Consider the following 57,671-nt stretch of genomic DNA (forward strand, 5'->3'; position numbering starts at 1 on the left):
AATTACCTTCGTAAGAGTTGACAAACACGGGATCTGTGCGCTTGGCATGACCGAGTTCGTAACCTCCGATGAGATTAACACCGAAACGTTGATCCCAATTGAAGTTGTTCGTAAAACCAAAAGGATTTATCAAAAGGTCGAAAGTGGCACCACGCGTACCCACCAGCAACTTGGTTGGCTGGCCGGCATAGCTGCTCGATGCCCAATCGGCATTGGTTACATGGAAACCGGAACGTGCAGCAAAGGCTGAAGAGAACCACCAACCCAATGAAGCCGTGGCATCAAACCCGCGCGTATTTCTAAACCCGAGGGAGGTACGTCCCGTATAAGAGGAGCCAAAAGTATATTCAAAGAAGAACTTAGACTGTGTGGCTGCATCGAAGATTTGCTCGGTTCCATCGAAGTTATACATCATACCAATATTGAAGTTATTGGTAAAGGTGCCTTCCTTCGAATATACCGTATGATAGGGATATCTGTTTTGCGGCATACGATAAACCGTATGATTGATGAACAGAGCTGCCCTGCGCGATACATTATAAGACAGCATACCACCCACATTCGCAGCGAAATCCGTTCCACCATTACCCATCAGCAACGTAGGACCTGCATAGAGATAGACATTCCAACGACGCAAGGGGTCATAGCCCGCCATCATGTTAGACAGGTTGAGCTGATAGTCCAACGAAAAGAGGTAATTCTCAAACCTATACTTATCTATACCAGAAGGCGTATTGCCATAGTAAGCCAAAGACTCCTTCATCCATTCTCCCTGCAAACGGACACCATGAATGGGATTAAACCGATAACCACCAAACGCCAAGACGTTTTTGAACAAGTCATGTTGATAACCGGAGAATCTCCAATCCCAAACCGTATTGTTCCATCCTAAACCTACACCGGCAAAGAAACCGCTAAGAGGAGTGTTCTTGATAGAGTCTCTACTAACCGAGTCGGTACCAAACACATGGTAGTTGCGGATAGCCTTGTCACGGAATAGAACGGAAAGTCCGAGTTTAAGCGCATATTCATCATAACGTGCCCTATCGAGATTACCGTTGTAATGCTGTATAGGCATATACGTGGGTTCCAAAGTCAGACGAAGATCGTTTGTCAACTTCATCCAAAGCTGTCCGCCCAAACGGAATGCCGTGTAATTTCCTTCAAAAGAATTAGCAAAGCCTGGTGTCGTCTTTTTCAATCTGCCAAACTCATAGCCAGCCAAAAGATTCAATCCGAAGTTAGAATCCCAGTTATAATGACGCTTGAAACCAAAAGGATTGAAAAGGAAGTCGAAATTTAATCCGTTTGTTCCAATCATATATTTTACCGGCTTCCTACTCAATGTGCCATCTTTCCAATCGGCATTCGTCACATGAATTCCCGAACGGATACCCACAGCGGGAGCCAGCCACCAACCAACAGCAGCAGATGCGTCAAAGCCCTTTGTGTTCAGTAACGAGAGTCCGTCCGTCTTTCCCATGAAAGAACTGCCGAAGCCATAGTCAAAGAATACCGGGAAACGAAGATGTTTCAACTGACCGTTGTCTGACAGATAGCGCAAATCATTATTGAAACGCTTCATAAAGACACCTGCATGTGCCTTGTCCGAAAGCTGACGGTCGAAATACCACTGATACATGAGATTCATTCCGTAAGCAAAATCGGGATCGCTATAGCCTGGATTTGTTAAAAGATTATATTTCGTCGAAGCAACTTTAAAATAAGGTTCAAAGCCAAATGAAGCATGCGGACTTGCAAAGAACTTGAATTGGAAGCCTACATGACCGTCGAATGAAGTTCCCGAAGTGTAGGCATAAGTAGCAGGCAGACCGGGGTTCTTCCATGAATGCATACTTGAAGAGCGAAAACCAAGCCCTACAATACCCGACACACTGAAAGGGCGCTCTGGACGATAACCCAACAGATAATTGCTGAAATTATACAAGAAATCAACATAACCGCCATAAGAATTATATTGGTTCGTGTTGAACACACCTGCAGAAGGGTTTGTATATCCCCATGATTTCTCCAAACCTACACGGAAAGAAGACATTGGACTGAGTTCTTTTCCCAGACCAAGGCGGAAACTCATTATCGGTGTATAGTAGAGTTCCTGATTAGAGTTCTCATAAAAGTGACCTACACCACCACCTATATGAAAATAGGTGTTACCCAAAAATCCTCTGTTCACGTATTGGTCGCCTTTAAAACGATGGCGACTGTCAAGCACATAATTAAGTGCGTTAAAGTTCTTTTGGCGAGGAGCACCATAGTAAGCCGTATCCTGCTGAGCAACCGTAGAATCTGCAAGCGCTTCCTCCAACTCGCTCAAATCCCGCGCAACTGTATCTGTTTGCTGTATGCCGAAATGACGAGCACCCGGCAACGCCTCCGCTACCAAAGCGGGTGTCGTTGCAGCAACGCTACTCACAACAAAAGTCGGTACAGATAACAGTAACAAAAATATCCTTCTCATTATTCTTTCTGTTTATATCTATTTATTGGCCTCCTCAGCCTTATTCTCTTCTGTCTCCACAGGCGCTGTTTCCTCTGTTGACATCGTTATATATTTAAAACGCTCTCTATAGTCCGGAATGCTTGCCTCTTTATAAGGATAGCGTTTCCGCAAATCATCACTGATATTGGCATCGGTATTGAAAAACTTATGGAACGAGTCGTCCAAATCAAAGCTGTGTTGGAAATATGCCAAGAAGTCAGGACAGTCTATTGCCTGCAACTTCAACGCAATGTCTGCGCCATACTTATTGATAAGATCCGTTATTGTGACGTTCTCCATATCCGGATCGTTTGCAACAACGACTCCCTTCAAATACCATTTCTTTGCCAAATTATCGGGCAGAGAATCTATCAGAGGTTCTATTTGCTTATAAGTGTAGCCCAACTCTGGAGCCAACTCCGTACTCAAAACTGCACGGTTCACCGGATTGGTGTTCATCACATAATCCAAGGCAGCCTTCGCACGTGCCTCTTCGGCCGGCGTTTTATTCTGCTTGAAGAACAACGTTTGCAAATCTATCAGCATCTTCAACTCATGGAACTTACTTATATCCGGCAACTTGTTTGCCAAGAATGCAGCCTCGCCCAATTTACGCTTACGCAAATACATCAAAGCTTGATTGGCGACAATTTCCTTAAAATTGACCGTATAATTGTAAGAGTTGTCAAATGCGATAGGACGGGAGACCTCGATACCAGCCTGCATGTCAATAAAAGGCTTCAAAATATCCAAATTGACAGAATCGGCATCTAACATATAACAAGCGACCTTGTTAGCAATATAAGCGGCAAAAGGACTAAACTTGGCCGTCTTACGAGCCATATTCTCCTTGTAAGCCCGCATCGTTATCTTGCGTATCTCGGCAGAGTCCTTAATTTGGGACAACAAATTAAAATAATCACCATTTGAGAACATCTCTGTTCCACCTTCGGCATAGCGAGGATCATTATAATAGGTCCATACCGTTTCGACCGGATCAAGTATCTTATTTCTTCTGATGGTATAAGAACTCTTAATCAAACGCTGATTCTGCATCACACGCTGTATCAACATATTGCTTGCCATCATTCGATTCAACCCGGCAAGGTCATGAGCCTGTCCATACTTTCTCAACTCCTCGGCTTCAGCCTTTTGGCCGTAACGGACCAAAGAGTCGGCCACGTCATCCCATGTATATACATGCGGTTCCTTGACAACTAAGTCTGCACTGCTGATTTGTGAACCGATGATTCGCAAAATCTTCCGTGCACGATTTGCTGCCAAAGACTTGTTGGAATTAAATCCTCCTTCAGGAGAAGCTGCACCTTGAATTGTGAAGTTCACCAAAGAACGTCCGTATGAGCGAAGCTCTCGCACGAGCATATCCAAAGTCTGCTGGTTCACGGAATCTGAAGTAAGTTCGTCCTTACCCACAACAAAGAACAATTCCAAATCTCTTGGAACCTCTTGGAGACGTGCCCTTACTTGCTCGAAAAAGCGTGAAGACAGGTTCATCTCGTTCTTTGCCGTAGCTGCATCAAGCATCTTCCAAGGCTTTCTGCTGTTTGCAGAGCCCTCCTTATTATCTTTGAAATAAACATGCGTGTAGTCTTCAAGGCTCACCTTGCCCACCCATTTGTAACTCTTGTTGGGATCAGGCTTCGGGAAAGTGACTTCCCAATCCAGCCGCAAAGCCTTTTCACTCAAAGGCTGCTGTGGGTCATAATAGGAATGGAGAGAATCATTACGCTCATAATCGTAACTCTTACGGCGAATTTGATTATGATGATATTGGAAACCCTCGAAAACCATCGGCTCCAAATACTGAACCGTATCCTTGGTCTCCACATCCAATGCGGCAGGCTGGAATATCAAGCGGGCATGCTTCTTGGCGTAATTCTCAGGAAGGCCGATGCTGACGTTCCAATGAACGTTAGGTCCATCATCCAAGGGGGGCTGTTCTGAGAAGTTCACTCCTTTTCGCTTGGCGTAGACACTTGTTCCTTTCAACAAGATGGCGTCATTTGATCCCGAAGTAAACGAAATATCATAATTAAGCTGTGTACCTTTGATCTCAATCAATTTCACCTGATTGTCACTGATAACAAGCAGCGCACCGTTAGCAGAAATATCAGCTTCGAAGTGGCCTTCGTAGTCAGGGGTAACAACCTCGTTACTCTTGATATTCACAACACTTCCCAACTCATTGCCCTTCTGACGGTAAAGATTGGCCTGTGCACGGGCATCTTTCTTGTTATCGAAGACATACACAGGAACTGACAAAGGTTCTTTCCCACCTGTCTTTCCGTCAAGCGTACGCATTGTCTTCGAAATGTTACCTGTAATATGAATTACCTGAGCACGGCCGATTTCCGTAGAAAACAGAAAAACGAGCAATAGCAGATATATGTATTTAATATATTTCTTCATCATTCAAAAAATTACATTTCTACCATATCGTATAAGAAAGTGTGACGCCTATCTTGGTAGGCAGGATATAACAACTACTGAAACCCTTACGTAAAAGCGAACCGTTGTTCAGTTGAAGGTCAGGATGGTCGAGATGCAGCTTCTTATGGCGCGTACCAATGAAGCCGAAACCGGCATGTGCATCGATGGCCCATTTATCGGACAATGCAAAAACATAGCCGAACGTCAGGCCTGCACCAAGGGCATAGCCGTCATAATTCACATTTTCGTGGGTAAACAAATAATCGGCTGCCAACAGACTGACACCAACAAAATGATGGTAGAGTGGACGACCACCAAAATAGTAGCGGTATTCAGGCTGCACACCCATGATTTTCAAATTATCGTGGAAATAAGGGTTCTTCGTTCCGAAGACCGACAAGCCCAATGTTGAGCGGTTACCTATCGTCATCTCGGCTCCTAAATTGTAGGTTTGCAGTGCCAACATCGTTACATCTGTGTTGACACTAAGCCTCTGCGCATGAGAAGCAACCGTCCCTAAAGCCATGATGAGCATCAAAAATATCTTTTTCATTTCCTATACAGCCTTATTGTTGCGTATTTTGTTCTTTCATCCATGCAGTCAGCCTGTCATACGTCAGGAAAGCACCTTTAAAAACAGCATCAGTTCCATTGTCACGCGCTACCGTTCTAACTTGTGCGGACGCGAGTTCTGCCTGGGTCGTGGGAACAGAGTCTGTCTGTTCCGTAGGAGTTTCTGTCGGTTTTGAGTCTGCCGGTGTTCCGTTTTCACCTGTTCCCGTAGTAGGCACTGAGTCTGTTGCAGGCTGCTCGGCCGGCGTGGTCGATGGCGTTTCCTCTACGGGCTTCTCCTCTTTCTTCTCACCCTCTGTCGTTGTAGGGGTCGATTCGGTAGGCGTAGCAGGGCTTTCCGCAGGTTTTTCTTTCTCTTTATTCTCATCTTCCGGAGTAGAAGGGGCAGAAGGTTTTTCTGAAGTTGTTGGCGGATTATCACCGGCAGGGGCCTCGGTCGGATTGCTCTTTCCATTTTCCTCGGCAGGCTGTTCCGTTTCCGTCTTCTTATCACCTTCAGTAGTAGGCTTTCCAGGAGCATTGTCCGGTGTTTCCGTAGGCTCTGACGGCTGATTGTCATCACCGTTCTTTTCTACAGGAGCCTCATTCCCGGCCGGAACGGTCGTGGTAGTATCTGTAGGAGTAGTCATTGTCGTATCGACAGGCTGTTCCAATGTAGTCGTGTCGCTCACGACAGTTGTATCCGCACCGGCCGTGGTCGTATCTACAGGTACAATGGCACTCGCACCACGCTTTCTCATTGCTCTCAGTGAGTCTACCATGTGTTTGTTAGCCTGTTTCAACGAATCGGCAAACATTTTATTGGCCAACCTCAGCGAGTCTGTTGTACGCTTGTTTGCAGCAATCTGTGCTTGACGCTCCTTATAGGCTATCGCACGTATGTTCTTCAAAGAGTCTTGCATGAACTTCCGCTCCAACTCTCGATGCTGCTGTTCGAATCTCTTTTCGTAATCAAGCTTCTCCAAAGAGTCCTTTCTTATCTTTCGAGCCACCTTCTGTGCAGCCGCCGTACTGTCGCGCTGCAGCTTCAATGTAGCCAACATCACGCGGTAATCATTATCAACCTCAACACGTTTCTTGTATTTGTTGGCGACAATCGGACCGAAGTGATAAACGAGCGACACGCGCACCGCATCCGTAGCTGCTGCATAGATAAGCGGAGAGAATGTCGGTTTATAACCTTTCTCAGGTTTTGTCGTTACATATTCAAAGCGATTGCCTCTGAGCTCACGCGTATATTCCTTATATTTTGCAAAGACAACACCGGCATTCACGCCCAAATCAAGGTCGAGACTGCTGCCATTGGTATAGCCATAGAGTTGCTTCACATAGCCGAAAGAGAGTCCACCAAAGGCTGAAGTTCCTTTGTAGCCCGTCTTTCCCAACTTGATATCAAAAGAATTAGCACCGGCATAGACACCCCAATAGAAAACGGAAGTGGGGTTCTTTCCATGCCAATATTTTCTTAACTGTATCCTGCCGTCATACAAATCATAGATATAGAAGCGCGGTTCTTTCGACTGCTCTTTCCAATTAAACCGGCCCTGTGCACCAACCGTCCATTTACTCCAGTTCCGATTGCCCAACGTAAACTCCACGCCCACGTTAGGGGTCAAGGCAAGCCAATCGACAGTATTCGTTCTGAAGTTGAATCGCTGACCGAACTTCAGGGTATCCACCTTGTTGTAGTATAGGAGCTGCGCTTGTGCCGATGCAACAAAAAACAATTGCATCAATAGACAGACAACCCATCTACATACTTTAGAATGATTCATAAATCTCTATAAAATCGTTATCTTTTTACTTCTTCGTACCTGCAATCGAAAGCAACTGCTTTGCATAACTGTCTTCAGGGTCCAACTTGATGATCTTCTCAGCATAGCTGACGGCCATCGGCATCACTTTCTTGATATAGTAATAGTAAGACAGCTGTTTATAACACTCTATCATGTAATCGTTATCACCACCGTCACGTTCCAAAATCTCCAAAGCCTGCTGATAATAGGGTTTGGCGAGGCCACGCACATATTTCGGATCCATCAAAGCATTGGCCTTGGCTCTCCAATAATAGCCCACATAGCTGTCGGGACGCAACTTAGACACCTCTCCGAACACTGCTTCCGCCTCTTTCAACACAGCAATCTTCTCAGGTGTCAGTTCATCACCCATCTTCTCGCTCGTTGCCTTGCGCCAATAAAGCATACCCAACTGGAACAAATCGCGCGAGCGATCATAGGTAGAGTCGGTAATCGTAGCCAAATAATCACGTGTATACTTGATGGCCTTGTCGTAATCACCGATTTTCTGATAGGCTGTGGCAATATCCTTGTCGATACCCGGCACGTTCTTAGCTTTCGCTCTTGCCAACTCAAACTTCTCAATGGCTTCTTCCGGGTGGCCCAATCCATTGAGCACATAACCATAATACAAGTAGTCCGTATAACGTATCTTCGTCGTATCGGTAGCCATGTCAAGCAATTCCTTGGCATTTTCAAGTGCAGCCTCATAATGCTCTTGGTCGGTATTACAATATAGCATTAGGCGCACAAGGTCGGTATTGTGCGGATGCAGCTCATTACCTCTCGTGGCCACTTGCAATGCTTTCTCATAATTGCCCGACAATAGCACAGACTGGGCATAATGCACAAGTTCATCTTCGGTCATCAACGAGTCAGGCAACGACTCGTATCGAGCTATCGCCTCCGTATAATTCTGAGCACCATAGTATAATTCGGCTATCTTCCCGTCGACGGGAAGGTCGGGACGAAGCATTTTGATAAAATTCAGTTTACTGATAGCATCTTTCATATCCGTAAACTTCACTACTTCTGCATACTTGAAATAGGCTTCCGGGTCGCGCTTATTGAAATACATCGCACGCCCGTAATAATATTTGGCAGAGTCCGTGTTGTTCTTCGCCAATGCAATATCACCACCTAAATTAATCGTCTTCGTGCTAATCTTATAACATTTCTTCGACAAGAGAAAATACTTTTCGGCCTCATCAATCTTTCCGGCCTTCAAGTAAGCCGACCCGATGGTGGCAATCATGTCCGTATTTTCCTTATCTGCCTTGATAGCCTTCTCCACATAAGTCTTTGCCAAGCCTGGATTCGAATTAATCAGACTCACCATATCGTCAACCTTTCCGCTCTGCATCACGTTTTGAGCAACAACAGGCGAAGCAGCTATCAAAATCACGACGATTAATAATTTAATTCTATACATACACTATATATATTATTGAACGTGTAACACAACACGATAAAAACGTCTTTTTACCCTCTCTTTTGCTAAACGTGTGCAAAGTTACGACTTTTTTTTAGAGAATAACAACCTTTTTAGATATTTTTTATTTCCATCCTCAAAAAAGGAGTCTGCCAACGAGCAACAAAAAGAATTACTAACAGCCTATGACACAGAAGCATTCCATCGCCTATCACGAAATCCTCACCTTGGAAATAAATGTGCATGACTTGCACGCTCATACCATGAAACACAGTATTAACGAGACCCTATATATAAATAAGGTGTAATTCTACCATCCGCTTGTTTGCCTACCTCATGCCCCACAAAGTCCATTTTCCCTTTTCCCACACTATCACCTTAAAGTTCTCGGCTCTCCCCCGCAAGTCACTCACAGTCCTATTAAAGATGTGTTGTTTTACAACTTGAGACAGACAGGCTTCCAATCTCAATCATTTTGCAGCCCGATATCAGCCATATTACCGTTCAAAACGACTAAGATTACAAGGTAAAGTGACTGAAACAAATGCATCATTTGGCTAAGATTATAAGGCCGGAACATTGGACATGACGGCACAAACAAATGAAAGGAGAAAACATGCGGCTCATTATCAATACGTTTTCAAAGAAAAACGCAAAATAATTTGGAAATTAAGGAAATATAATGTAATTTTGCACCCACTTATAGCGGAACGGTTTCAGAGACCAACTGCCACAACTTGAACATGACATTCAAAATAAACAATTTAAATAAAAACAAAAAAACATGATTATTGTACCCGTAAAAGATGGTGAGAACATCGAAAGAGCACTCAAAAAATTCAAAAGAAAATTCGAAAAGACAGGTGTTGTCAGAGAGCTTCGTGCCCGTCAGCAATACAACAAGCCGTCGGTTTTGAAGAGACTCAAGATGGAACACGCCATTTACGTACAGAAGTTACGCACGAACGAGGAATAAAAACTCGTTAAAAATTTGGCCGTTTGAATTTAATTCCGTAAATTCGTTGCGTGAACATTGTGATAACAGCAGCGCATTTATGATGATTCAAAGGTTTTTGGACTACTTGAAGTTTGAGCGAAACCGCTCGAATTTGACGGCAAAGAACTATGGAGATGACCTTCGGGCTTTCGAAACGTTCTGCAAAGACCAAAATGAACCAATTTCATGGGAGGCGGTAGACGCCGACGTCATCCGTAATTGGATGGAGCACATGATGGATAAGGGAAACAATGCCACCTCAATCAACAGACGATTGAGTGCGTTGCGTTCCTTTTATCGTTTTGCACTGTCAAGAAAACTCGTGAGCAAAGACCCGGCGCACAGCATCACAGGTCCGAAACGGAGCAAACCGTTGCCACAGTTCTTGAAAGAGCGCGAGATGGACAGGCTGCTACAGCCCGATTTGTGGACAGACGGTTATGAAGATGTGCGGAACCGTACGATTGTCATGACGTTTTATGAAACAGGTATCAGGCTTTCAGAACTAACAGGACTTGACGATGACGCGGTGGACTTTGTCAACCACCAACTGAAAGTCACCGGGAAGAGAAACAAACAGCGCATCATCCCTTTCGGAGACGAATTGGATTCTACGCTCCGCTCCTACATCGAGCGACGCAATGCCGAATTGACGAACAGGACGGAAGGGCTCTTTCTGACAAGCAAGGGCGAGCGGATGACCCCGGAACAAGTAAGAAAAAGCGTGCAACGGAACCTCTTGAAGGTCTGCACACTGAAGAAACGTTCACCCCATGTACTGCGTCACACGTTTGCAACAGCCATGCTGAATAACAAGGCCGGCATAGAAAGTGTCAAGAAACTACTCGGACACGAGAGTCTGACAACAACAGAAATCTACACGCATACGACGTTCGAGCAGTTGAAACGTGAATATTCAGACGCCCATCCAAGGGCTTAACCTTAAAAACGGAGGTAATTATGGAGTTAAAAATTCAGTCGATTCATTTCGATGCTACCGAGAAACTACAGGCGTTTATCGAAAAAAAAATTGCCAAGTTGGAGAAAACCTATGAAGACATACAGAAAGCAGAGGTGCAATTGAAAGTAGTGAAACCGGCCACTGCGCTGAACAAAGAAACCAGCATCACAGTCACGGTTCCGGGGCAGAAGCTCTTTGTGCAGAAAACCTGCGACACTTTTGAAGAAGGCATTGACGAAGCAGTCGATTCCATGAAAGTACAGCTCACCAAATACAAGGAAAAAATCCGCAGACATTAAAAAAAGCGGTTAAAAGTTTTGGAAGTTAAAAAATAAATCGTATCTTTGCAGCCGTTTTACAACACGTTCGAAAAGCCGTCAGCGGCTGTAAGGATTTGCCTCTTTAGCTCAGTTGGCCAGAGCACGTGATTTGTAATCTCGGGGTCGTTGGTTCGAATCCGACAAGAGGCTCACCGTTTATCCGAGCGAATGCAGCTTGTAAAAACCAACAAGGGTGGTTACCAGAGTGGCCAAATGGGGCAGACTGTAAATCTGCTGGCGATGCCTTCGGTGGTTCGAATCCATCACCACCCACCTCCGAAAGGAGTTTTGCGGAAATAGCTCAGTTGATAGAGCACTAGCCTTCCAAGCTGGGGGTCGCGGGTTTGAGCCCCGTTTTCCGCTCTTGTGCGACGCTGTAATAGCTCAGTGGTAGAGCACTTCCTTGGTAAGGAAGAGGTCCTGAGTTCAACTCTCAGTTACAGCTCTTTCCGGTTCTATCCGTAGCACTGAGAAAAACAGAATAATTGATTACACATTATATACAAATAAACAAAGAAAAGCTATGGCTAAAGAAGAATTCGTACGTACCAAACCGCACGTAAACATTGGTACAATCGGTCACGTTGACCACGGTAAAACAACGCTTACCGCAGCAATCTCAAAGGTTCTTCACGATAAGGGCTTTGGTTCTGAGGATGTGAAGTCTTTTGATCAGATTGACAATGCCCCTGAAGAGAAAGAGCGTGGTATCACCATCAACTCTGCTCACATCGAGTATGAAACCGCAAAGCGTCACTATGCACACGTAGACTGCCCGGGCCACGCCGACTATGTGAAGAACATGGTTACTGGTGCTGCCCAGATGGACGGTGCAATCTTGGTTGTTGCTGCAACTGACGGTCCTATGCCTCAAACACGTGAGCACGTACTGTTGGCTCGTCAGGTAAACGTACCCCGTTTGGTTGTGTTCTTGAACAAGTGCGATATGGTTGACGATGAGGAAATGCTCGACCTCGTTGAGATGGAGGTCCGTGAAATCCTCGAACAGTACGGTTATGAGGAGGATACTCCGATTATCCGTGGTTCTGCACTTGGTGCTTTGAACGGTGTTGAGAAGTGGGTTGACTCAGTAATGAAGTTGATGGACACTGTTGATGAGTGGATCCAAGAGCCAGTACGCGAGGTTGACAAGCCTTTCTTGATGCCTGTTGAAGACGTATTCTCCATCACCGGTCGTGGTACTGTTGCTACAGGCCGTATTGAAACCGGTGTATGTAAGGTAGGTGATGAAGTCCAGCTCCTTGGTCTCGGTGAAGACAAGAAGTCGGTTATCACTGGTGTTGAGATGTTCCGCAAGAACCTTGCTGAAGGTCAGGCTGGTGACAACGTAGGTTTGTTGCTCCGTGGTATCGACAAGGCTGAGGTTAAGCGTGGTATGGTAGTCGTTCACCCGGGTGCCATCACCCCTCACGATCACTTCAAGGCTTCAATCTATGTATTGAAGAAAGAAGAAGGTGGCCGTCACACTCCGTTCGGCAATAAATATCGTCCTCAGTTCTATCTCCGTACGATGGACTGTACCGGTGAAATCAAGTTGCCGGAAGGCGTAGAAATGGTTATGCCGGGCGACAACGTTGAAATCGAAGTTGACTTGATTTACAAGGTTGCACTGAACGAAGGTCTGCGTTTCGCTATCCGTGAGGGTGGCCGTACCGTAGGTTCAGGTCAGATTACTGCAATCCTTGACGACGTTAAGTAATTAAAACGAAATAATTATTTAATGACATAAAAAGTTTCCACTATATTGTTAGTGGAAACTTTCTTACGGGAATAGCTCAGTTGGTAGAGCATCGGTCTCCAAAACCGAGGGTCGTGGGTTCAAGTCCTGCTTCCCGTGCTAATAAGAAGATAATATGTTTAAGAAGATAGTAAATTATTGCAAGGCTTGTTACGAAGAACTTGCGCATAAAACTACTTGGCCGACACGTGCCGAACTGACTCACAGTGCAATGGTTGTATTATCTGCTTCCCTTGTCATTGCACTTGTGGTGTTCGCCATGGACAGTTTGTTCCGGTTCGTGATGAATACAATCTATCCAAATTAATTTCGGGAAATGGCTGAAACAGGAAACAAATGGTATGTACTGCGCGCCGTTAGCGGAAAAGAGGCAAAACTGAAAGAATACATTGATGCCGAAATGAAGCATAACGAGCTGCTGAGTACGCATGTCTCACAGGTTTTGATACCCATGGAGAAGCATGCTTCCTTGCGTAATGGCAAAAGAGTAGTAAAGGAAAAAATTTCTCTTCCCGGCTATATCTTTGTTGAGGCTAACCTTGTTGGTGATGTTGCACACATGTTGCGCTTCATGCCCAATTGTTTAGGTTTCCTTGGAGGTTTGGACGACCCTTCACCTGTCCCACAATCTGAAATCAACAGAATGTTGGGTACTGCGGAAATCACAGAAATAGAGGACTCTATGGATATCCCCTACGCTGTCGATGAAACAGTTAAGGTGACAGACGGTCCATTCAGTGGCTTCAGCGGTGTGATAGAAGAAGTCAATACCGAGAAGCATAAGCTGAAAGTGATGGTCAAAATCTTCGGACGTAAGACTCCGTTAGAGCTCGGTTTTATGCAAGTAGAAAAGGAAGGTTAAACCTCGTTACGGAAGTTAACCACCTTTTATAAATTCAATTTTTAATATTAACAAAGAAAATGGCTAAAGAAGTTGCTGGTTTAATCAAATTACAGATTAAGGGTGGCGCTGCAAATCCCTCACCTCCCGTAGGCCCTGCACTGGGTTCTAAGGGCATCAACATCATGGGATTCTGCAAAGAGTTCAACGCCCGAACCCAGGATAAGGCAGGTAAAATTCTACCTGTTGTTATCACATACTACACAGATAAGTCATTTAGCTTCATCATCAAAACCCCTCCTGCAGCTGTTCAGCTGAAAGAGGCTGCTAAAGTGAAAGCCGGCTCAGCCCAGCCTAACCGCCAAAAAGTCGCCAGCGTGACTTGGGAACAGGTAAGGGCTATTGCAGAAGACAAGATGAACGACCTCAACTGCTTCACAGTTGAGTCGGCTATGAAGCTGATTGCAGGTACTGCTCGTAGTATGGGTATTACTGTAAAAGGGGACTTCCCTGGTGAATAATTTAAAACTTCAATTAAGAAAATGAGTAAACTGACAAAAAATCAAAAATCAGTAGCTGAAAAGGTTGAAGTAGGGAAGGCATACACATTGAAAGAGGCTGCAGAACTCGTCAAGGAAATCACCACGACAAAGTTTGATGCATCTCTGGATATCGATGTACGTCTGGGCGTAGATCCACGTAAGGCTAACCAAATGGTTCGCGGTGTTGTTTCACTGCCGAACGGAACCGGTAAGACTGTTCGTGTACTTGCCCTCTGTACTCCTGATCAGGAGGCTGCCGCAAAGGAAGCCGGTGCTGATTATGCAGGTCTTGACGAATATGTTGAGAAGATCAAAGGTGGTTGGACCGACATTGATGTCATCATAACTATGCCGTCTTGCATGGGAAAAATTGGACCTTTAGGCCGTGTACTCGGTCCTCGTGGTCTGATGCCTAACCCTAAGAGTGGCACTGTAACCATGGATGTTGCCAAAGCAGTAAAAGAAGTTAAACAGGGAAAGATTGATTTCAAAGTCGATAAGGCTGGTATTATCCACACCTCTATCGGTAAGGTATCAATGACCCCTGAGCAGATTTTCGGTAATGCAAAGGAATTTATCCAGACTGTTATCAAACTGAAACCTGCTGCAGCTAAAGGTACATACCTCAAGAGTATCTTTATTTCAAGCACTATGAGTAAGGGTATCAAAATTGATCCTAAATCAGTTGAATAACTCTAAAAGTTTTGTACAATGAAGAAAGAAGTAAAAGATACTATAATCACTGAACTTGGCGAGAAGCTGAAAGCGTATCCTCATTTCTATTTGGTAGATCTTACCGGCTTGAATGCAGAGGCTACAAGTAATCTTCGTCGCAAGTGCTTCAAGAGCGAAATCAAGATGGTTGTTGTGAAGAACACACTCCTTCACAAGGCTTTCGAGGCTTCAGATGTAGATTTTGAACCTTTATACACTTCGCTGAAAGGTACGACGGCTGTCATGTTCACACACACAGCCAACCTCCCTGCAAAGTTGATAAAAGATTATGAAAAGGAAGGAATTCCTGCACTCAAGGCTGCCTATGCAGAGGAAAGCATCTATGTAGGTGCTGACAAACTTGCAGAACTTGCAGCTCTCAAGAGCAAGAACGAAGTCATCGCAGAGATTGTTTCTCTATTGCAGTCCCCTGCAAAGAACGTTGTTTCTGCTCTTCAGTCAGGCGCAAACACCCTCCATGGTGTGCTCAAGACTTTAGGCGAGCGTCCTGAATAAAAAGTTGGACAACATTCAATTATAGAGTCACAAATATTATTTTTTAACAAGAACAATTAAAATTTAGAATAAAATGGCAGACATTAAAGCTATTGCAGAAGAATTAGTTAATCTTACTGTTAAGGAAGTAAATGAGTTGGCAACAGTCCTGAAGGACGAGTATGGTATTGAGCCTGCTGCTGCAGCTGTTGCTGTAGCTGCTGGTCCTGCTGCTGGTGGTGCAGCTGCAGCTGAGGAGAAGTCCTCTTTTGACGTAGTCCTCGCTGAGGTTGGTGCTACAAAGCTTCAGGTTGTGAAGGCTGTTAAGGAAGCTTGCGGTCTTGGTTTGAAAGAAGCTAAGGATCTTGTAGACGGTGCTCCTTCTACCATCAAGGAAGGCGTTGCCAAGGACGAGGCTGAGAACCTGAAGAAGGTTATCGAAGAGGCCGGTGCCAAGGTAGAGCTGAAGTAATTCAGAATACAGTTTTTCTTAAATACGGTTAGGATCTTCCAAGTAGGTTGGTCCTAACCTTTTTGTGTCTTTTCTACATATAATTAGCCTGATTAGGCTGATGAAGCTTATAAGCCCAGTTGGGCCAATTAAATATTTATATATGACAAAAGTTGTTGATAACAGAGTAAATTTTGCCAGCGTGCATAATCCGCTCCCCTATCCGGATTTTCTCGATGTGCAGTTGAAGTCTTTCCGTGACTTCCTACAGTTGGATACTCCACCTGAAGAACGTAAGAATGACGGTTTGTATAAGGTGTTCGCCGAGAACTTCCCTATCACGGATACGCGCAATAATTTCGTTCTTGAGTTCTTGGACTACTATATCGACCCACCTCGCTACTCTATTGATGAGTGCCTTGAACGCGGTTTGACCTATAGCGTACCTTTGAAGGCCAAGATGAAGCTGTATTGCACAGATCCAGACCATGAGGATTTCGGTACATTTATTCAGGACGTTTTCTTAGGAACAATTCCTTATATGACTTCCAATGGTACATTCGTCATCAATGGTGCCGAGCGTGTCGTTGTTTCACAGTTACATCGTTCGCCGGGTGTCTTCTTCGGACAGGGTGTACATGCTAATGGAACCGTCCTCTACAGCGCACGCATTATCCCGTTCAAGGGTTCATGGATTGAGTTCGCTACCGACATCAACAACGTCATGTATGCTTATATCGACCGCAAGAAGAAGTTGCCTGTAACAACGCTTCTTCGTGCCATGGGATATGAGCAGGATAAAGACATCTTGCAGATTTTCGACCTTGCAGAAGAGGTCAAGGTCAATAAAAAGAACATGAAAGCTGCCATCGGTCGCAAATTGGCTGCACGCGTATTGAAGAGTTGGAACGAAGATTTCGTAGATGAAGATACGGGCGAAGTTGTTTCCATCGAGCGCAATGAGGTCATTATGGAGCGTGAAACAGAACTGACTGAAGACAACATCTCTGAGATATTGGATAGCGGGACCTCTACCGTACTGCTCCACAAAGATGCTGAAACGGCCAACAAGTTCACAATTATTTTCAACACGCTGGCCAAAGATCCAAGCAATTCCGAGAAAGAGGCTGTCAACTACATCTACCGCCAGTTACGTAATGCCGACCCTGCTGATGATGCCAGCGCACGTGAAGTGTTCCAAAATCTGTTTTTCTCTGACAAGCGTTATGACCTCGGTGAAGTTGGTCGCTATCGTATCAACAAGAAATTAGGACTTGATACAGATATGGACACCCGCGTTCTGACCAAAGACGACGTCATTGAGATTATCAAATATCTTATCCAACTGGTTAATTCCAATGCAACCGTCGACGATATCGACCATCTGAGCAACCGTCGTGTACGTACGGTCGGAGAACAATTGGCCAACCAATTTGCTATCGGATTAGCACGTATGAGCCGTACTATCCGTGAACGCATGAATGTTCGTGATAACGAAGTGTTCACACCGACTGATTTGATCAATGCAAAGACCATCTCAAGCGTTATCAACTCGTTCTTCGGAACCAACCCGCTGAGCCAGTTTATGGATCAGACCAACCCGCTTGCCGAGGTAACCCACAAGCGCCGTCTGTCTGCCCTTGGCCCCGGCGGTCTGTCACGCGAGCGCGCTGGCTTCGAAGTCCGCGATGTTCACTATACTCACTATGGGCGCCTTTGTCCCATTGAAAGCCCTGAAGGACCGAATATCGGTTTGATCTCTTCACTTTGTATCTATGCGAAGATCAACGACCTCGGCTTCATTGTAACGCCATATCGTAAAACCTCTAAGGCCAAAGTCGATATGGACAACAAAGATGTCGTTTACCTCACGGCTGAGGAAGAGGAAGAAAAAATCATCGGTCAAGGTAATGCACCACTATCTACAGACGGTACTTTCTTAAAAGATACGGTAAAATGCCGACAAGATGCCGATTATCCGGTTGTAACTCCTGATCAAGTCGACCTCGTAGACGTATCTCCCCAACAGATTGCCTCTGTTTCCGCCTCTTTGATTCCATTCTTGGAACATGATGACGGCCACCGTGCACTGATGGGTTGTAACATGATGCGTCAAGCCGTACCATTGATACACAATGATGCACCTATCGTTGGTACCGGTCTTGAGAAGCAAGTGTGCGAAGATTCACGCACAATGATTACCGCAGAAGGTGATGGTGTCATCGAATATGTTGATGCAACAACGATCCGTATACTTTATGACCGCACAGAAGAAGATGAGTTTGTCAGCTTCGAACCCGCTTTGAAGGAATATCGCATTCCCAAGTTCCGTCGCACCAACCAGAACATGACTATCGATCTTCGCCCCATTTGCGATAAGGGTCAACGTGTGAAGGCCGGCGATATCCTCACAGAAGGCTATGCAACCGAGAACGGAGAATTGGCATTGGGACGCAATCTGCTCGTTGCTTACATTCCTTGGAAAGGCTATAACTATGAAGACGCCGTGGTTATTTCAGAACGTATGGTTCGTGAGGACATACTTACGTCTGTTCATGTTGACGAGTACTCACTCGATGTGCGTGAAACCAAACGCGGCGTGGAAGAGTTTACTGCTGATATTCCAAACGTAAGCGAAGAGGCTACCAAAGACCTTGATGGAAATGGTATTATCCGTGTCGGTGCGCGTGTTGAACCGGGCGATATCCTCATTGGAAAGATTTCTCCAAAGGGAGAGAGCGACCCTTCTCCAGAAGAGAAATTGCTCCGTGCCATCTTTGGAGATAAGGCCGGCGACGTAAAAGACTCTTCCTTGAAAGCCAATCCTTCACTGAGTGGTGTCGTTATTGATAAAAAGCTATTCTCACGTGCCATCAAAACCCGTGAGTCGAAAAAACAGGACAAAGAGCTTTTGACTAAAATCGACGAAGAGTATGAGGCAAAGAATAATGACTTGAAAGACATCCTTGTCGACAAGTTGATGACTTTGACTAAGGGTAAGGTTTCGCAAGGCGTAAAGGATTATACCGGTGCAGAGATTATCACCAAGGGTAGCAAGTTCACGATTACGGCTCTCAAAAATCTCGAATTCGATGGCATCCAAAGCAACAATTGGACGAATGACGACCATACGAACATACTGATTCAGAAACTCATCATGAACTACATCCACAAGTACAAACTGTTGGATGCAGAGATGAAGCGCAAGAAATTTGCAATCTCTATCGGTGATGAGCTTCCTTCGGGCATTCTCCAGATGGCCAAAGTCTATGTTGCCAAGAAACGTAAGATACAGGTGGGCGACAAACTTGCCGGACGCCACGGTAACAAGGGTATTGTTTCAAAGGTAGTACGTACTGAAGACATGCCGTTCTTGGAGGATGGCCGCCCTGTAGACCTGGTATTGAACCCGATGGGCGTACCTTCGCGTATGAACCTTGGCCAGATTTTCGAGGCAATCCTCGGTGCTGCCGGCCAGAAGTTGGGGTGCAAGTTCGCAACGCCGATCTTCGACGGAGCCAAGTTGGAAGACCTGAAAGAATGGACCGACAAGGCCGGTCTGCCAAACCTATGCTCCACTTACATCTATGATGGCGAGACAGGTGAGAAGTTCGACCAACCTGCAACCGTCGGTATCACCTACTTCTTGAAGCTGGGACACATGGTTGAAGACAAGATGCACTCCCGTTCCATCGGTCCGTACTCTCTCATCACGCAACAACCACTCGGCGGTAAGGCACAGTTTGGCGGTCAGCGTTTCGGAGAAATGGAAGTCTGGGCCATCGAAGCCTTCGGTGCAAGCCACGTATTGCAGGAGATTCTGACCATCAAGTCTGATGACACTGTAGGACGTAGTAAGGCCTACGAGGCGATCGTGAAAGGCGATCCCATGCCGACGCCCGGCATTCCAGAGTCTCTCAACGTGTTGTTGCACGAACTTCGTGGTCTCGGTCTGAGCATCAAACTTGATTAATGTGAACACTCCTAATTAAAAGATGAATATGGCTTTTAAGAAAGATTCAAAAGTAAAGAATAATTTTACGAAGATTACCATCGGTTTAGCCTCTCCCGAAGAGATACTGGAAAATTCGTATGGTGAGGTTACCAAGCCCGAAACCATAAATTATCGAACCTATAAGCCCGAACGTGACGGCCTTTTCTGTGAGCGCATCTTCGGTCCCACGCGCGACTATGAGTGCGCTTGTGGCAAATACAAGCGTATCCGTTACAAGGGCATTGTCTGCGATCGATGTGGTGTAGAGGTCACCGAGAAGAAAGTTCGCCGTGAACGGTCGGGGCATATCGAACTCGTTGTCCCCGTTGCACACATTTGGTACTTCCGTTCATTGCCCAACAAGATCGGTTATCTGCTCGGCATGCCGACCAAGAAACTCGATGCTGTCGTTTATTACGAGAAATATATCGTCATCAAGCCCGGTGTCATGGAAGGCAAGAAAGATGCGGATGGTATCGAACTGAACGGCTCACAAAAGATGGATCTTCTCTCCGAAGAAGAATATTTCGACATTCTCGACCATCAAGTCGACCCCAACAACGACTATCTTGACGACAATGATCCCAATAAGTTCATTGCCAAGATGGGTGCAGAGGCCATCTACGATTTGTTGAGAGACCTTGATCTCGACAGTCTGAGTTATGAACTCCGCGACCGTGCCAACAATGACAGCAGTCAGCAGCGCAAGGCCGAGGCGCTGAAACGCTTGCAGGTCGTAGAAGCCTTCCGTGCCTCACAAGGTATCAACAGACCGGAGTGGATGATTTTGAAGATTGTTCCGGTGATTCCTCCCGAACTTCGCCCACTGGTTCCGTTGGATGGTGGTCGTTTCGCAACTTCCGACCTCAACGATCTCTATCGTCGTGTCATCATTCGTAACAACCGTTTGAAGCGACTAATGGAAATTAAGGCACCGGAAGTCATTCTGCGCAATGAAAAGCGTATGCTTCAGGAAGCCGTAGACTCGCTGTTCGACAACTCGCGCAAGGCTTCAGCCGTGAAGAGTGAGAGCAACCGTCCGTTGAAATCCCTGTCCGATTCTCTGAAAGGTAAGCAAGGACGCTTCCGTCAGAACCTCCTTGGCAAGCGTGTCGACTATTCTGCACGCTCCGTCATTGTTGTTGGCCCCGAATTGAAGATGGGTGAATGTGGTTTACCAAAGCTGATGGCAGCCGAACTCTACAAACCGTTCATCATTCGCAAGCTCATCGAGCGCGGCATCGTGAAGACCGTGAAGAGTGCCAAGAAGATTGTAGACCGCCGCGAGCCGGTTATCTGGGATATTCTTGAGAACGTGATGAAAGGTCACCCCGTCATGCTGAACCGTGCGCCGACACTTCACCGTCTGGGTATACAGGCATTCCAGCCCAAACTCATCGAAGGAAAGGCCATTCAGTTGCACCCGCTGGCTTGTACGGCGTTCAATGCCGACTTCGATGGCGACCAAATGGCCGTCCATCTTCCATTGAGCAATGAAGCCGTGCTCGAAGCGCAGATCCTGATGCTTCAAAGTCACAACATTCTCAACCCTGCCAATGGTGCACCTATCACCGTTCCGTCTCAAGACATGGTGCTCGGTCTGTACTATATCACCAAGTTGCGTCCGGGGGCAAAGGGCGAAGGACTCAAGTTCTATGGCCCTGAAGAGGCCATCATTGCTCACAATGAAGGCCGTTGCGACCTGCATGCCAAGATAAATTGCGTGGTTGACGACTTGATTGACGGTAAACCCGTCCGTCATATGGTAGCGACTTCCGTTGGTCGGGTCATCGTCAATCAGATTATCCCTGATGAAGTAGGGTTCTTCAACGACATCATCTCAAAGAAAACCCTGCGTAGCATCATCTCCGATGTCATCAAAGCGGTCGGTATGGCACGTGCCTGCGCATTCCTCGATGGTATCAAGAACTTGGGTTATCGCATGGCCTACACTGCCGGTCTGTCGTTCAACCTCGACGATATCATTATCCCCGAGGAGAAGGCAGGCATCGTCAGCAAGGGACAGACTGAAGTCGACCAGATCAAAGCCAACTACGAGATGGGCTTCATCACCGATACCGAACGCTACAATCAGGTCATCGACGCATGGACACACGTTAACAACGACCTTGGAAACCTCTTGATGAAGCAGATGACAGAGGCCGACCAAGGCTTTAACGCTGTTTACATGATGCTCGACTCAGGAGCCCGTGGTTCAAAAGACCAAATCAAGCAGCTTTCGGGTATGCGTGGACTGATGGCCAAGCCGCAGAAAGCCGGTGCCGAGGGTCAGCAAATCATCGAGAACCCAATTCTTTCCAACTTCAAAGAGGGAATGTCCGTGCTCGAATACTTCATTTCGTCTCACGGTGCCCGCAAGGGTCTGGCCGATACGGCCATGAAGACGGCCGATGCCGGATACCTGACACGCCGTCTTGTCGATGTTTCCCATGATGTCATCATCACCGAGGAAGACTGTGGCACGTTGCGTGGCCTCGAATGTCGGGCATTGAAGAATGGTAACGAGGTCATCTCCACGCTCTACGAGCGCATCTTGGGCCGTGTTTCCGTCCATGATGTCATCCACCCGACAACAGGTGAGGTCATTGTAAGGGCCGGCGAGGAAATCAGTGAGGCCAAGGCCAAGGTCATCGATGAGTCACCTATCGAGATGGTTGAAATCCGTTCGGTGCTTACCTGCGAAAGCAAGCGCGGTGTCTGCATGAAATGTTACGGTCGAAACCTTGCTACTGCCCGCATGGTTCAGCTTGGCGAGGCAGCCGGTGTCATTGCAGCTCAGGCGATTGGTGAGCCGGGTACACAGCTTACGCTGCGAACCTTCCACGCCGGAGGAGTTGCCGGTAACGCCGCAGCCAATGCAAGCATCGTCGCAAAGAACGATGCTAAGGTCGAATTCGACGAGATTCGCACCGTTCCATTCACCGATGAGGACGACAAGGAGTGCCAGATGGTCGTGAGCCGACTGGCCGAAGTACGCTTCATCGACCCGAATACCGAGATTGTTTTGAGCACATTGAACGTTCCCTACGGTTCTTCGCTCTACTTCAAACAGGGCGATCGCGTGAAACAAGGCGACTTAGTGGCCAAATGGGACCCATTCAATGCCGTTATCGTCACCGAATATGCCGGAACATTGAAGTTCAAAGATGTCGTTGAAGGCGTCACCTTCCATGCCGAAACCGACGATACGACCGGTCTGACCGAGAAGATTATCACCGAGGCCAAGGACAAATCGAAGGTTCCTACCTGCGATATCATCGGCGCCAACGGCAAAGTGCTCGGCACTTACAACTTCCCTGTAGGCGGACACGTTGTCGTTGAAGACGGTGCAACAGTCAAAACCGGTGCCACACTGGTAAAGATTCCGCGTGCAGTTGGCGGTGCCGGCGACATCACTGGTGGTCTGCCGCGCGTGACCGAGCTGTTCGAGGCCCGCAATCCGTCAAATCCTGCCGTCGTTTCCGAGATTGATGGCGAGGTGACCATGGGCAAAGTGAAGCGCGGAAACCGCGAAATCATCGTCACTTCCAAGACAGGCGACCAAAAGAAATACCTTGTTGCGCTGTCACGCCAAGTGTTGGTGCAGGAGCATGACGCCGTCCGGGCGGGCACACCGCTGTCAGATGGTATCATCACACCAAGCGATATCCTTGCCATCAAGGGTCCGACGGCCGTTCAGGAATACATCGTTAACGAGGTTCAGGACGTATATCGCCTGCAAGGAGTGAAGATCAATGATAAGCACTTCGAGATTATCGTGCGCCAGATGATGCGTAAAGTGCGCATTGATGACCCGGGTGACACCACGTTCCTCGAGCAGGAAATGGTCGATAAGCTCGACTTTGCCGAGGAGAACGACCGCATTTGGGGCAAGAAAGTAGTGACCGACGCCGGAGACTCTGAAGTTCTGAGGCCCGGACAAATCATTTCGGTCCGCAAACTGCGCGATGAGAACTCCTCACTGAAGCGCCGTGACCTGAAACCCGTTCAGGTGCGCGATGCCGTTGCAGCCACATCGACCCAGATTCTACAAGGCATCACGCGTGCGGCCCTTGCAACCAAGAGTTTCATGAGTGCCGCTTCGTTCCAAGAGACCACCAAGGTGCTCAACGAAGCAGCCATCCGTGGCAAGCAAGACCGGCTCGAAGGCATGAAAGAGAACGTCATCTGCGGCCACTTGATTCCTGCGGGAACGGGTCTCCGCCAGTGGGACAAGCTCATCGTTGGCTCGAAAGAGGAATACGAACGCATGCAAGCCAACCGCAAGAATGTGCTCGACTTCTCCGAACAGAGCGTCGTTACGGAATAAATTTCCGTTAAGATAGCTATGAAAAAAGGCTATGACATTTATTGTCATAGCCTTTTTTGTTTTTCAATATCAGTCCTATTACCGCGCAATATAACCCATTTCGTCGCGCAATATGGCTGAGATTGTACTGTAAAATGGCTGATATTGAAATGCAGGATATAAGTTATTGATTTCCAATGATTAGTCCTTAAACTTTTGTTCTCTTAACGGCAAGCGGTATATCAAAGAAAATCATAGGATATCCAAGAATATTTTATAACTCAATATAGCTGAAATTGCAATGCAATGGGGCCAAGGCGGGTATGTAGGGACGCACGACTCGTGCGTCCGCTCAAGCAGAATAGCAAACGAATATGCATGGTTGTTAGGGCAAACACATGGGCCGTACATCCCTGCATACATTCGCATAACCCATAATCTCACTCATCTTGCGCTCCGACATGAGTGCGCTTGCATTGGGACACAAGCTGCAAAATGGGGCTATCGCTTGCCCGTAATGGCATAAAACACCTGCTTATGCCATGGACGCGAAAGGATTCTATTGAGCTGATCCTTGTATCGTTTCACCGTTTTAAGGTAAAACTCCTCGAAATAAGTGTCTTCGTTCTTCAGTATATGAATCAAGGCTGCCTCCGTATACTGCTCCATGATGGCCGCATCGCGCGTGATATTGCCGCCATGTATCCTGTACATCACGAGTGGTTTGTCGATGAAACACACCTTGGGGTGGCGTTTGAACACCTCCAGCCACATTACCCAGTCTTCTTTCGCCCGCAGGAAATCCTTGAAAGTGAGCCCGCGCAGTATCTCTTTCGTAAAACAAAAGCAATGCGGAGGCACCGTGAAATCGATGTCCCATTGCAGCAACAGGTTCTTATACGTGAAGTCGTACCTCGACAAATCGCTGAAAGGAGGCTGCGGCTTGCCGTTATGTTCTTCCGAAAAATTCGTGACCACGACATCGCATTTCTCCCTTTCGAAAGCCTTCACGCTCTCTTCGAGCTTTGTTGGTCGCAGGATATCGTCACCGTCTAAGAACTGGATCCATTCGCCTTCGGCCTTACTCAATCCCGTATTGCGTGCGCCGGCGCACCCTTTGTTCGCCTGAAACACATACTTGAAGCGGGCATCTTTCGCTTGCCATCCCTTGGCAATCTGGGCCGAAGTGTCGGTAGAACCGTCGTCAACGATGATACATTCCCAATCGGGACAAGTCTGCTGGGCCACACTGTTCAGGCATTCGTCGAGGAAAGCCTCTTGATTGTAGCACGTTACGATAACTGATGTCTTCATGTCTTACTGTTTGTTGCCTGATATGGAGGTAGGTCCAAGGCATACCTCAACCAGTTTGTGAAACTATATTTTTGCTTGATTTCTTCGGAAAGCGGCATGTAAGGACCCGCAAGGAATGCTCCAAGTCCATCGAAGCAGCCGTCTTCGACCACAAAAATGTTCTCCGGACGATAGAAGTCATACCGTTTGACACTCTTATTGTCGGTAATCAGCTTCTTACTATACCTGATAGCCTCGAACACCCTGAACGATAATCCACTGTGTTCGCAGGCCTTGATGTCGAGCAGTATACCTGCTTTTTGCGACGCTTTCAGGTAGGTAAGGAAGTCGACTCCCTTCTTTGAAAAGGTGATAATGGGGTGTTCGAACGCCACTGAACGCCACCCCAGCACCAAATGAATGTTCAACGTGAGGTTGTATTTCTGGAGTTCGTCTACCATCTTCAGCAGCGAGCCCACGCGGTTCTCTAAATAAGCCCCCGCATACATTACTTCCGTGGGGTTCACCTCTACATTGGGCATCGGAAAATCGAAGTAGAAATTGGTACACGACAGCAGGTTCGGGTAGCGCGACTTGTACTTTGGCGCGTCATTGGGGTCGAAAACAAAGAAGCGATCAAAGCAAGGTATCACCTCAAACACCCGCGGAAACCGCTCCAAACCGTCCCATTGGTAGCCCGTCGTCTTGACGGCAACGCGCAACAGCTCGTCGATGGTCGCCGGTTCCAGCATGTCGGGACGCATCACAATGGCATAGTCGAAATACTTCGAGTGGAAACGCCGCAGCACCTGCCCCACCCTTTTGGAATAATAAGCGGCTGCTATCCGCTTTTTATACTCCTTTCGGCCGAGAATATGCTTCAGCACGAAATTCACCATCAGCGTCTTGAACGTGTGCCTGAACTTGGGAGCCAGCACAATGGCCTTGTTGAACCCCAAATATTTGAGGTTTTTCTCGATGGCCTTGTAGAGTTCGAACTCCGGGGGCAATATGACGACGAGCTTCTTATCGTGATTTGTCATTTCATTAAACTTTACCAAACTCCGCTACAGTAGGAAAAATAGCTCGCTTTGGGCTAACAGACAATGGCAAAAGTCGTGCCACGACCTGTCGTTCGTGCCGGGTTGGCATAGAATTTTCTCGTATTTATAACGGAAAATCCTTGCATTTATTTCGTAAAAACGGGTTCTTGTCTCGCAGTAAAACCCGTTTTCGGTGGGTCTTGCAGCTGAATTGGCAAGCAATCTGATGGACAACTATTGCGCTGTCGGCTAGAAATAGCTTACAAGAGCCTTTAGTTGATATTACTCGCAAGGAAACATCGACGAGCAAGAAGCCTGAGCGGACGCACGAGCCGCACGTTCCAACATACCAACGAGGAAGCATTGGGGAGCAAGCTGGGCAGACCTTCTGCAAGATTGACACTATTCTTGGGGAGAATATTCTTATTATTCGATGTTTTAATCCTGTTTTTTCAGTAACTTTGCAAGCGCATGAAATATGTCGAGGTCGTACTTCCGTTGCCCTTGGACGGGCTTTTCACCTATTCCGTTGCCGGAGACTCGGAGACAATGGTAAGGGAAGGCTGTCGTGTACTCGTGCCGTTGGGCAAGAGCAAGCGGTATGTCGGCATCGTGATGCACGTGGTTGAGGTGGAACCCGCGTTCGATGTGAAGCCGATTGTAGCGGTGGTCGACCGACAACCCATCTTGCTTCCCCGGCAAATGCGGCTGTGGCAATGGATTTCCGACTACTATCTTTCGCCCTTGGGCGACATCTACAAGGCGGCGTTGCCGGCGGGATTGAAGGCCGAGGAGGGCTATAAGCCGAAGACGGAGACCTATGTCACGCTCGCTGAAGCCTACCGTAGCGAGCAAGCCTTGCATGTAGCCCTGAACATTTTGGCGCGTGCCACGAAGCAATTCAAGGCCTTTACGGATTTTCTTTCGCTGTCGCATTGGGACTCACTGTCGGGAAATACGGCGCAAGAACCATTGACTGAACTCACACGCGAAGAGCTGATGAACGCCGCGAACTGCTCTTCTACGGTCGTCAAGGCGCTCGTCGACCGCAAAATGCTCAGCCTTTACGAGCGAGAAGTGGGACGACTGAACACTTCCGAGGAGGCACAGGCCAAGCAAATAAAGCCTTTGAGCGAGGCGCAGGCCAAGGCTTTCTCGGCTATCTGTGCGCAGTTTGCGACGAAGAACGTCGTGCTGTTACACGGTGTTACGTCGAGCGGCAAGACCGAAATCTATGTGCATCTCATTCAACAAGAGCTCGATCGGGGCCGACAGGTGCTCTATTTGTTGCCCGAAATCGCCTTGACCGTGCAGATGATGAGCCGACTGAAAAAGGTTTTCGGCAGTCGTTTGGGCATTTACCACTCTAAATACAGCGACGCCGAACGCGTTGAAATCTGGAAAAAACAGCTTTCTGATGCGCCTTACGACATTATTTTGGGTGCGCGCAGTGCCGTTTTTCTTCCTTTTAAAAGCTTGGGACTCGTGATTATCGACGAGGAACACGAGACGAGTTTCAAGCAACAAGAGCCGTCTCCCCGCTATCATGCACGCAGTGCGGCCATCATGCTGGCGGCAATGTACCAAGCCAAGACCTTGCTCGGCACGGCTACGCCCTCGATGGAAAGCTATTTTAATGCGCAGCAGGGCAAATATGGGCTCGTGACGCTCTCCACACGGTTTAAGAACATCGGGCTGCCTGAAATCGAAGTCGTGGACATTAAAGACCTGCAACACCGAAAGATGATGACAGGACCATTCTCTCCTCGCCTGTTAGAGGCCATACGCAAAGCGATGTCCGAAGAAAAGCAAGTCATTTTGTTTCAGAATCGCCGCGGTTTCGCGCCAAGAATAGAATGTAAAGACTGCGGTTGGGTGCCGAAATGTACGAACTGCGACGTCACACTCACCTATCACAAGCAGTTCAACCAGCTCTCCTGCCATTATTGCGGCTTCACATACGGCGTTCCGGAGACGTGTCCCAAGTGCGGCGGCGTGCATCTCACGGGGCGAGGTTACGGCACAGAGAAGATAGAAGACAAGGTGAGAGAACTCTTTCCCGAGGCCCGCATCGCCCGAATGGACCTTGATACGACGCATACACGCAATGCCTACGAGCGGATTATCGACGACTTCTCGGCCGGCCGCACGAATATTCTCATCGGAACACAGATGATTAGCAAGGGACTTGACTTCGATAACGTCAATGTGGTGGGCATTCTCGATGCCGACGCCATGCTCAACTATCCCGATTTCCGTGCCTACGAACATGCTTTCATGATGATGAGCCAAGTGAGTGGGCGTGCTGGTCGGAAAGGTCGGCGCGGATTGGTCGTCCTACAGACCAAGAATGCAGACCTACCTGTTATCAATCAGGTGGTGAACCACGATTTCAAAGCGTTCGCCCGCGACTTGCTTGACGAGCGATCGCTGTTCCATTATCCGCCTTTCTACCATTTGGTGTACGTCTACCTCAAGCATGCCAAGAACGAAGTGGTAGAAACGGCCTCGCTGGAGATGGGCGGTCGGCTCCGACAATACTTTGCCGACCGTGTACTCGGGCCCGACAAACCCGCCGTAGCCCGTGTGAAGACGATGCATATCCGTAAGATTGTCATCAAACTTGAGAGCAGTATCGACCGAAACCGAGTGCGAGAGGCCTTACGTTACGTCCAAAAACAAATGATGCAGGACAAGCATTACGCCGCCCTGCACATATATTATGATGTCGATCCGCTGTAGATGCGACGTCAATCTCAGAAGTTGATGTCCACTCCGGCCCCGAATACATTGTTGTTTCGGTTGAAGTCGGCCTTGTAAGTGAGTGGTGTTCCGCCCAAGTTCTCGGTCTTATCGCTCTTGAAATGACTGTAGAACGTGTGGAAGTAGGCCAGATTGAGATCTACTTTCTTGCTTAGATGCAAACAGACACCTGCTCCGACAGAGTTGGAATTGGTAACAAACGACTTATCGTCCATGTATTCCTTGGTCAAACCATAGCTTGTGTTCTGCCAACCTGCGCTAACGGTCACCATTTTGCTTGCATCAAACTCCACACCGGCATTCCATTCCACCGTACCCCGCTTGAGTTTGTCCTCACGGTGCTGATATGAGGTGGCTTGCTTATCGAAAAAGTAATGGAACCCCGCGTTGATTTTCAACCCATCGACAGGAGTATAGCCCGCACCCACAGCAAGATAGGCCGGAATATCGCTCGCTATCTTCTTTCCGTCAGCAAATTCGCCGGTCGCTTCTTCTATCTTCTGGTCGAATTGCGTCTTGATGGCCTGCATTGCTCCTGAAATTTGAGGATTGGTCAGCACGGCTTGGGCCTGAGCAGCCGTCATTCCGGCCTTTACAAACATCACTCCCAAGGTGTTGGGCAGGTTACCGATACTTGGCAACTGGTTCACGGCCTCGTTCTTCAGGCGCATTCGGGTCTTGAACTCATATTTTGCGGCAAAGTTCCAGCGACCTGTTTTGTAGTCGATACCAAGAACAGGAGTGAAGCCCACGCCCGTTTGGTCACAGTTCAGCTGAATGTCCGAAGCATTTGTCTTGCTGGCGTCGAGCATTGTATAGAGCGGCACTTTTCCAACCCTGATATTACGCACGTAACCATAGTAGTTGCTCATGGCATATACGCCGCGAACGCCGGCAAATACGCTCAGGTCGGGGCGCAAACGATAGGCCGTTCCGAGCGAAAGACTGTAATAATACTGCCGACCACGCATATAACTGTCGAAAGCATAGGTGCCTTGCGTGCCAAACATACGGTCGCTGCTCAGTCCTAAACGGCTTCCTGTGGCGTGATCCAAGGCCTTTGCCAATCCGGAAACGCCCATTCCAATCTCACCGACAATCTTTTCAAACGACCCAAGACCGTTATCAAAGGTGCATTTTCCGCCACCTCCGGTCACACCGAACATGGCTTGAAACGAAAACTTCTTCCAGTTGTAGGCAACCTGAAAGGATGGGAGCACCGGTGCAAAGGCCGTTCCCTTGAATTCACGTGTGGTTGAGGCGTTGTTTTGGTTATGTCCGAAGAGCAGATAGTCGTTGTTGATCGTTCGGCTTTGGAAAACAAGCTGCCAATTCAATGAAAGATGCAACCCATCTTCCATAAATGCCACGCCAGCAGGGTTGGAATACACACCATCGATGCCGATGGAAGCCTCACGGCTCAACATTCTGTCGAAGGCTACATTTTGATTGGTGTTCGTCAGCAGGCCACCTGCCCACGTTGTTTGCGACGCTGAGATTGCAATTGCAATGAAAGCGAATTTTAATTTATTCATCTTTAAAAATCTTAATGAAATTCGTCGCAAAGTTATCTATATTGTTCTGAATGTCGATATAATTGTCGTTTATTTTAAAATCAGTTAACGTAACGAGGCATTATTCTTGCGCAAATCTCCTTTTTTGTGCAGGAATGTGGACGCAGTTGATAATAAATGGGGAGCATTTGTTGTTTGATTGTTGACGCATTTGATAAACCATGCGAGCAAATATGCACATTTATTTGAGTGGACGCACGAGCCGTGCGTCCCTACATACAATCAAAATGGTTCGTCGCATCAGTCCGATTGATAATCAACGACTTATATATTGCTTTTCAATCTCACCCATTTTACCGCGTAAAATAGGTGAGATTAGCGTGCAAGATGGGTGAGATTAGCGTGCAAAACAGCTGAAGTAACACAGCGAAAAAATGGAGAGTGGTGCACTTCCTCTTCATTTTAAGGAAGCATGCATGCGATTGCCGGTGAGTTGATAGGGTTATGAAGGCAATTTGCATTATCTTTTTAAGGAAACACGCATGGGGTTATTGAGGCTAAAGTGCGATGTCGCCAAGAATTCTTTCAGTGGATCCGATACGGCTTTTCACGAATTCTCCGGCATTGCGGCCAGTGGATTGCAGGAAAGAAGCATCGGTTTCGAACCGCATCATGAGGGTGCTGAACGCCTGATAGTCATCGATTTCAAAGCCACCCTGCGCCGTCATCAGGCCTTGAGCTTCTTGGAAATGCTTGTTATTTGGCCCGATGATGACGGGAATATCCCACACCGCGGCCTCCAAAACGTTGTGAATGCCCACGCCGAAGCCGCCACCCACATAGGAAACCGTACCGTAATGATAAATCGAAGAAAGCAACCCGAAGCAGTCGATGAGCAGCACATCGGCCGCAGAAACATTGGTTTCGGTGGCCTCCGAATAGCGAATCACCCGCCTACCTTTTAGCAAATCGAGGATTTCAGCAATGTGTTCCTCACTGACTACGTGTGGGGCCACGATGACTTTCCAGTCTTTATGCGTCGAGAAATACTTGAGGAAAATCTCTTCATCGGGCAACCATGACGAGCCGGCCACAAAGACTTTCTGCGCGCCGGCAGTGAACTTCTCGACGAGGGGCAGCCGTTTGCTGGCCTCTTTAATCTGGAGCACGCGGTCGAAACGCGTGTCGCCGACAACCTCAACTGCCGTTATTCCCAACCTACTCAGCAGAAGTTTGCTCTCTTCGTTCTGCACAAAGAAGCGCGTAAAGCACTTCAATACGCGCCCATAGCTGCGCCCATACCACTGAAAGAAAATCTGATCGGGACGGAAAATGCTGCTGACACTGTAGGCAGGAACGCCACGATGTTGAAGAATGTGGAGGTAGTTGTACCAGAATTCATACTTGATGAAGAAGGACATCACGGGCCTTACCGCCCTAAGAAAGCGGCGGGCGTTGCGTATGGTGTCCAAAGGCAGGTAGCAAATGATGTCGGCTCCGTCGTAGTTTTTGCGCACTTCGTAGCCCGAAGGCGAGAAGAACGTGAGCAAAATCTTATACTCCGGGTGCTCGTTCCGAATGCGTTCGATCAGCGGGCGCCCCTGTTCGAACTCACCGAGTGAGGCTGCATGGAACCAAACATACCGGGCATCGGGGTCTACTTTCGCCTTCAACAGTCGGATAGCCTGCCGTTCTCCGGCCCACATCTTTTTGACTTTCTTGTTGAAAAGGCTTGCTACAGCCACTCCGAACAAATAAAGATAGATTACGATTTGATACACGACCTTCTGTTGGTTTTGTCATTTTATGATGTTGCAGCCTTATTTCAGCACGTCGATAGCCTTGTGCAACCGCTTCAAGGTTTCTTCTTTTCCCAAGAAAGCAGAGATGTCGAACATGCCGGGGCCCTTGCCTTCGCCGACCAGCGTCAGGCGGAAAGCATTCATGATGTCGCCTAATTTGTAGCCTTTGTCCTCGACCCATTTCATCACGACAGGCTCCTGACCTGCCACGGTGAAGTCTTCAATGCCCTCGAGCACAGTTGCCAGCTCGCTCATCTGCCGGGCCGAATAGTCCTTCCAACGCTTTTTCACCGTCTTTTCGTCGTATGCCGACGGTGCAATAAAGAAGAACGAGCAAAGCGGCCACAGCTCTTTCACGAAGTTGACACGGTCTTTCATCATGTGAACCACCTGTGTAATGCGCTCCAAAGGCTCATCGACTCCATTGTTGGCAACGATAGGTGCGAAGAGTGTCGCTATCTCTTCGTCGCTCTTTTTCAAGATATATTCGTGGTTGAACCATATTCCTTTCTTGTAATCGAACTTGGCTCCGTGGAGCGAACACTTGCTGATATCGAAGGCATCTACAAGTTCTTCGAGGGTGAAAAGCTCTTGTTCGGTTCCCGGATTCCAGCCCAACAAGGCCAGAAAGTTAATGACAGCCTCGGGGAAATAGCCGCTTTCGCGATAGCCCGAAGCCACTTCTCCGGTCTTGGGATCGTGCCATTCCAACGGGAAAACAGGAAAACCGAGCCGATCTCCGTCGCGTTTGCTCAGCTTGCCTTTGCCTTCTGGCTTGAGCAACAAGGGCAGATGGGCAAACCGGGGCATCGTTTCTTCCCAACCGAATGCCTGATAAAGTAACACATGGAGCGGTGCACTGGGTAGCCATTCCTCGCCTCTGATGACGTGGGTTATCTGCATCAGGTGGTCGTCGACAATGTTTGCCAAGTGGTAGGTGGGCAGTTCGTCGGCACTTTTGTAGAGCACCTTGTCGTCGAGAATGTCGCTTTTGACGACCACTTCGCCGCGAATCATGTCGTTGACACGCACCTCCTTGCCCGGTTTTATCTTGAAACGAACGGTATATTGTGCGCCATTGGCCATCAGTTGCTGCGTTTCGGCAGGCGAGAGTGTCAGCGAATTGCGCATCTGCGAGCGCGTATGGGCATCATATTGGAAGTTCTTTATCTCGCTTCGCTTGGCTTCCAGCTCTTCAGGCGTGTCGAAAGCGAGGTATGCTTTGCCTGCATCGAGTAGCTGTTTCACATAGTCTTTGTAGATTTCGCGACGTTCGCTCTGACGGTATGGCCCGTGGTTTCCGCCGAAACCTACGCCTTCATCGAACTTGATTCCAAGCCAACGGAACGACTCGATGATGTATTCTTCGGCGCCGGGAACAAAGCGATGTGAGTCGGTATCCTCTATTCTGAAAACAAATTCGCCCCCGTTACGACGTGCAAAAAGGTAGTTATAGAGGGCCGTGCGCACACCGCCGATATGCAAAGCACCCGTAGGGCTGGGCGCAAAACGCACCCTTACTTTTCTTTCTGACATTTCTTCTGACGATATTTTTGTGCAAATTTAATATATTTTTTTCAGTTTTGCGTATTTTTTTAGTATTTTCGCAGGGTAAACCAAATGCAATCGAATGAATATATTCAAGAAATATAAGCGCGATTATTGGCGCAATGCGACCATACGCCTTACTTTAATCTTCGTCACAGTGGTCATTATCGTGTGGTTCATGCCCCGCAATTACGGTCAACAACTGCGCTATGACATTGGGAAACCCTGGATGTACGGTTCTTTTATCGCCAAGTTCGACTTCCCAATCTATAAGACCGACGAAGCTATCAAGGCTGAACAAGACTCGGTGATGAAGACGTTTCAGCCCTATTATAATTACAACAGCAAGCTGGAAAAGGAAGAATTACGACAGTTCTACCATGATTTCAGCACGGGAATAGAGGGCGTTCCGGCTCCTGTCGTACGCGAATTGGCCAACCATTTGCACCGACTTTATCAGGCAGGTATCATCAGTACGCCCGAATATAACGGTATTGCACGCGACACAACCGGCATGGTTCGCATCGTCAACGGCAAGGAAGCCAAGAGCGTTTCCATCAAAAACATCTATTCAACCATGGCGGCTTACGAGTCGTTGTTGCACAATCAGATGCTCGTTCCCTATCGTTCTATCCTGCAACGCTGCAATCTGAACGACTATATCTCGCCCAACCTGACCTATGACAAAGAGCGATGTGAGGCCGAGAAGGCAGACCTTTTGGGAAGCATTCCCTTGGCCGGAGGCATGGTGATGAGCGGACAGAAGATCATTGACCGGGGCGAAATTGTCAACGATTACACCTATCGGGTGTTGAGTTCCTTTGAGCGTGAGATGCAAAGACGTAAGGCCACGGAGGCCGAAATCACCAATACATTGATCGGACAAATCCTGTTTGTCACCCTGTTGGTGGCCATCTTCACCCTCTATCTGCATCTCTTCAGAAAAGATTATTTCCAGAAATCGCGCAACATTGCCATGCTTTATGCCATCATTACGGTATATCCTATCTTGGTATCTCTGATGGTCAGTCACAGCATTTTCAATGTTTATATCATCCCATTTGCCATTGCTGCCATCTTTGTTCGCGTGTTCATGGACTCCCGAACGGCCTTTATCGTGCACGTGGTGATGGTGCTTTCCTGCGCAGTAGTGGTCAAATATCAATACGAATTCATCATTATTCAGCTCATGGCTGGCCTGATTGCCATCTATTCATTGCGCGAATTGTCAAGTCGTTCGCAATTGTTTAAGACGGCACTCTTCGTCACAACGGGGAGCATCGTGGTCTATATTGCCTTGCAACTCATGCAGAGCAACGACTTCTTAAAAATGGACCGCGACATGTATATCTTCTTTATCGTCAACGGAGTCCTGCTGTTGTTGGCCTATCCGCTGATGTTCCTGATTGAGAAGATGTTTGGTTTCGTCTCCAATGTGACGCTCATCGAACTTTCAAATACCAACAAAGGCGTGCTGCGCGACCTGAGTGAGATTGCACCGGGCACCTTTCAGCACTCCATTACGGTGGGAAACATCGCCGCAGAGATAGCGAACTGCATCGGAGCCGACAGTCTTTTGGTGCGTACCGGTGCCCTCTATCACGACATAGGAAAGATGGCCAACCCCGTGTTCTTCACCGAAAACCAAGCCGGAGTGAACCCCCATGACAACATGAGCTACGAGGATAGTGCCAAAATCATCATCAGTCACGTGACCGAAGGCCTGAAACTGGCCGAGAAAAACAACCTGCCCACCATCATCAAAGACTTTATTTCAACCCACCACGGGCGCGGTGTCACCAAGTTCTTTTATATCAAATACAAGAACGAACACCCCGATGAAGCGATCGATATGGAGAAGTTCACCTATCCCGGTCCCAATCCTTTCACACGCGAGCAGGCTATTCTGATGATGTCCGATGCCGTGGAAGCAGCCTCACGTTCATTGAATGAATACACCGAAGAGAGCATCAGTCAACTTGTAGACAGGCTTATCGACGGACAAGTTGCCGATGGTTTCTTCACAGAATGCCCCATCACGTTCCGCGACATCACGCTGGCCAAGAAGATTATCATCGCCAGATTGATGGCCATTTACCACACGCGAATACAGTATCCCGAACTGAAGCCGAAGGCGAAAGAGGAGAAATAGAGTGCTCACCTCCGCCTATGCCGAAGAAAGGAGAGGCCGAGCTTGTGTGCAAGACTTGTCAGATGCGGTTTTTTTTAGCCAAATTGCAACACGATTTCAGTCCTATTACGCGGTAATATGAGCCATTTCACCGTGCAATAGGACTGAAATTAAAACGAGAATAAGTTGTTGATGGTCAAAATTCACTCACTCTTCATCGGTTTTCCCAGATAACTGATGCTCAAAGTGTGTTCTTTCGCGTCGGCACCTGCCACACGTCCATTCTCAACATGCAGTGAGAAGACGGTCTCGGGCGTGCCCGTTATCTTCAGACTGCCCGAAAGGAAGACGGGAACATCCGTCAAATGGGGGTCAGAAACGGTGTCGATGACCTGCCGTCCATCTGTTGCATAGTAATCCACCACCCAATAAAACCCACTGTGGTTCTCTTCCTTCCTGACAAGGCCCACGGTCCTGTCCGCATGAACGTTCGTGTTCCACTGCACCTCCACGCACTCGTTTGCCGAGAGATAGAGACAGAGGCTGTAGTTGCCGTCGTCATCGTCTTTATATTCGGTTCTGACCACCTGTTTCTTCACATTGTCGATGATGATTTCATTTGCCCGACCCACCGTTTCTTCGTTCTTCCGGCCGGTTATACGGGCAGCCAACACCTTGTTCCGTCTGATTTCGTTGGCTATGGCAAACAATCTTCCTGCCATACTTCCTTGCAAATCGTTTATTCTCATAATGTCATTCGCCCCCGTTATACCCTCCTTATTGACAAGGGAACGCCGTGTCGGGGCTCGGGCGTTTAGATCATTACATTTAACTTTCTTCTTTTTATTTATTTGATTCGGATAGATTTATTCGCCCTGCAGTCTCATTAACTCGGCAGGGCGAATACTCAAAGGAGCCCGCGCCAGCCCCCTACTTCTTCACCTCGGCCGTGCCGTCAATCCTCACGGCAAACGTGTGGGCATTGCCGTCGCCCGTCTTGCCGTTGCTCTTGCCCACTTGGGCCGTGGTGACGTCCACACGATAGCGGCCGCTCTCCATGTCGATGTCGTAGAGCAGGGTGCCGGCCTTGCATTTCTGATCTTTGCCCACGTTGGTAGTGAAGAAGACGCAGCTGCCGTCTTTGTCGTAAGACACAACCCAATAGACGTCGCTCTCGCGGGTCATGTCGTTGACCCTCTTGTTGCCCTCCGCAACGAAGTACACGCAGAGCATCTCCTTACCCGCCGCGTCGAACTGCAGGGCGAGGAAGTGTTTGTCGTCGACATACTTCATGATGGTGGCCTTGACGACGGTCTTCCGGACTCCGTCTATCAAGATGCCTTTCTCGCTGGGCTCTTGCCCGATGCCACCCGTATCGGGCTTCTCATTCTTGCCCTTTTTTCCTTTTTTGTCTTTGGGTTTCTCGCCGTCGCCCGTTCCGGGTTTCTTCTTGTTTGCGGCCTTGCGCAGGGCGAGGGTGAGATGACTGTCGGCCACCATCTTGTTGTAGCGGGTGATAAGGTCAGCCAGCCCAACCGTATCGGGCAACAGGTCGGCCAGCGACTGCATGCGCAGCACCACGGCATTGACAGCCTCATCGGTGGCAGCGCGCAGCCTTTTCAGGTCGAACTCTTTGCTGGGCGGTGTGGCCGAATAGTGTTTGAGGAACATGGCCGCAAAGGCTTCGTTGTCGGCCACGAGCTGGTCGAGGTCGGCCTTCGCGCCGATTTTGGTCACGAGGGGCTTGTACTTGGCACTGTTCAGGTCGTCGGCAAGGTTACGGATACCCGACGTTTCCTTATTGTTGCTCTGCGCCGCCAATTCGGGATAACGCCTCATCACCTTTTCCACCTCGTCGGCCGCAGCCTGCACATCAGTCGCACGGCGATGCCTGGCCGCCCGAACCGTGAATTGCAGGGCACGATACGACTCGTCGCGGGCAGCGTCGAGCTGCCGTATCTCTGTGATGAACTCCTTCCCGCGGGGCAGGTTCAGTGCCTGCTCTTCTTTGTCGATGCAGGTTTTGAGTGCAGGCAACAATGCGTTAACTTTTTCGATGTTGGCCTCCGTGCAAATGGCATGCAGGTTGATGGCAAACTGTGAATGCTCCAAGTTTTGGAGAGCAACCTTCTTAAAACTGTTCACTTTCATGATGGTTAGTTATTTAATTGTTAATCGAATGGACTCTGCCGTGGCAGAAGTGTCGTTTTTTTAATTTTCATTGTCGCCTTCCATGGAAGACGAATGTTTTTTGTTTCTTTTTTTAATGTCTTCCATGGAAGACAAGAGTTATTTCTTGCTTTTATTGTCGTCTTCCATGGAAGAAAAGAGGTGATTGTTAAAAAATCCTTTGTCTTCCATGGAAGACGACCGTCCTTTTTACATTTTTTTATTTCTCCCGTGGAAGAAAACATTTTCTGTTAAAATATCCTTCGTCTTCCATGGAAGACGAGCGTCTTTTTTACATTTTTTCATTTCTCCCATGGAAGACGGGCGTTTTTTCTCTGTTCAACTCCTTTCCGCCGTGGTGGAAGCCCCGCGCCCCTTTGATTTCCTTGTTTCGGGGGGGATTGGCGTTTTATGCCTTTGTCATCGGGCCGCTGTAGCTCAATACGAGGGTATGCTCCTTGCCGTCGGTGCCTTTTACGCGCCCGTTTTCGAGCTTGATGTTAATGGTGCCTTTGGGGTCGCCGCTCATGGTGAGCGTGCCGGTTTTGAAGACGGGGTAATCCTGTCGGTCGGGCTTGCCCCAAGTTTCAATGATTCGCTTGCCGTTGGCATCATAGTAATTTACCGTCCAATAGAACTTTCCTTTGTGCTCCTTTTCCTTTTTGGTCAGGTCGACGGGGCTGCCGGTCATGTGCAGGTCTTTGTTCAGAAATATTATCACCTTTTCCTTACGGTCGGCCGAGAGGTAGAGGTAGAGGCTGTAGTTGTCGTTGCCGTAGTCTTCGTATTCGGTCATGAGGATGGGCTTCTTCGTGCCGTCGATGGTTACGGTACCGGCTCTGGGTGCGGGCGGGGGAGGTGTTCCGCCGCCGTTGTCGTCGTCGTCACTACTCGAGCAGGCGGTAAACGCCGCGCTCATCATTACCACTGCTGCAAGGGCGAAAGCTGCTTTCGCACAGCTTGCAAAAAAACTTGTTGTTTTCATAAATATTCGTGCCCCCCTGTTAAAAACTCCTTTCGGAGTAACGCCGTGTCGGGGCCTCGGGCGTTGGGTTGTTGATATTAAAAATATGTTTTGTTGTTCTTTTCGGGAAAATCCTTTATCTTTGCATCATCATCTATATGTTACGATTATGACAAGCATGGAACTCAACCAAGAACTTTTCCGTCAACTCGCTATCGTTGCAAGCGACGAGAATCTCATGCGCAAGACCATCAAGGCCATCAAGCGCATCATAGAGAAGAAAGAAGAACAGGATACCACGGAGATGACCCGCGAGCAATTCATGGCGCGCGTGGAACAAGCCGAACGTGGCAAGACTCTCCATTTTGATAGCGTTGAAGACATCGACCGATACGTGCGCAGCTTATGAGATACGACGTGCAAATCAAGGAGCAGGCTGCCGACGATCTGAAACGCCTTCTGCGTAGCGAACCGAAAGCCTACAACAAGGCGCTGCAACTGATAACCGAACTTTATGAACATCCCACCAGCGGCACAGGGCATCCCGAACCACTGAAAGGCTACGGTGCCAACTGCTGGAGCCGACGCATCACGCAGAAGCATCGATTGGTTTACGATATCCGCGCTACAGAAGTAGTGGTGATTGTGCTCACGGCTTTCGGCCATTACAACGATAAGTAGTTCTTGCCACTCTTCTCGCTTCGCTTTCATTACGCTCGATAGTTTTTCCATTTCTTCCCTTGGGTTATCTCCCTCACCCGTCTTCGCCGATGTTCCAGCAGGCGGGTGAGGGATTTTTCGTGTCGCGCGGGTGTTTACTTTTCCGCTGTTCCTTTATAGCTGATGGCGAGGGTGTGCTTCTTGCCGTCGCCAAAAAGCCCCGACGGTGTCGTTATCTCTCCGCCGGTGAGCTTCACCTCCACATCCTTCGTGGCGGGATTGACGTTGAGTTTCATCGTGCCGTTCGAGAACTTGTAGTCATCATTTTTCGCCTCTTGGCCGGAGAAGAGCCATTTAGAGCCTTTAAGTACCGTTACGCTCCAGCCGTCGCTTTCTTTGGTTTTCTGCTCGGTGAGGTTGATCTGCTTGCCGTTGTGCATCGAAGTCTCGAGCGCGATTAACACAGTAGTGGCTTCTTTTCCGGCTTCAAGTTCCAGACTTAGCCAATAATAATGGGGGTTGTCTCCTACATTGGTCAGCGTTGCCTTTTCAACTTTTATCTCCACGCCGTCGAGGGTAACAGTCTGCGCCTTGGGTTCGGGCAGGTTGTCGTCGTCACTGTCTTTCGAGCACGAGGTGAACACTGCGCTCATCATCACTACTGCTGCAAGGGCGAAAGCTGCTTTCGCTGCGCTTGCCAAAAAACTTGTTGTTTTCATAAATATTCGTGCCCCCCTGTTAAAAACTCCTTTCGGAGGTAACGCCGTGTCGGGGGCCCGGGCGTTGGGTTAAGAATTACACATTATATTATATATAGGCATTCAGTTGATGAAGAACTTCACGATGCTGTGCCACAGTGAGTGCCTGCATGGCGAAGCTTTCTCAGGCGGTGGGTGCTCCGGGCGGCCCGTTTGCACCACACCACGTCGGTCGAGTTCCGTGTCGATCATTTCATGTATCGTGCCAAGCAACTGCAAATGGTCTTCCGAAACTTGCATGTTGTGCTGCTGTTTGCTGCCTTGTTTTTCATCTCGTTGTTGTTTCATATCCATCTCCTCTCCTGTTTCATTGTTCTCTGTTGCAAATTTAAGCACGAAAACAGCAAAGCCACCTATCACCATCGGACAAAAAGTTATCAATATCGGACATTTTTCATCTTCCGCCGACCTATCACCATCGGACATCGACCCTATCTAACGCACTAATATATGATGTTTTAACAGTGATAGGTTTAAACTATTTAACAACCTTCTTTTTTCCGCCCTCGAACATGATTTGAAGTACAACCGAACAGAACCGGAAAATGGGCGAAACGAACTTGCCGACGCTTCGATTGGTCGGGGCTGCAAGAAAGAAACCTTGCCCGTGCGACAGAAGTTTTGCAGGAATTTAGTTGCCAATTGACAGAATTTCATTATCTTTGCAAACAGAAAAGCGGCGAACCCGGCACACGGAGGTCACCCTTTCTATAAACAACCCTAAAATATGCCACGCATGAAGCACTGCAACCATCACACGTCTGATTTACAGTTCCTCCATCGGTTTTTCCCTATTTTTGAAAAGAAACGCCTCCGGCAGGCTTTCGTTGCATCGGGATTCCTCCTCTTCATTTGCCTGTTGGCGGCTTCGTGCAAAAAGCAAGCTGCCGGTTTCACGGCCGAAGAACGGCATGTTGCCGACAGCATCGTGCGTGCCACGCATGGCATCGAGGCGCTCACACGGTTGCAAAAACAACAGGAACGCGCGGGAAACAAGCTCGGCAACATCATCGCCCTCAGAGAACTGGGCAAGGAACTGCGCAACGAAAGCCGCTTCGAAGAGGCAATCGGCTTCCACAGCGAGGGACTCCGGTTGGCCGAAGGGGCCGGCGACACGTTGGAATGGGTGCAGGCTTTGAACAATATCGGGACCGATTACCGGCGCATCGGTGTGCTCGACATGGCGCAAGAATACCACACCAAGGCGTGTATGCTCAGCGAAGAATGCAGCGATACTTCGTTTACGGCCCGGAAAAACCGCGTGGTTTCGCTCAATGGATTGGGCAACATCTATATGACTCTGGGCAATCATGAGCGGGCAACCGAGCTATTACGCCGGGCATTGAAAGGCGAACAAGCCCTCAACAGCGACATCGGACAGGCCATCAACTATGCCAATTTGGGTTCAATCTTCGAGCAACAAGGAAGAACCGACTCGGCTTGGGTGTACTATCACCTGTCGATGGCGCACAACCAAAGGGCGCACAACACGCTTGGAATGGCACTCTGCCATAACTATTTCGGTTCGCTTTACGAGAAAGCACACCGATATAACAAGGCCATCAGCGAGTATGAAACCTCTTATCAACTGATGAAGGACTCGAAAGACGAGTGGCATGCCCTGAACACACTCATCGCCTTGGCCGGCATATCCAACGCGATGCACGACGAAGCCAAGACCTTAGACTATCTCAGCAGGGCGAAACCGATAGCCGAGCGTATTCTTTCGAAAGAACATCTGGCCGACATCTACACCCTGTATTACAAGCACTACAAGCGAACCGGCGACCATCGCTCGGCACTCTACGCCCATGAACAGGCCACAAACCTGAAAGACAGCGTGCTGGACATGGAAAAGATGAACCGTATCCAGAACATAAGCTTGAACATCGAGCGAAACTTATCGCGATTATGCCCACAGTCGCAACATCAACCTGCAGTTTCTTGCCAAGGAAACCGTGGTCATGGACTTCATTCCCCACTATGTAAACAAGCTGATGAACAACCTGCTCTCCAACGCCTTCAAGTTTACCCCTGAATACGGCAAGATCGACGTTTCGGTGTGGCGCGAGAAAGACCATTTGTTCATCGACATTACCGACACAGGCGAGGGCATGGACAAGGAAACGGCCGCTCATGTGTTTGAGGCTTTCTATCAAGGAAAGAACGAAATGCAGCACATCGGGACCGGTGTGGGCCTTGCACTCGTCAAACAAATCGTGGATGCCGTGGCTGGAAGCATCACGGTAGAGAGCAAAATAGGCAAAGGTTCCACTTTCCACGTCTGTATTCCCATCCATAACACCGTAAAACGGAAGGCAACCGCTACGCCGGAAACCATCAAACCGCTTCTTCCGAAACTCAAAGCACCGCTCGCAGAGAGCGAACACAAGGAAAACGCCTGCCAGCTGCTGATCATTGAAGACAATGCAGACATTGCCGCTTACATCGGCGGGCAGTTTGCCGACCAATATGCCGTGTCCTACGCATCAAACGGTCGTGAAGGGCTGCAGAAGGCACAGGAGTTGGTGCCCGACCTCATCATCACCGACCTGATGATGCCCGAGATAGACGGACTGGAAGTGTGCCGACAGGTGCGCACCAACGAGATTATCAGCCACATTCCCATTATCATTGTGACGGCAAAAATAACGGAAGAGGAACGCATCAAAGGCATAGAAGCCGGTGCCGACGCCTATCTTTCCAAGCCGTTCAACAGCCAAGAACTGCAAACACGGGTAGAGGCGTTGCTGACAGGACGGAAACTCTTGCAAGAGAAGTTTGCAACAACGATGGAACTCAACGAAAACGAAGAGCAAGACAGCGAACTGACCACCGATGCCGACATGCGTTTCCTCATCAAAGTGACGACGGCCGTCTATCTGCAGCTCAATAAAAACAAAGAAATCGACGTGGCCTTTCTCGCCTCGAGCATGTGCATGAGTCCCCGACAGTTCCACCGTAAGATTCATGCGCTTACAGGTTACGCACCGGCCGCCTATATCCAGCGGCTCAAAATCAAGAAAGCCCGCAACATGTTAGACAAAGACATGATAATAAGTTTCACGGAAGTGGCCTATCAATGCGGCTTCGATGCCTATCCGAACTTTGTTCGGGCGTTCAAGAACGTGTGTGGCGTGACGCCAAGCGACTATCGCAGAGATCAAGCTACGCTCGTTTCAGACACAGCTTCCAATTAAAGCGCCGCCCGATTTCAGCCCCGATGGCAGGAAAAACATTGACGGTCGGTACATATTCTGGGAGAAAATCGTAACTTTGCACATGCATTCATTCAGGAAATAAGACAAATCATGAGACGTAATGATATCAAGTTAAGAAAGGTTACCATCAGAGGTTATAAGTCCATTGCTTATGACTATCCTGTCACATTGACCTTACACGACGTGAATATCCTGCTGGGAGCCAACGGTGCAGGCAAAAGTAATATTGTCAGTTTCTTTAAAATGCTCGGCTATATGATGAGCAAAGCGTTCGCCAAATACGTAGAAATGGCCGGAACATCAAGTAGTTTGCTTCATTATGGTGCCAAACAAACTCCCGTTATGTCTGGGACACTGGAATTCTCTGACCGTAATTCCGCGGATACATACACGTTTTCTCTTGCCAATGCCGCACCCGACCGCCTGATTGTAACCGAGGAGCGCGTGACTTGGCATAAACAAGGTGTAGAAAAGCCTTTTAATAAAACACTTGAACCCATTTTCAAGGAGTCGGCATTGATGGATTGCAAGGACCAAACTGCCCGTTCAATCTATCAATTACTGTCATTTTGTAAGGTTTATCAGTTTCACGATTCTTCCACAGAGGGACCGTTACGCCAAGCATGCCCCACCGAAACGGCCAATTACCTCCAGTCTCACGGCAATAATCTACCGTCTTTCTTACTATACCTCAAAAAGAACCATCACAACGCTTATCAACGAATCGTGCAATATGTCCAAGACGTGGTACCACAATTCGAAGACTTCTATCTCGAACCTTCAGGAAACACCATCTCACTACGCTGGATTGACACTTCTGCTACCGACTATCGCTTCAATGCATACCAGTTTTCTGACGGTTCGATACGCTTTATTGCCTTGGCAACATTGCTGCTTCAGCCCTATACAACCATGCCGAGAGTCATCATTTTAGACGAACCTGAGCTCGGACTACACCCTTATGCCATCTCACAATTGTCCGAAATGATCAAAGATGCAGCCATGCACACACAAATACTGATTGCCTCACAAAGCAAAGATTTGGTAGATTATTTCGAATTGGACAACATCTCAATCGTGGAAATGGAAGATGAGCACACCGTAGTGAGGCAATTGAACAGCGAAGACTACAAATTATGGCTGGAAAAATATACCGTAAGTGAAATATGGGACAAGAACCTTATAGGAGGAAGGCCCGTATGAAGACTCACATCATACATGTGTTATGCGAGGGACAAACCGAATTAAGGTTTGTAGAAAAGGTGTTCAAGCCTTATCTCATGACCCAAAATGTAACCAGCGTAAAGGGGATTCTCGTGACAACTAACAAAAAGAAGAACGCACTTGGGGGAATGGTGAGTTATCAACACGCTGAAAACAACCTCAATATACTTCTTTCTTTGAAAGACAATGCCCATGAACACCACATTTTTACAACCATGTTCGATTTGTATGCATTACCCTCAGACTTTCCGGGATATGAAACAGCCATGTGTATTGCAGATAAATACGAGCGTGTAGCAGCCCTTGAAGCAGCCTATTCCTTGAAAGTCGGCGACAACAGATTCGTCCCGTACATTCAATTGCATGAGTTCGAAGCTCTTGTCTTATGCGGATTGAACTATCTGCCCGACCAATATGCAGGCTGTGAGAAACGATGTAAAGAGCTCATCAAAGCGCTTGCAGACAGTAACGGCAATCCCGAACTTGTGAACGACGGGCCAAACACTGCACCAAGCAAGCGTATCATCCGGGCTATAGAAGATGGAACGGAAAGATGCTATCACTATAACAAGGTCGTTACGGGTGCATACATCACTGGTAAAGTGGGCATGGAAAGACTGCGCAGTCAATGCAGACACTTCAACGAATGGATTGAGAAATTACTCCATTCTTAGATGTTGTTTCCCTTCTTCTGTCCCCGTAACTTCCAATATGTTCCATATCACTTTTCAATCTCAGCCATATTGCGCGGTAATATGGTTGAGATTAGCGTCTAATATGGCTGAGAATACACGGTAAAATGAGTGAGATTGAAAAGCAAGATGCAAGTCGTTGATTGTCAATCTGAATGCATGTTGGGACGCACGGCTCGTACGTCCACACAAACAAACATGTATTTAAGTCTTCTATCCTGCTTGAACGGACGCACGGACCGTGCGTCCCTACATACCTATATCAGCCGTATTGATGCGTAAAATGATTGATGGGAAAAGCTGCACGAATGCATGTAGGGACGCACGGCTCGTGCGTCCAACCAAATAAACACGTATTTAGTCTTCTATTCTGCTTGAGCGGACACACGGACCGTACGTCCTTACACACCTATATTGGGCGTATTGATGCATAAAATGATTGATGGGAAAAGCTGCACGAATGCATGTAGGGACGAACGGCTCGTGCGTCCGCCCAAATAAACATGTATTTAGTCTTCTATCCTGCTTGAGCGGACGCACGGACCGTGCTTCCTTACATACCTATATTGGCCGTATTGATGCGTAAAATGATTGATGGGAAAAGCTGTGCGAATGCATGTAGGGACGCACGGCTCGTGCGTCCAACCAAATAAACACGTGTTTAGCCTTCTATCCTGCTTGAGCGGACGCACGGACCGTGCGTCCCTACATACCTATATTGGGCATATTGTGCGGCAAAAAGGGTGATAATGGGAAGCGATGTCGTTCATTTGGAAAATCTTCTGCATGGAATGAGGCAAGAAAGCGGGGAAGGTCGGCACGTATTCCGGGGGAAGTTCGTAACTTTGCACATGACTTACAAGTGATGAGTTCGTTGAACTTTTCATCGGTTAAATAGGAAGTTCGTAACTTTGCACGTGGTTTACAGAGGGAATATCGACTATGCGTATCGCTAAATTCATCAAAGATTGGACGCTGTTGTGCGCCATCGGCTTCGGAAGCATCGTCTATTGGGTGTTCACACACGTTGACGTGCTCGTGCCTTTCGGCGACTTTGCGGGGCCGAAACTCGTGGCCTTGCTGCCCGTAAACCTCTTTGTGATGCTCTATGTCACGTTCTGCAAGATACGAATGGACGACCTTACGCCGCGCAAATGGCATTTTATTCTTCAGGGAATCCGCACGTTTTTGGCGGCAGCGAGCGTCATTGCGGCCAACCTTTGCACCACTTCTACGGGCAAACTCCTATGGGAAAGCGTCTTTATCTGCGCCATTTGTCCGACGGCTGCAGCTGCCCCCGTGATCGTAGAGAAGCTCGGTGGTAGCATTGCCTCGCTGACGGTGTATCTCTTGATAGCCAATTGCTTCACGTCGGTCATTATTCCTTTGTTCTTTCCATTGATGGAAAAGAGTGCCGACATCACCTTTGTCATGGCGGCATGGCTGGTGCTCAAGCGCGTGTTGACGGTGCTGGTGGTTCCCTTGGGCTTGGCTTTGCTGACGCGAAAATGCCTGCCCGACTTCATCGCATGGCTGAAAACGAAGCGCAACATCGCTTTTTACATCTGGAGTTTCAACCTCTCTATCATCATGGGACTTGCCATGCAGCACATCGTACGCGCCCCCGTTTCAGGCTGGGTGCTCGTAGCTTTGTGCGTCATTCCCTTGTTATTGGCCGTCGTTCAGTTCTCCGTTGGCAAGCTGGTCGGCCATTATTACGGCGATAGCATCGGGGCCGGACAGGCCTTGGGACAGAAGAATACGGTGGTGGGTATATGGCTCACGCTCTCATTCCTCAATCCCTATGCTGCCATTGCGCCCTGCGTCTATGTGATTTGGCAGAACCTTATCAATGCCATTCAGCTGTATTACAAAGAGAAGCACGGCTATCTGAAATGGTAATCCGAACTATAAATTGGTATGATTTTTGCCCTTTGGTACGACGAAAAGCCCAAAGGCGAACAGAAAATAAAACAAAATAGGTATTAAAAATGAAAGTTATCAGCAATCAATCTTTTGGAGGCGAGCGTCCGCTCTTCGGCATCAAGGACACCCGCTTGGAGCATATCACGATCACCGATGGTGAGTCGGGCATCAAATGTTGCGCGAACTTAGTGTGCGACGACTCGAAGTTCTATGGCAAATATCCGTGGTGGCACGTTGATAAAAGCCTCATCACGAATTGCTATTTCGCCCCCGAAAGCCGTTCTGCCATTTGGTATAGCAGTGATATGACCATGAAAGACTCGGTCATCGACGGGCCGAAGTTCTTCCGAGAGATGAAGAATCTGACGCTTGAAAATGTGAAAATCAACGATGCTGACGAGACTTTCTGGAGAGTTGACGGCCTGAAACTGAAGCATGTCAGCCTGCATGACGGCACTTATCCGTTTATGTTCTCGCGCAATATCTATGTGGACGGCCTCACGAGCGACGCAAAATACGTGTTCCAATACTGCAAGAACGTGGAGGTTCACCATGCAAAAATCACCACAAAAGACAGCTTTTGGGAGTGTGAAAACGTCACCGTGTACGACTCGGTGCTTGACGGCGAGTACTTGGCTTGGCATTCCAAGAACGTAAAATTAGTGCGTTGCCACATCGGCGGCGAGCAACCGCTGTGCTATCTCGACGGTATCACGCTCGAAGACTGCACGTTTGACGCCGCCTGCGACCGTGCTTTCGAAGACAGTCGCAACATCGATGCCACCATCAAAGGGCGCATCACCGAGATAAAGAACCCCATCAGCGGGCGCATTGTGGCCGACGAAATCGGCAGAATCACCTACGATGCGTTTGCCAAAGGAAAGGATTGTGTGATTGAAACCACTAAATAAACAACTATGAAGCAGTTTGATTTCGACGAGATTGTGGTGCGCCGCGGCACCAATTCCTATAAGTGGGACCTGCCGAAAGGCGAAGACATCATTCCGATGTGGGTGGCCGACATGGACTTCAAGACCGCCCCTTGCATCATCGATGCGCTGAAACGGCGCGTAGAACACGGCATTTTCGGCTACACGTTCGTGCCCGACAGTTACTATGATGCCATCATCAACTGGTTCAAAAGGCGACACCAGTGGCACATCGAACGCGAGGATATTCTCTACACCTCGGGCGTTGTGCCCGCAATAGCCTGCACATTGAAGGCCACAACCATGCCGGGCGAGAAGGTACTTGTGCAGACTCCGGTCTATAACTGCTTCTTTTCGGCCATTAAGAACAGTGGCTGCGAAGTGTCAGAGAACCCACTTCGACGCGAAGGAGACAGCTATGTGATAGACTTCGACGACTTTGAACGCCGTTGTAGTGAAGAGAAAACCACGGTGTTCCTGCTTTGCAACCCCCACAATCCGGCAGGCCGTGTGTGGCGAAAAGACGAACTCCGACGCATGAACGACATCTGCTTGAAACACCATGTGAAGGTGATTGCCGACGAAATCCATTGCGAACTCGTCATGCCGGGGCATACGTTCCAACCCTTTGCGGCCGCTGATGAGGCCTGTCGCGACAACTGTGTGGTGCTCAACTCGCCCTCCAAGGCTTTCAACATTGCTGGTCTGCAGATTGCAAACATCGTGTGTCACGATGCAGAATGGCGGCGACGCATCAACCGGGCCATCAATATCAACGAAGTATGTGACGTTAATCCGTTCGGCGTTATCGCCCTGCAAGCGGCCTATAACGACGGTGGTGAGTGGCTTGATGCACTCAATCAATATATCCACGAGAACTATCTTGCCCTCAAAGACTTCTTCCGTGAGCGGCTTCCCCGGCTCGAAGTGTGTCGCCTCGAAGGCACTTATCTCGCATGGATCAACCTCTCTCGCATCCCGATTACGGCCGACGAAGCCGCCCGAAGGCTGCTCGGAAATGCCAAGGTGATGCTCAACAGCGGCACGATGTACGGCAGAGAAGCAGGCAATTCCTATCTCCGCATCAACCTTGCCTGCCCACGTTCCACGTTGATGGAAGGCTTGAAGCGCATCGAAAGCGAGTTGGTTGGCATGTAACACCCGACGGACTACCCCGCAAGTGAGAAATTTTAGCGTCTATACGCTTTCATATCATCTTTTTATTCATGGTATAATGGTAAAGAAAACAAAGCACATTGCACTCCTGTTCTTCCTGTTCGGTCTCCTTCAAGCATCGGCACAACAGGTCAGTATTCATCGGCTTTCGAACGGAATGACCGTTTGGTTGAACCCCGACACGACCGAATCTAAGTTCATCGGCTACGTAGTTGTGAAGGCAGGAGCACGAGATTGCCCCAATACAGGCATTGCTCACTACTTTGAACACATCATGTTCAAAGGTACGCAACTGATCGGGACAACCGACTACGCCAAAGAAAAACCTTTGCTCGACGACATCAGCCGGCAATACAACCGTTTGGCACAGACCACCGACCCGAAACAGCGCACGGCCATACAGCTCGAAATCAACAAACTTAACCAACAAGCGGCCCAATATGCCATTCCCAACGAGTTTTCGAAGCTGCTCACGCGCTACGGCGGCACGGGCATCAACGCCTATACCGACCTTGATGAAACCGTGTATCACAGTGAGTGTGCTCCACAATACATTGAGCAATGGTGCCAACTCAACAGCGAACGCTTCATAAACCCTGTGTTCCGGCTCTTCCAAGGCGAGCTTGAAACGGTCTATGAAGAGAAGAATCGGGCCGAAGACAACTTTGGTATGCAACTCATGGCACGCCTGCAAAGCATGGTGTTCAAGGGTAGTGACTACGAATTTCCGGTCATCGGAAGCACTGAAAACCTCAAGAATCCGCGCTTATCCGATATGGATGCCTTCTATCAAAAGTATTATGTGGCGGGCAATATGGGGTTGATCCTCTGTGGAAACTTCAGGGAGAAGGACATCATTCCCCTGTTGGAAAGGACATTCGGACGCATCAGAAGCGGGGAAAACCCGATGAGAAAGCCCTTCTATTTGGCTGACTTCAACCCCGAAAAGACCCTGAAAATCAAGATTCCTTTTCCTTTGATCAAGGCCTCGGCATTGGTGTTTCGCGGTCCAACCCCACGCGATCACGACTACACCGCCATGCAGATTGCCATGCGATTGCTGTCGAACAGTAACAATAGCGGGCTCATCGACTCGCTCTCCGTACATCATCATGTGATGTACGGCATGGCTGCAGGTGCCGATATGTTCATGACCCGCGAGATCGGTCTCTTAGGTTTAGCGGCCGTGCCCAACCTTCCTTTCGGTTCAAAACGCAAGGCCGAGCGACTCCTTTGGCAGCAAATTGACAAGCTGAAACATGGAGATTTCTCCACAGAAAGCTTCGAAGCAGCCAAGACAGAATATCAAAAAGAGACGGAACAACAGCTTGAAAACATTGGTAATCGCATCGTATTGATGGCCGGTTGCTATGCAGCCGGCATAGATTGGAACGAATACTTGGCGCATATCTCCATGATTCCGCAACTCAAAAAGGCTGACATTGTGGCAGCCTGCCAGCGTTATTTCAACAATCATTACCTGCTTATTCACAAGAAATTCGGCAAATACAAGAAGGATAAAATAGCGAAACCGCCCTACAAACCCGTAAAGACTGATAACGAAAGTAAGCAATCTGCCTATGCTGAACAGCTGGCATTGACTGCCACACCCACGCTTTCTCCGCAGTTCATTGCCTTTGGAAAGGACGTCGAAACGCGCCATCTTGCCCCGCAAGCCGACCTATATGCCACGCCAAATCCACGTAATGATATCTTCCAACTCAAGCTCTCTTGGTACCAAATCCACGTGCAAAAGCCCGTCCATATGATGTCGGATCTCTTTGATTATTTAGGCACTTCGTCACTCAAAAAACAAGCTTTTGCGGCCCGATTGCAGGCACTTGGTACCACGCTCAAGGGTGACTACACGCTCAACCGCATGACAATTGAACTCACAGGCTTCGACAAGAACCTCGCAGCCTCGATAGACTTGCTCACCGATTTGCTGAAGAATCCTAAGACCGACCGGCCGTCTATCACGACAATGAAGAAGGACGCACGCCTCGGCGACAAGTTTTTTGATAAGGACATGGAGTCGGTTCGCAGCGCCGTTTTGGAAAAAATCGCCCTCGGAACGAACTCCACTTACCTGCAAGACATGCCGACAAGCGAGCTGAAAAGACTCGAAGTGCAGGATATTGAGGACCTTTTTAAATCGGCACAAAACGGAAAATTGACCGTCACCTACAGTGGAAGACTTGCCATAGACAGCGTGGCCGAGATGCTGAAACCCATTGTTTCGCCCATCGAAAGACAAGATTACACGGGCTATGACTTCAATGTAGAGCAGCCCGAACACACGATTTATCTTTATGACAAGCCCGATGCACGTCAAGCTATCGTTGGAACATACACCGTTCTACCGCCGCTTGACACCGAAGAAAAGCAAGCACGCTTCACGATATGGCAACGTTATTTCAGCAACGGCGGCCTCAACAGCGTGCTATTCCGCGAACTTCGCGACCTTCGGTCACTGGTTTACACCTGCAGCGGCATCGCTTATACGCAGTCGTTTAAGGCAAGGAAAAACCGCAATATCGGCTACTTCACCGTGGCAGGCACGCAAACCGACAAGGCGCTCACCACGCTTTCGCTTATCGATAGCCTGCAAAACGACATGCCTATCGACCGTCGGAACCTACAAAACGCACGGCAATCGGCACTCAACAGCATCAACAATTCGCGCCCCACATTCCGAGATCAGCCCAGCTATATGGCTGAAGCTGTCCTCAAAGGTTATGCGGAAGACCCCAGCAAAGCTCGCACTTCGGCCATCAAGCAAACCACCGATGAGGCCGTCATCAGCTATTATCGCGACGTTGTTCAACCCGCCCCGCGTTCCTATTTCATCATCGGCAACCTGAAAGCTATCGATCGCAAGGCCCTCGAACGCTATGGTCGTGTTGTAGAATTAAAGAAGGAAGACATCTACAGATAGTCAACCGGTTTGTAATATCAGCCATATTTGCACGCAATATCAGCCTTATTGCGCGGTAAAATGGCTGATATTGGCACGTAAAGTGACTGATATCGCGCGCTAATATGACTGATATTGACGACATTCCGAATGAAGGGAAAGACGTATTGTCAATCGTCAACAACAGATAAAACAGCAGATTCAGTATATAAACTTTGCCGCTTTATACCTGTTTCTATCCTATTTTAACTATATTTGTAGCCGGGTATCCACTATCCCTCAGGTCAATTGTCAACACATAAATTGGATTTTGACAAATAAACCGCTGAGAAATACGACAATGAGTCATTGCTGTAAGCGGTTTCATGGCCTTTAACAATATTTGGAACTGACGCTGTTTTGTAGCTATTATGTCGACAAAAAGAAATGAAGTGTAAAATTATTGTTTGTTTGTTATCCCTACTCTCCTTTGTTGTTACAGCAAATGCACAAGTCGAGATTGCCTTTTCGCCCGATTGTCCGGGGGCAACTACGGGGCCAGACATCATGCCACAATGGAGCATTGATTGGGAGACAGGTTCCTCATATGAGTGGAACCGAAGGAATGGAGCGCATGAACATACGTGGACTATCAACACTTCGCTCTTTCGTTTAGGACTTACCACCAATGTAGAACTGCGTTTCCAATTAGATGAGAGTGCCACGTTGGCATCTCAGAAGCTCTATGGTGGCATATCCAATGCATCTGTCGGGACAAAGATAAAAGTGTTTGAAGGGTCGAAAGGCCTGCCGAAAACAGCCTTCCTTGGGACAATTCTCCTTCCCGGAAGCAGTCAATCTCATTATCTCCCCAAGCATATCGGCGTTCAATCCCACCTGTTGTTTGAAAATAATATAACGGAATTTTTCAGTATAGGCTATGATATTGGGGTGGAATGGAGTAGTGAGACGCATCGTCCGGATATATTTTTCGGTGCCGGGTCTGAACTTCCAGCCTACGGATAGGTGGTGCTTTTTCATAGAAAGTTATAATCGCTTCAATTCTGAAAAGCAGGAGGACTGGGCCAGACCCGGTCATAGAAGCCACTTCAACTGTATGGGTGAAACGGGCGTTTCTTATATCGTCACACCGCGATTGCAGCTAAACATGTATAACGACATCTGCTTTAACGAGCCTTTTAAATATGTAAATCTCGGTGTAGGAATGGCCTGGTTTCTCCACTAAAGAAATTTTTAGTTCCACTAAGGTACAATTAGAACCTTCTCCAAGTTCCCGGTGCGGTTCTGATAGGTGGTTTCAATTCCACTAAGGTACAATTAGAACTTTCTTAATAGCTGCGCAAATGATGTACTCTTTACTGTGTTTCAATTCCACTAAGGTACAATTAGAACTTATCTATCATATCTATAAATCAGCATCAATAGAGTTTCAATTCCACTAAGGTACAATTAGAACCCTTGACAATTATATGAGAACTGACACCACTTTTGTTTCAATTCCACTAAGGTACAATTAGAACGATGGTTTCAATCCTGCAGAGGACGGGTCCATCAGTCGTTTCAATTCCACTAAGGTACAATTAGAACTAAGGTCGCTGGATTTGTCTACTACATTCTGACACGTTTCAATTCCACTAAGGTACAATTAGAACCTCTGAAGAGCAAAAAGACATATGCGCAGAGGCTATGTTTCAATTCCACTAAGGTACAATTAGAACATAACACAGGAACGAAAGACTACTGTTAAGCATTTACCGTTTCAATTCCACTAAGGTACAATTAGAACGCACACACACTTACACACAAAAATATAACATCTGTTTCAATTCCACTAAGGTACAATTAGAACGAAGACAGATTTTTACGAAGACGCTTCAAAAACTTCGTTTCAATTCCACTAAGGTACAATTAGAACGATATTTTTCTTCTAATTATCGAGGCAATTCATTTGTTTCAATTCCACTAAGGTACAATTAGAACTAAGTACTTGTATTCTTATTGGGATAGTTTTATTTCATTTCAATTCCACTAAGGTACAATTAGAACCTTTGCTCAATTGGGACGCTTTGAGTAAACAATAATTTCAATTCCACTAAGGTACAATTAGAACTCTTTCTGCTGCTCAAATTCGTAATTTGTTCGCGTATTTCAATTCCACTAAGGTACAATTAGAACTTTACTTTAGTATATTCCTCCTTACTAATAAATTCATTTCAATTCCACTAAGGTACAATTAGAACGTAATAAAAGCCTAAGCTATGTATATTAATACTCCAGATTTCAATTCCACTAAGGTACAATTAGAACGAACGTTTTGAACCGACCCGCACACTTAATATCTACAAATTTCAATTCCACTAAGGTACAATTAGAACAATCAATTTTCGCATTTTCAAATTTCTCATTAGCTAATTTCAATTCCACTAAGGTACAATTAGAACGCTCATCCTCTGTCATAGCCTCCCGCTTCTCCTTATTTCAATTCCACTAAGGTACAATTAGAACAGTAGCTAATTCTGAAAAGTTATATCTGTCCTTAGTATATTTCAATTCCACTAAGGTACAATTAGAACATAGTTTTGAAAAATTGAATCCTGTTTTAACTAAATTTCAATTCCACTAAGGTACAATTAGAACTTAAGATATCACAATATGACGATGCCGATACTTTATTTCAATTCCACTAAGGTACAATTAGAACTCTTTACCAGTAATATATTCACCAAATATTAAATCATTTCAATTCCACTAAGGTACAATTAGAACTCACGTACCTTTATGCAGTTATTCGGATTATTTATTTCAATTCCACTAAGGTACAATTAGAACCCGGTTATCGTAATAAGAATATCAATTTGCGTGTATTTCAATTCCACTAAGGTACAATTAGAACGCTTCTAAAGGCCCAGCTATCGGGTATAAGTCGTTATTTCAATTCCACTAAGGTACAATTAGAACCCGACGGCGCGGGAACTGCTTTCGACTTGCTCAAATTTCAATTCCACTAAGGTACAATTAGAACTTATTTGCAGGCAGATACGGTTGCTACAACAGTTATTTCAATTCCACTAAGGTACAATTAGAACCTTGACTTTGCGTGGTACGCTACACATTATCAGATATTTCAATTCCACTAAGGTACAATTAGAACCCATCATTCTAGAAAATGAGAAGGTCGATATATAAACCGTTTACTACGATACAAAGGTACTAAAAAAAGAGCAAAAAATGTCGATACCTAAAAATACATTTTCCGTTGGGCTTCGACATATCTTTTGCTGTAATATGTTTCAAGAAGTCAAAGAGCGACTCTATTATATTAGAAGACACTATAAATAATCTTATTACCACATCGACAACTTTACAGAAAGTTCTCTGTTGACATCCGCTCCTTGCCAAGAATATCCTTACTCATATGATAACCCATTTTATTGGAGAATATTATCACACTATCCTCTTTTTTATCAATTAAGTTTCCTATCTTATATTGCAACTCTCGTAGTTTAACTTCTGACAGTTCGCCTTCAAACACAGAATTCTGTATCCAACAAAGATATTGCCGACACAATTTCAGCATTTTACTAACACGCTTCTCTGCCACATCATAAATCAGGATAACACACATACAATTACCAATACATCTTAAAAGGTTCATATTCTTCTATCCCGAGTATATCTTTCAAGAGCTTATAACACTCAAGTTTTATCAGATGGCGATAACTCACATTACGCCCCAAGGAACGATGACGGAATGTTTCATTATAACGTTCCTCCATGGCTGCAACAAAAATCTTTTTCCCTTTATCATTTAGAAGGCAACGATTCAATTTCCTATCAAAATGACTCTTTTGAAGCGCACGTTTATTGAGTACTTTGAATATGACCCGATCAACTATAATCGGTTTGAAGATTTCAGATATGTCCAAACATAAAGAATAACGGCGTTCTCCCGGCTTATGCAGAAAACTAATCGTAGGGTTCAGTTGTGTTTGATGAATTGCGCGCAGCGTTTCTGTATAGCACATCATATTACCAAAAGAAACTAAAGCATTAACTTCATTCTCTGGAGGTTGCTTCGTGCGACTGCCAAACTTAAAATCATCAAGTACGATATCAAAAGTAGAATAATAAATTCTACGAATATTCCCTTCTATTCCCATCACTTCTTCAACAGTTTTCGCTTCAGAAAGAGTTTGTGCAAATTCTTTCATTTCGGCAATCTGCCCTTCAAGTTCTTTTCCTCTCCTATTATAATAGTTCAAATTCATCACCATATTCCATGCCGCACCTTGAATGAACTTTCTTGCCAGCTCTACCCGTTTTTTCGAACTTTGATATGTTTTTGCCTGTGCTAACAAAGCCTTTCCCGAAAGCAGTCCTGCACGAGGCATGAAACTCCCTGTATAATTCTCATAATAATCGAAGAAATGAACAGGCACATCGCGTTGCCCCAGAAAATTATATAGAGAACTATTCGCTTTCAAACTACCAAAAGCATATAATTCAGCAACATCCTCTATCGGAATAAAACGAGATGGTTGCTTCGTTTCATTTCCTTGTTCATCTATGCTAATAGGCGTAAACTTCAATGTATTGTCTTTACGCTCCATCAATCCCGGATTAAACAAATAGAAACTCCTTTTCATAAATCTTCCTCCATCTCATTTGAATAACAGAACTCAAAATAGCTACAATTCTTACATAGACCTTTCTTCACTATAGGAGGGCATAAATCCTGTTCTATAATATTACAGATATCTTGCTGAATTAAAGCAATATTTTCGCGATCCACATCTGTCAATACGA

42 protein-coding genes, 5 tRNA genes, 1 pseudogene and 1 CRISPR repeat array (1 of these 49 running past the window's edge) are annotated in these 57,671 nt (G+C 47.4%); of the genes and pseudogenes, 30 read left to right on the plus strand and 18 right to left on the minus strand.

From position 1 onward, the window contains the following. From H164_RS0110025 to H164_RS0110045, 5 genes and pseudogenes are all read right to left on the minus strand, one after another. Positions 1 to 2,479: pseudogene (locus H164_RS0110025) on the minus strand (hypothetical protein); the annotation flags it as partial. Between the two features lie 18 nt (positions 2,480 to 2,497). After that, on the minus strand, positions 2,498 to 4,933 hold the full coding sequence (locus H164_RS0110030) for an OmpA family protein (RefSeq protein WP_019968499.1): 2,436 nt from the start codon (positions 4,931 to 4,933) through the stop codon (positions 2,498 to 2,500). 16 nt (positions 4,934 to 4,949) lie between these two features. Next, positions 4,950 to 5,504 (minus strand): DUF3575 domain-containing protein, encoded by a 555-nt coding sequence (locus tag H164_RS0110035; protein WP_025830063.1) that lies wholly within the window; start codon positions 5,502 to 5,504, stop codon positions 4,950 to 4,952. A 13-nt stretch (positions 5,505 to 5,517) separates the two neighbouring features. Beyond that, positions 5,518 to 7,299, minus strand: a complete 1,782-nt coding sequence (locus tag H164_RS0110040) for a DUF3575 domain-containing protein (protein WP_025830061.1) — start codon at positions 7,297 to 7,299, stop codon at positions 5,518 to 5,520. 25 nt (positions 7,300 to 7,324) lie between these two features. Then, positions 7,325 to 8,752, minus strand: a complete 1,428-nt coding sequence (locus H164_RS0110045; RefSeq protein ID WP_026356339.1) for a tetratricopeptide repeat protein — start codon at positions 8,750 to 8,752, stop codon at positions 7,325 to 7,327. Between the two features lie 784 nt (positions 8,753 to 9,536). Here H164_RS0110045 and rpsU point away from each other — a divergent pair. From rpsU to rpoC, 17 genes are all read left to right on the plus strand, one after another. Next, positions 9,537 to 9,728 (plus strand): 30S ribosomal protein S21, encoded by a 192-nt coding sequence (gene rpsU / locus H164_RS0110055; protein WP_008565790.1) that lies wholly within the window; start codon positions 9,537 to 9,539, stop codon positions 9,726 to 9,728. A 79-nt stretch (positions 9,729 to 9,807) separates the two neighbouring features. Continuing rightward, positions 9,808 to 10,689: a tyrosine-type recombinase/integrase gene (locus tag H164_RS0110060; protein WP_019968503.1), complete on the plus strand. Its 882-nt coding sequence runs from the start codon at positions 9,808 to 9,810 to the stop codon at positions 10,687 to 10,689. 20 nt (positions 10,690 to 10,709) lie between these two features. Next, positions 10,710 to 11,009, plus strand: a complete 300-nt coding sequence (gene hpf / locus H164_RS0110065; protein WP_008565788.1) for a ribosome hibernation-promoting factor, HPF/YfiA family — start codon at positions 10,710 to 10,712, stop codon at positions 11,007 to 11,009. Positions 11,010 to 11,106: 97 nt separating this feature from the next. Then, a tRNA-Thr gene (locus tag H164_RS0110070) sits at positions 11,107 to 11,180 on the plus strand. Positions 11,181 to 11,221: 41 nt separating this feature from the next. Beyond that, positions 11,222 to 11,303 (plus strand) — tRNA-Tyr (locus H164_RS0110075). A gap of 17 nt (positions 11,304 to 11,320) precedes the next feature. Further along, positions 11,321 to 11,393 (plus strand) — tRNA-Gly (locus tag H164_RS0110080). Between the two features lie 10 nt (positions 11,394 to 11,403). Continuing rightward, a tRNA-Thr gene (locus H164_RS0110085) sits at positions 11,404 to 11,475 on the plus strand. Between the two features lie 78 nt (positions 11,476 to 11,553). Beyond that, positions 11,554 to 12,750, plus strand: a complete 1,197-nt coding sequence (gene tuf, locus H164_RS0110090; protein WP_008565787.1) for an elongation factor Tu — start codon at positions 11,554 to 11,556, stop codon at positions 12,748 to 12,750. A 65-nt stretch (positions 12,751 to 12,815) separates the two neighbouring features. Next, a tRNA-Trp gene (locus H164_RS0110095) sits at positions 12,816 to 12,888 on the plus strand. 16 nt (positions 12,889 to 12,904) lie between these two features. Beyond that, entirely contained in the window at positions 12,905 to 13,096 is a 192-nt protein-coding gene (gene secE, locus H164_RS14530) for a preprotein translocase subunit SecE (RefSeq protein WP_019968504.1), read from the plus strand. A 9-nt stretch (positions 13,097 to 13,105) separates the two neighbouring features. Beyond that, positions 13,106 to 13,651 carry a transcription termination/antitermination protein NusG gene (nusG, locus tag H164_RS0110100; protein WP_008565786.1) on the plus strand — a complete coding sequence of 182 codons (546 nt, stop codon included), beginning with the start codon at positions 13,106 to 13,108 and terminating at the stop codon, positions 13,649 to 13,651. Between the two features lie 59 nt (positions 13,652 to 13,710). Then, on the plus strand, positions 13,711 to 14,151 hold the full coding sequence (gene rplK, locus H164_RS0110105; RefSeq protein ID WP_019968505.1) for a 50S ribosomal protein L11: 441 nt from the start codon (positions 13,711 to 13,713) through the stop codon (positions 14,149 to 14,151). Between the two features lie 21 nt (positions 14,152 to 14,172). Beyond that, complete coding sequence (gene rplA, locus H164_RS0110110) at positions 14,173 to 14,865, plus strand: 50S ribosomal protein L1 (protein WP_008565784.1); 693 nt, start codon at positions 14,173 to 14,175, stop codon at positions 14,863 to 14,865. A gap of 18 nt (positions 14,866 to 14,883) precedes the next feature. Then, on the plus strand, positions 14,884 to 15,402 hold the full coding sequence (gene rplJ / locus H164_RS0110115; RefSeq protein ID WP_019968506.1) for a 50S ribosomal protein L10: 519 nt from the start codon (positions 14,884 to 14,886) through the stop codon (positions 15,400 to 15,402). Positions 15,403 to 15,475: 73 nt separating this feature from the next. Beyond that, positions 15,476 to 15,853, plus strand: a complete 378-nt coding sequence (gene rplL / locus H164_RS0110120) for a 50S ribosomal protein L7/L12 (RefSeq protein ID WP_004373941.1) — start codon at positions 15,476 to 15,478, stop codon at positions 15,851 to 15,853. 142 nt (positions 15,854 to 15,995) lie between these two features. Beyond that, positions 15,996 to 19,805: a DNA-directed RNA polymerase subunit beta gene (gene rpoB, locus H164_RS0110125; RefSeq protein ID WP_008565780.1), complete on the plus strand. Its 3,810-nt coding sequence runs from the start codon at positions 15,996 to 15,998 to the stop codon at positions 19,803 to 19,805. A 28-nt stretch (positions 19,806 to 19,833) separates the two neighbouring features. Next, complete coding sequence (gene rpoC, locus H164_RS0110130; RefSeq protein ID WP_025830058.1) at positions 19,834 to 24,156, plus strand: DNA-directed RNA polymerase subunit beta'; 4,323 nt, start codon at positions 19,834 to 19,836, stop codon at positions 24,154 to 24,156. A 480-nt stretch (positions 24,157 to 24,636) separates the two neighbouring features. Here rpoC and H164_RS0110135 read toward each other — a convergent pair whose 3' ends face one another. Together H164_RS0110135 and H164_RS0110140 are read right to left on the minus strand one after the other, a co-directional pair. Continuing rightward, positions 24,637 to 25,449 carry a glycosyltransferase family 2 protein gene (locus H164_RS0110135; protein ID WP_019968509.1) on the minus strand — a complete coding sequence of 271 codons (813 nt, stop codon included), beginning with the start codon at positions 25,447 to 25,449 and terminating at the stop codon, positions 24,637 to 24,639. Continuing rightward, on the minus strand, positions 25,446 to 26,471 hold the full coding sequence (locus H164_RS0110140; RefSeq protein WP_019968510.1) for a CgeB family protein: 1,026 nt from the start codon (positions 26,469 to 26,471) through the stop codon (positions 25,446 to 25,448). Before H164_RS0110140 ends, H164_RS0110135 begins: the two co-directional genes overlap by 4 nt. Positions 26,472 to 26,942: 471 nt before the next feature. Here H164_RS0110140 and priA point away from each other — a divergent pair, with 471 nt between their 5' ends. Next, positions 26,943 to 29,213 carry a replication restart helicase PriA gene (gene priA, locus H164_RS0110145; RefSeq protein ID WP_019968511.1) on the plus strand — a complete coding sequence of 757 codons (2,271 nt, stop codon included), beginning with the start codon at positions 26,943 to 26,945 and terminating at the stop codon, positions 29,211 to 29,213. Positions 29,214 to 29,227: 14 nt separating this feature from the next. On the opposite strand, the gene H164_RS0110150 is transcribed toward priA, so the two are convergent. The 3 genes from H164_RS0110150 to gltX form a co-directional block, all read right to left on the minus strand. Then, positions 29,228 to 30,769 carry an OmpP1/FadL family transporter gene (locus H164_RS0110150; protein WP_019968512.1) on the minus strand — a complete coding sequence of 514 codons (1,542 nt, stop codon included), beginning with the start codon at positions 30,767 to 30,769 and terminating at the stop codon, positions 29,228 to 29,230. A 536-nt stretch (positions 30,770 to 31,305) separates the two neighbouring features. Next, positions 31,306 to 32,529, minus strand: coding sequence for a 3-deoxy-D-manno-octulosonic acid transferase (locus tag H164_RS0110155; protein WP_026356340.1), 1,224 nt, complete (start codon positions 32,527 to 32,529; stop codon positions 31,306 to 31,308). 39 nt (positions 32,530 to 32,568) lie between these two features. After that, the gene (gene gltX, locus H164_RS0110160) at positions 32,569 to 34,086 is read right to left on the minus strand and encodes a glutamate--tRNA ligase (protein WP_019968514.1); all 1,518 of its coding nucleotides are present in this window, start codon (positions 34,084 to 34,086) and stop codon (positions 32,569 to 32,571) included. 94 nt (positions 34,087 to 34,180) lie between these two features. Between gltX and H164_RS0110165 the strand changes: the two genes are divergently transcribed. Continuing rightward, positions 34,181 to 36,250, plus strand: a complete 2,070-nt coding sequence (locus H164_RS0110165; RefSeq protein ID WP_019968515.1) for an HD family phosphohydrolase — start codon at positions 34,181 to 34,183, stop codon at positions 36,248 to 36,250. A 182-nt stretch (positions 36,251 to 36,432) separates the two neighbouring features. Here the strand turns inward: H164_RS0110165 and H164_RS0110170 are convergent, their stop codons facing one another. The 3 genes from H164_RS0110170 to H164_RS0110180 form a co-directional block, all read right to left on the minus strand. Next, positions 36,433 to 36,951: a hypothetical protein gene (locus H164_RS0110170; RefSeq protein WP_154652146.1), complete on the minus strand. Its 519-nt coding sequence runs from the start codon at positions 36,949 to 36,951 to the stop codon at positions 36,433 to 36,435. 208 nt (positions 36,952 to 37,159) lie between these two features. Continuing rightward, a complete protein-coding gene (locus H164_RS0110175) occupies positions 37,160 to 38,380 on the minus strand; it encodes a DUF6261 family protein (protein WP_019968517.1) in 1,221 nt (406 codons plus the stop codon). Between the two features lie 427 nt (positions 38,381 to 38,807). Continuing rightward, entirely contained in the window at positions 38,808 to 39,383 is a 576-nt protein-coding gene (locus H164_RS0110180; protein WP_019968518.1) for a hypothetical protein, read from the minus strand. Positions 39,384 to 39,531: 148 nt separating this feature from the next. Between H164_RS0110180 and H164_RS0110185 the strand changes: the two genes are divergently transcribed. Next, positions 39,532 to 39,771, plus strand: a complete 240-nt coding sequence (locus tag H164_RS0110185) for a hypothetical protein (protein ID WP_019968519.1) — start codon at positions 39,532 to 39,534, stop codon at positions 39,769 to 39,771. Further along, positions 39,768 to 40,043 (plus strand): Txe/YoeB family addiction module toxin, encoded by a 276-nt coding sequence (locus H164_RS0110190; protein WP_019968520.1) that lies wholly within the window; start codon positions 39,768 to 39,770, stop codon positions 40,041 to 40,043. Before H164_RS0110185 ends, H164_RS0110190 begins: the two co-directional genes overlap by 4 nt. 134 nt (positions 40,044 to 40,177) lie before the next feature. Here H164_RS0110190 and H164_RS0110195 read toward each other — a convergent pair whose 3' ends face one another. Then, on the minus strand, positions 40,178 to 40,741 hold the full coding sequence (locus H164_RS0110195; RefSeq protein WP_019968521.1) for a hypothetical protein: 564 nt from the start codon (positions 40,739 to 40,741) through the stop codon (positions 40,178 to 40,180). Between the two features lie 102 nt (positions 40,742 to 40,843). Further along, the gene (locus H164_RS0110200; protein WP_248616198.1) at positions 40,844 to 41,068 is read right to left on the minus strand and encodes a hypothetical protein; all 225 of its coding nucleotides are present in this window, start codon (positions 41,066 to 41,068) and stop codon (positions 40,844 to 40,846) included. A 448-nt stretch (positions 41,069 to 41,516) separates the two neighbouring features. Here H164_RS0110200 and H164_RS16110 point away from each other — a divergent pair, with 448 nt between their 5' ends. The 9 genes from H164_RS16110 to H164_RS14540 all read left to right on the plus strand — a co-directional run bounded on the left by H164_RS16110 (position 41,517) and on the right by H164_RS14540 (position 53,870). Beyond that, positions 41,517 to 42,818 (plus strand): tetratricopeptide repeat protein, encoded by a 1,302-nt coding sequence (locus H164_RS16110; protein WP_320055093.1) that lies wholly within the window; start codon positions 41,517 to 41,519, stop codon positions 42,816 to 42,818. Then, positions 42,745 to 43,980 carry a hybrid sensor histidine kinase/response regulator transcription factor gene (locus tag H164_RS16115; RefSeq protein ID WP_081622288.1) on the plus strand — a complete coding sequence of 412 codons (1,236 nt, stop codon included), beginning with the start codon at positions 42,745 to 42,747 and terminating at the stop codon, positions 43,978 to 43,980. Before H164_RS16110 ends, H164_RS16115 begins: the two co-directional genes overlap by 74 nt. A 111-nt stretch (positions 43,981 to 44,091) precedes the next feature. Further along, a complete protein-coding gene (locus tag H164_RS0110210) occupies positions 44,092 to 45,204 on the plus strand; it encodes an AAA family ATPase (RefSeq protein WP_019968523.1) in 1,113 nt (370 codons plus the stop codon). Continuing rightward, the gene (locus H164_RS0110215; protein WP_019968524.1) at positions 45,201 to 45,899 is read left to right on the plus strand and encodes a DUF4276 family protein; all 699 of its coding nucleotides are present in this window, start codon (positions 45,201 to 45,203) and stop codon (positions 45,897 to 45,899) included. The genes H164_RS0110210 and H164_RS0110215 overlap by 4 nt, the downstream gene beginning before the upstream one ends. A 960-nt stretch (positions 45,900 to 46,859) precedes the next feature. Further along, on the plus strand, positions 46,860 to 47,819 hold the full coding sequence (locus H164_RS0110220) for a transporter (RefSeq protein WP_019968525.1): 960 nt from the start codon (positions 46,860 to 46,862) through the stop codon (positions 47,817 to 47,819). Positions 47,820 to 47,908: 89 nt separating this feature from the next. Continuing rightward, a complete protein-coding gene (locus H164_RS0110225; protein ID WP_019968526.1) occupies positions 47,909 to 48,754 on the plus strand; it encodes a DUF3737 family protein in 846 nt (281 codons plus the stop codon). Between the two features lie 6 nt (positions 48,755 to 48,760). Then, on the plus strand, positions 48,761 to 49,930 hold the full coding sequence (locus H164_RS0110230) for a MalY/PatB family protein (protein WP_019968527.1): 1,170 nt from the start codon (positions 48,761 to 48,763) through the stop codon (positions 49,928 to 49,930). A gap of 76 nt (positions 49,931 to 50,006) precedes the next feature. After that, positions 50,007 to 52,886 carry a M16 family metallopeptidase gene (locus H164_RS0110235; RefSeq protein ID WP_019968528.1) on the plus strand — a complete coding sequence of 960 codons (2,880 nt, stop codon included), beginning with the start codon at positions 50,007 to 50,009 and terminating at the stop codon, positions 52,884 to 52,886. Between the two features lie 405 nt (positions 52,887 to 53,291). Then, positions 53,292 to 53,870: a transporter gene (locus H164_RS14540; protein WP_248616199.1), complete on the plus strand. Its 579-nt coding sequence runs from the start codon at positions 53,292 to 53,294 to the stop codon at positions 53,868 to 53,870. A 225-nt stretch (positions 53,871 to 54,095) separates the two neighbouring features. Beyond that, positions 54,096 to 56,016: direct repeats of the CRISPR family, unit length 30 nt; unit sequence ATTTCAATTCCACTAAGGTACAATTAGAAC. A 210-nt stretch (positions 56,017 to 56,226) separates the two neighbouring features. Here the strand turns inward: H164_RS14540 and cas2 are convergent. The 3 genes in view from cas2 to cas4 are tightly spaced (at most 4 nt apart) and all read right to left on the minus strand, a layout consistent with a single transcriptional unit that may run on beyond the window. Beyond that, positions 56,227 to 56,490, minus strand: a complete 264-nt coding sequence (gene cas2, locus H164_RS0110245) for a CRISPR-associated endonuclease Cas2 (RefSeq protein ID WP_019968529.1) — start codon at positions 56,488 to 56,490, stop codon at positions 56,227 to 56,229. A 4-nt stretch (positions 56,491 to 56,494) separates the two neighbouring features. Next, positions 56,495 to 57,511 carry a type I-B CRISPR-associated endonuclease Cas1b gene (gene cas1b / locus H164_RS0110250; protein ID WP_019968530.1) on the minus strand — a complete coding sequence of 339 codons (1,017 nt, stop codon included), beginning with the start codon at positions 57,509 to 57,511 and terminating at the stop codon, positions 56,495 to 56,497. Continuing rightward, a protein-coding gene (gene cas4, locus H164_RS0110255; protein ID WP_019968531.1) for a CRISPR-associated protein Cas4 crosses the window boundary here: on the minus strand, positions 57,508 to 57,671 show its final stretch. Its footprint extends 355 nt past the window's final position; the window shows 164 of its 519 coding nt (coding positions 356–519); its start codon lies off the right edge, out of view; its stop codon occupies positions 57,508 to 57,510. The genes cas1b and cas4 overlap by 4 nt, the downstream gene beginning before the upstream one ends.

Source organism: Segatella maculosa DSM 19339 = JCM 15638 (genome assembly GCF_000382385.1).
Lineage (GTDB): Bacteria > Bacteroidota > Bacteroidia > Bacteroidales > Bacteroidaceae > Prevotella > Prevotella maculosa.

Excerpts from the sequence above, each read along its gene's own strand:
- H164_RS0110040 (WP_025830061.1), bottom strand. The coding sequence starts at position 7,299 with ATGAATCATTCTAAAGTATGTAGATGGGTTGTCTGTCTATTGATGCAA.
- H164_RS14540 (WP_248616199.1), top strand. The coding sequence starts at position 53,292 with ATGAAGTGTAAAATTATTGTTTGTTTGTTATCCCTACTCTCCTTTGTT.
- H164_RS0110030 (WP_019968499.1), bottom strand. The coding sequence starts at position 4,933 with ATGATGAAGAAATATATTAAATACATATATCTGCTATTGCTCGTTTTT.
- secE (WP_019968504.1), top strand. The coding sequence starts at position 12,905 with ATGTTTAAGAAGATAGTAAATTATTGCAAGGCTTGTTACGAAGAACTT.
- nusG (WP_008565786.1), top strand. The coding sequence starts at position 13,106 with ATGGCTGAAACAGGAAACAAATGGTATGTACTGCGCGCCGTTAGCGGA.
- rplA (WP_008565784.1), top strand. The coding sequence starts at position 14,173 with ATGAGTAAACTGACAAAAAATCAAAAATCAGTAGCTGAAAAGGTTGAA.
- H164_RS0110230 (WP_019968527.1), top strand. The coding sequence starts at position 48,761 with ATGAAGCAGTTTGATTTCGACGAGATTGTGGTGCGCCGCGGCACCAAT.
- H164_RS0110135 (WP_019968509.1), bottom strand. The coding sequence starts at position 25,449 with ATGAAGACATCAGTTATCGTAACGTGCTACAATCAAGAGGCTTTCCTC.
- H164_RS0110215 (WP_019968524.1), top strand. The coding sequence starts at position 45,201 with ATGAAGACTCACATCATACATGTGTTATGCGAGGGACAAACCGAATTA.
- rplK (WP_019968505.1), top strand. The coding sequence starts at position 13,711 with ATGGCTAAAGAAGTTGCTGGTTTAATCAAATTACAGATTAAGGGTGGC.
- H164_RS0110045 (WP_026356339.1), bottom strand. The coding sequence starts at position 8,752 with ATGTATAGAATTAAATTATTAATCGTCGTGATTTTGATAGCTGCTTCG.
- H164_RS0110200 (WP_248616198.1), bottom strand. The coding sequence starts at position 41,068 with ATGAAACAACAACGAGATGAAAAACAAGGCAGCAAACAGCAGCACAAC.
- rpsU (WP_008565790.1), top strand. The coding sequence starts at position 9,537 with ATGATTATTGTACCCGTAAAAGATGGTGAGAACATCGAAAGAGCACTC.
- H164_RS0110165 (WP_019968515.1), top strand. The coding sequence starts at position 34,181 with ATGAATATATTCAAGAAATATAAGCGCGATTATTGGCGCAATGCGACC.
- H164_RS0110225 (WP_019968526.1), top strand. The coding sequence starts at position 47,909 with ATGAAAGTTATCAGCAATCAATCTTTTGGAGGCGAGCGTCCGCTCTTC.
- rplL (WP_004373941.1), top strand. The coding sequence starts at position 15,476 with ATGGCAGACATTAAAGCTATTGCAGAAGAATTAGTTAATCTTACTGTT.
- H164_RS0110170 (WP_154652146.1), bottom strand. The coding sequence starts at position 36,951 with ATGGCAGGAAGATTGTTTGCCATAGCCAACGAAATCAGACGGAACAAG.
- H164_RS0110140 (WP_019968510.1), bottom strand. The coding sequence starts at position 26,471 with ATGACAAATCACGATAAGAAGCTCGTCGTCATATTGCCCCCGGAGTTC.
- cas2 (WP_019968529.1), bottom strand. The coding sequence starts at position 56,490 with ATGTGTGTTATCCTGATTTATGATGTGGCAGAGAAGCGTGTTAGTAAA.
- H164_RS0110180 (WP_019968518.1), bottom strand. The coding sequence starts at position 39,383 with ATGAAAACAACAAGTTTTTTTGCAAGCTGTGCGAAAGCAGCTTTCGCC.
- H164_RS0110175 (WP_019968517.1), bottom strand. The coding sequence starts at position 38,380 with ATGAAAGTGAACAGTTTTAAGAAGGTTGCTCTCCAAAACTTGGAGCAT.
- H164_RS0110190 (WP_019968520.1), top strand. The coding sequence starts at position 39,768 with ATGAGATACGACGTGCAAATCAAGGAGCAGGCTGCCGACGATCTGAAA.
- H164_RS0110185 (WP_019968519.1), top strand. The coding sequence starts at position 39,532 with ATGACAAGCATGGAACTCAACCAAGAACTTTTCCGTCAACTCGCTATC.
- rpoC (WP_025830058.1), top strand. The coding sequence starts at position 19,834 with ATGGCTTTTAAGAAAGATTCAAAAGTAAAGAATAATTTTACGAAGATT.
- priA (WP_019968511.1), top strand. The coding sequence starts at position 26,943 with ATGAAATATGTCGAGGTCGTACTTCCGTTGCCCTTGGACGGGCTTTTC.
- H164_RS0110220 (WP_019968525.1), top strand. The coding sequence starts at position 46,860 with ATGCGTATCGCTAAATTCATCAAAGATTGGACGCTGTTGTGCGCCATC.
- rpoB (WP_008565780.1), top strand. The coding sequence starts at position 15,996 with ATGACAAAAGTTGTTGATAACAGAGTAAATTTTGCCAGCGTGCATAAT.
- H164_RS0110035 (WP_025830063.1), bottom strand. The coding sequence starts at position 5,504 with ATGAAAAAGATATTTTTGATGCTCATCATGGCTTTAGGGACGGTTGCT.
- cas1b (WP_019968530.1), bottom strand. The coding sequence starts at position 57,511 with ATGAAAAGGAGTTTCTATTTGTTTAATCCGGGATTGATGGAGCGTAAA.
- H164_RS0110150 (WP_019968512.1), bottom strand. The coding sequence starts at position 30,769 with ATGAATAAATTAAAATTCGCTTTCATTGCAATTGCAATCTCAGCGTCG.
- H164_RS16110 (WP_320055093.1), top strand. The coding sequence starts at position 41,517 with ATGAAGCACTGCAACCATCACACGTCTGATTTACAGTTCCTCCATCGG.
- H164_RS16115 (WP_081622288.1), top strand. The coding sequence starts at position 42,745 with ATGGACTTCATTCCCCACTATGTAAACAAGCTGATGAACAACCTGCTC.
- H164_RS0110060 (WP_019968503.1), top strand. The coding sequence starts at position 9,808 with ATGATGATTCAAAGGTTTTTGGACTACTTGAAGTTTGAGCGAAACCGC.
- H164_RS0110210 (WP_019968523.1), top strand. The coding sequence starts at position 44,092 with ATGAGACGTAATGATATCAAGTTAAGAAAGGTTACCATCAGAGGTTAT.
- H164_RS0110235 (WP_019968528.1), top strand. The coding sequence starts at position 50,007 with ATGGTAAAGAAAACAAAGCACATTGCACTCCTGTTCTTCCTGTTCGGT.
- gltX (WP_019968514.1), bottom strand. The coding sequence starts at position 34,086 with ATGTCAGAAAGAAAAGTAAGGGTGCGTTTTGCGCCCAGCCCTACGGGT.
- H164_RS0110195 (WP_019968521.1), bottom strand. The coding sequence starts at position 40,741 with ATGAAAACAACAAGTTTTTTGGCAAGCGCAGCGAAAGCAGCTTTCGCC.
- tuf (WP_008565787.1), top strand. The coding sequence starts at position 11,554 with ATGGCTAAAGAAGAATTCGTACGTACCAAACCGCACGTAAACATTGGT.
- hpf (WP_008565788.1), top strand. The coding sequence starts at position 10,710 with ATGGAGTTAAAAATTCAGTCGATTCATTTCGATGCTACCGAGAAACTA.
- rplJ (WP_019968506.1), top strand. The coding sequence starts at position 14,884 with ATGAAGAAAGAAGTAAAAGATACTATAATCACTGAACTTGGCGAGAAG.